General features: G+C 62.9%; 50 protein-coding genes and 3 pseudogenes (2 of these 53 running past the window's edge). 26 read left to right on the forward strand and 27 right to left on the reverse strand.

Annotated elements, in window-relative coordinates:
• From LU684_RS04580 to LU684_RS04590, 3 genes are all read left to right on the forward strand, one after another.
• Positions 1–597, forward strand: partial view of an FAD-dependent oxidoreductase gene (locus LU684_RS04580; protein WP_232894202.1) — the final stretch only. It extends 1,077 nt beyond the left edge of the window; only the last 597 of its 1,674 coding nucleotides appear in the window; its start codon lies off the left edge, out of view; it ends in the stop codon at positions 595–597.
• Positions 598–992: 395 nt separating this feature from the next.
• A complete protein-coding gene (locus LU684_RS04585) occupies positions 993–1,406 on the forward strand; it encodes a histone-like nucleoid-structuring protein, MvaT/MvaU family (protein WP_060518611.1) in 414 nt (137 codons plus the stop codon).
• Between the two features lie 323 nt (positions 1,407–1,729).
• The gene (locus LU684_RS04590) at positions 1,730–3,019 is read left to right on the forward strand and encodes an MFS transporter (RefSeq protein WP_371855216.1); all 1,290 of its coding nucleotides are present in this window, start codon (positions 1,730–1,732) and stop codon (positions 3,017–3,019) included.
• Between the two features lie 1,306 nt (positions 3,020–4,325).
• Here the strand turns inward: LU684_RS04590 and LU684_RS04595 are convergent.
• From LU684_RS04595 to LU684_RS04605, 3 genes are all read right to left on the reverse strand, one after another.
• Complete coding sequence (locus LU684_RS04595) at positions 4,326–5,141, reverse strand: sugar phosphate isomerase/epimerase family protein (RefSeq protein ID WP_232894203.1); 816 nt, start codon at positions 5,139–5,141, stop codon at positions 4,326–4,328.
• A gap of 31 nt (positions 5,142–5,172) precedes the next feature.
• Positions 5,173–6,225 (reverse strand): Gfo/Idh/MocA family protein, encoded by a 1,053-nt coding sequence (locus LU684_RS04600; protein WP_232894204.1) that lies wholly within the window; start codon positions 6,223–6,225, stop codon positions 5,173–5,175.
• Between the two features lie 140 nt (positions 6,226–6,365).
• Positions 6,366–7,142 carry an IclR family transcriptional regulator gene (locus LU684_RS04605; protein WP_016486113.1) on the reverse strand — a complete coding sequence of 259 codons (777 nt, stop codon included), beginning with the start codon at positions 7,140–7,142 and terminating at the stop codon, positions 6,366–6,368.
• 194 nt (positions 7,143–7,336) lie between these two features.
• Between LU684_RS04605 and LU684_RS04610 the strand changes: the two genes are divergently transcribed.
• Positions 7,337–9,049, forward strand: a complete 1,713-nt coding sequence (locus LU684_RS04610) for an FAD-dependent oxidoreductase (protein WP_016486112.1) — start codon at positions 7,337–7,339, stop codon at positions 9,047–9,049.
• Positions 9,050–9,262: 213 nt separating this feature from the next.
• Here LU684_RS04610 and LU684_RS04615 read toward each other — a convergent pair whose 3' ends face one another.
• From LU684_RS04615 to LU684_RS04625, 3 genes are all read right to left on the reverse strand, one after another.
• Positions 9,263–10,756, reverse strand: coding sequence for an aldehyde dehydrogenase (locus LU684_RS04615; protein ID WP_016486111.1), 1,494 nt, complete (start codon positions 10,754–10,756; stop codon positions 9,263–9,265).
• Between the two features lie 196 nt (positions 10,757–10,952).
• Positions 10,953–12,335, reverse strand: a complete 1,383-nt coding sequence (locus LU684_RS04620) for an aspartate aminotransferase family protein (RefSeq protein ID WP_102689907.1) — start codon at positions 12,333–12,335, stop codon at positions 10,953–10,955.
• A gap of 42 nt (positions 12,336–12,377) precedes the next feature.
• Positions 12,378–13,220, reverse strand: a complete 843-nt coding sequence (locus tag LU684_RS04625; protein WP_095114878.1) for a helix-turn-helix transcriptional regulator — start codon at positions 13,218–13,220, stop codon at positions 12,378–12,380.
• 282 nt (positions 13,221–13,502) lie between these two features.
• Here LU684_RS04625 and LU684_RS04630 point away from each other — a divergent pair, with 282 nt between their 5' ends.
• Positions 13,503–14,885 (forward strand): APC family permease, encoded by a 1,383-nt coding sequence (locus LU684_RS04630; RefSeq protein WP_060516325.1) that lies wholly within the window; start codon positions 13,503–13,505, stop codon positions 14,883–14,885.
• A gap of 118 nt (positions 14,886–15,003) precedes the next feature.
• On the forward strand, positions 15,004–16,584 hold the full coding sequence (locus LU684_RS04635) for an aldehyde dehydrogenase (NADP(+)) (protein WP_232894205.1): 1,581 nt from the start codon (positions 15,004–15,006) through the stop codon (positions 16,582–16,584).
• A 31-nt stretch (positions 16,585–16,615) separates the two neighbouring features.
• Here LU684_RS04635 and LU684_RS04640 read toward each other — a convergent pair whose 3' ends face one another.
• A complete protein-coding gene (locus tag LU684_RS04640) occupies positions 16,616–17,482 on the reverse strand; it encodes a LysR substrate-binding domain-containing protein (protein WP_016486106.1) in 867 nt (288 codons plus the stop codon).
• Between the two features lie 112 nt (positions 17,483–17,594).
• Here LU684_RS04640 and phnD point away from each other — a divergent pair, with 112 nt between their 5' ends.
• The 6 genes from phnD (at position 17,595) to LU684_RS04670 (ending at position 22,818) form a co-directional block, all read left to right on the forward strand.
• Positions 17,595–18,464, forward strand: a complete 870-nt coding sequence (gene phnD / locus LU684_RS04645; RefSeq protein ID WP_082421969.1) for a phosphonate ABC transporter substrate-binding protein — start codon at positions 17,595–17,597, stop codon at positions 18,462–18,464.
• Positions 18,461–19,261 carry a phosphonate ABC transporter ATP-binding protein gene (gene phnC, locus LU684_RS04650; protein ID WP_232894206.1) on the forward strand — a complete coding sequence of 267 codons (801 nt, stop codon included), beginning with the start codon at positions 18,461–18,463 and terminating at the stop codon, positions 19,259–19,261. The genes phnD and phnC overlap by 4 nt, the downstream gene beginning before the upstream one ends.
• Positions 19,258–20,076, forward strand: a complete 819-nt coding sequence (gene phnE / locus LU684_RS04655) for a phosphonate ABC transporter, permease protein PhnE (RefSeq protein ID WP_016486103.1) — start codon at positions 19,258–19,260, stop codon at positions 20,074–20,076. The genes phnC and phnE overlap by 4 nt, the downstream gene beginning before the upstream one ends.
• Positions 20,077–20,269: 193 nt before the next feature.
• A complete protein-coding gene (gene psrA, locus LU684_RS04660) occupies positions 20,270–21,379 on the forward strand; it encodes an iron-containing alcohol dehydrogenase PsrA (protein ID WP_023047304.1) in 1,110 nt (369 codons plus the stop codon).
• A gap of 128 nt (positions 21,380–21,507) precedes the next feature.
• On the forward strand, positions 21,508–21,813 hold the full coding sequence (locus LU684_RS30660; protein WP_371919283.1) for a hypothetical protein: 306 nt from the start codon (positions 21,508–21,510) through the stop codon (positions 21,811–21,813).
• A 69-nt stretch (positions 21,814–21,882) separates the two neighbouring features.
• On the forward strand, positions 21,883–22,818 hold the full coding sequence (locus LU684_RS04670) for a LysR family transcriptional regulator (protein WP_095114875.1): 936 nt from the start codon (positions 21,883–21,885) through the stop codon (positions 22,816–22,818).
• Here the strand turns inward: LU684_RS04670 and LU684_RS04675 are convergent.
• A complete protein-coding gene (locus LU684_RS04675) occupies positions 22,788–23,999 on the reverse strand; it encodes an MFS transporter (RefSeq protein WP_232894207.1) in 1,212 nt (403 codons plus the stop codon). The two genes, LU684_RS04670 and LU684_RS04675, sit on opposite strands and share 31 nt — an antisense overlap.
• Positions 24,000–24,193: 194 nt before the next feature.
• Between LU684_RS04675 and LU684_RS04680 the strand changes: the two genes are divergently transcribed.
• The gene (locus LU684_RS04680; RefSeq protein WP_060516334.1) at positions 24,194–25,567 is read left to right on the forward strand and encodes an 8-oxoguanine deaminase; all 1,374 of its coding nucleotides are present in this window, start codon (positions 24,194–24,196) and stop codon (positions 25,565–25,567) included.
• A gap of 118 nt (positions 25,568–25,685) precedes the next feature.
• A complete protein-coding gene (locus LU684_RS04685) occupies positions 25,686–27,191 on the forward strand; it encodes a nucleobase:cation symporter-2 family protein (RefSeq protein WP_060516336.1) in 1,506 nt (501 codons plus the stop codon).
• A gap of 48 nt (positions 27,192–27,239) precedes the next feature.
• Here the strand turns inward: LU684_RS04685 and LU684_RS04690 are convergent, their stop codons facing one another.
• The gene (locus tag LU684_RS04690) at positions 27,240–27,971 is read right to left on the reverse strand and encodes an SDR family oxidoreductase (RefSeq protein ID WP_232894208.1); all 732 of its coding nucleotides are present in this window, start codon (positions 27,969–27,971) and stop codon (positions 27,240–27,242) included.
• Positions 27,972–28,093: 122 nt separating this feature from the next.
• Here LU684_RS04690 and LU684_RS04695 point away from each other — a divergent pair, with 122 nt between their 5' ends.
• Complete coding sequence (locus tag LU684_RS04695; protein WP_145914388.1) at positions 28,094–28,870, forward strand: LysR family transcriptional regulator; 777 nt, start codon at positions 28,094–28,096, stop codon at positions 28,868–28,870.
• A 28-nt stretch (positions 28,871–28,898) separates the two neighbouring features.
• Here LU684_RS04695 and LU684_RS04700 read toward each other — a convergent pair whose 3' ends face one another.
• The 7 genes from LU684_RS04700 to LU684_RS04730 all read right to left on the reverse strand — a co-directional run bounded on the left by LU684_RS04700 (position 28,899) and on the right by LU684_RS04730 (position 34,686).
• Entirely contained in the window at positions 28,899–30,311 is a 1,413-nt protein-coding gene (locus LU684_RS04700; protein ID WP_145914390.1) for an MFS transporter, read from the reverse strand.
• Positions 30,312–30,406: 95 nt separating this feature from the next.
• Positions 30,407–30,844 carry a type II 3-dehydroquinate dehydratase gene (gene aroQ, locus LU684_RS04705; protein WP_023047298.1) on the reverse strand — a complete coding sequence of 146 codons (438 nt, stop codon included), beginning with the start codon at positions 30,842–30,844 and terminating at the stop codon, positions 30,407–30,409.
• Between the two features lie 3 nt (positions 30,845–30,847).
• On the reverse strand, positions 30,848–31,666 hold the full coding sequence (gene aroE, locus LU684_RS04710) for a shikimate dehydrogenase (protein WP_145914392.1): 819 nt from the start codon (positions 31,664–31,666) through the stop codon (positions 30,848–30,850).
• Positions 31,663–32,895, reverse strand: coding sequence for a CaiB/BaiF CoA transferase family protein (locus LU684_RS04715; RefSeq protein WP_210668114.1), 1,233 nt, complete (start codon positions 32,893–32,895; stop codon positions 31,663–31,665). The genes aroE and LU684_RS04715 overlap by 4 nt, the downstream gene beginning before the upstream one ends.
• A complete protein-coding gene (locus tag LU684_RS04720; protein WP_232894209.1) occupies positions 32,892–33,347 on the reverse strand; it encodes a MaoC family dehydratase in 456 nt (151 codons plus the stop codon). Before LU684_RS04720 ends, LU684_RS04715 begins: the two co-directional genes overlap by 4 nt.
• Positions 33,344–33,742 (reverse strand): VOC family protein, encoded by a 399-nt coding sequence (locus LU684_RS04725; protein ID WP_016486090.1) that lies wholly within the window; start codon positions 33,740–33,742, stop codon positions 33,344–33,346. Before LU684_RS04725 ends, LU684_RS04720 begins: the two co-directional genes overlap by 4 nt.
• Complete coding sequence (locus LU684_RS04730) at positions 33,739–34,686, reverse strand: ketopantoate reductase family protein (RefSeq protein ID WP_016486089.1); 948 nt, start codon at positions 34,684–34,686, stop codon at positions 33,739–33,741. The genes LU684_RS04725 and LU684_RS04730 overlap by 4 nt, the downstream gene beginning before the upstream one ends.
• A 93-nt stretch (positions 34,687–34,779) precedes the next feature.
• Between LU684_RS04730 and LU684_RS04735 the strand changes: the two genes are divergently transcribed.
• Positions 34,780–35,688, forward strand: coding sequence for a LysR family transcriptional regulator (locus tag LU684_RS04735; RefSeq protein ID WP_060516341.1), 909 nt, complete (start codon positions 34,780–34,782; stop codon positions 35,686–35,688).
• 14 nt (positions 35,689–35,702) lie between these two features.
• Here LU684_RS04735 and LU684_RS04740 read toward each other — a convergent pair whose 3' ends face one another.
• On the reverse strand, positions 35,703–36,194 hold the full coding sequence (locus tag LU684_RS04740; RefSeq protein WP_016486087.1) for a GNAT family N-acetyltransferase: 492 nt from the start codon (positions 36,192–36,194) through the stop codon (positions 35,703–35,705).
• A gap of 183 nt (positions 36,195–36,377) precedes the next feature.
• Between LU684_RS04740 and LU684_RS04745 the strand changes: the two genes are divergently transcribed.
• Positions 36,378–36,968 carry a biliverdin-producing heme oxygenase gene (locus LU684_RS04745; protein ID WP_016486086.1) on the forward strand — a complete coding sequence of 197 codons (591 nt, stop codon included), beginning with the start codon at positions 36,378–36,380 and terminating at the stop codon, positions 36,966–36,968.
• 204 nt (positions 36,969–37,172) lie between these two features.
• Positions 37,173–37,547, forward strand: a complete 375-nt coding sequence (locus LU684_RS04750; protein ID WP_031311767.1) for a hypothetical protein — start codon at positions 37,173–37,175, stop codon at positions 37,545–37,547.
• 232 nt (positions 37,548–37,779) lie between these two features.
• On the opposite strand, the gene LU684_RS04755 is transcribed toward LU684_RS04750, so the two are convergent.
• Positions 37,780–37,938 carry a DUF2986 domain-containing protein gene (locus tag LU684_RS04755; protein ID WP_082421970.1) on the reverse strand — a complete coding sequence of 53 codons (159 nt, stop codon included), beginning with the start codon at positions 37,936–37,938 and terminating at the stop codon, positions 37,780–37,782.
• 204 nt (positions 37,939–38,142) lie between these two features.
• On the opposite strand from LU684_RS04755, the gene LU684_RS04760 reads away from it, so the two are divergent.
• The 3 genes from LU684_RS04760 to LU684_RS04770 all read left to right on the forward strand — a co-directional run bounded on the left by LU684_RS04760 (position 38,143) and on the right by LU684_RS04770 (position 42,299).
• A complete protein-coding gene (locus LU684_RS04760; protein WP_080641008.1) occupies positions 38,143–39,897 on the forward strand; it encodes a phosphoethanolamine transferase CptA in 1,755 nt (584 codons plus the stop codon).
• Positions 39,898–40,105: 208 nt separating this feature from the next.
• On the forward strand, positions 40,106–40,774 hold the full coding sequence (locus LU684_RS04765) for a TetR/AcrR family transcriptional regulator (RefSeq protein WP_023047286.1): 669 nt from the start codon (positions 40,106–40,108) through the stop codon (positions 40,772–40,774).
• Between the two features lie 10 nt (positions 40,775–40,784).
• Positions 40,785–42,299 (forward strand): MDR family MFS transporter, encoded by a 1,515-nt coding sequence (locus LU684_RS04770; protein WP_016486081.1) that lies wholly within the window; start codon positions 40,785–40,787, stop codon positions 42,297–42,299.
• Between the two features lie 10 nt (positions 42,300–42,309).
• On the opposite strand, the pseudogene LU684_RS04775 reads toward LU684_RS04770, so the two are convergent.
• The 5 genes and pseudogenes from LU684_RS04775 to LU684_RS04795 all read right to left on the reverse strand — a co-directional run.
• Positions 42,310–42,582: pseudogene (locus LU684_RS04775) on the reverse strand (ABC-type transport auxiliary lipoprotein family protein); the annotation flags it as partial.
• Positions 42,576–42,890: pseudogene (locus LU684_RS04780) on the reverse strand (paraquat-inducible protein A); the annotation flags it as partial. The pseudogenes LU684_RS04775 and LU684_RS04780, both read right to left, overlap by 7 nt.
• Positions 42,887–43,000, reverse strand: a pseudogene (locus LU684_RS04785) (paraquat-inducible protein A); the annotation flags it as partial. The pseudogenes LU684_RS04780 and LU684_RS04785, both read right to left, overlap by 4 nt.
• Positions 43,001–43,099: 99 nt before the next feature.
• Complete coding sequence (locus tag LU684_RS04790) at positions 43,100–44,005, reverse strand: LysR family transcriptional regulator (RefSeq protein WP_016486077.1); 906 nt, start codon at positions 44,003–44,005, stop codon at positions 43,100–43,102.
• 150 nt (positions 44,006–44,155) lie between these two features.
• Positions 44,156–44,341 carry a hypothetical protein gene (locus LU684_RS04795; protein WP_024717937.1) on the reverse strand — a complete coding sequence of 62 codons (186 nt, stop codon included), beginning with the start codon at positions 44,339–44,341 and terminating at the stop codon, positions 44,156–44,158.
• Positions 44,342–44,504: 163 nt separating this feature from the next.
• Here LU684_RS04795 and LU684_RS04800 point away from each other — a divergent pair, with 163 nt between their 5' ends.
• Together LU684_RS04800 and LU684_RS04805 are read left to right on the forward strand one after the other, a co-directional pair.
• The gene (locus tag LU684_RS04800) at positions 44,505–44,891 is read left to right on the forward strand and encodes a VOC family protein (protein ID WP_016486075.1); all 387 of its coding nucleotides are present in this window, start codon (positions 44,505–44,507) and stop codon (positions 44,889–44,891) included.
• Between the two features lie 30 nt (positions 44,892–44,921).
• Positions 44,922–45,518, forward strand: a complete 597-nt coding sequence (locus LU684_RS04805) for a hypothetical protein (protein ID WP_232894210.1) — start codon at positions 44,922–44,924, stop codon at positions 45,516–45,518.
• A gap of 104 nt (positions 45,519–45,622) precedes the next feature.
• On the opposite strand, the gene LU684_RS04810 is transcribed toward LU684_RS04805, so the two are convergent.
• Entirely contained in the window at positions 45,623–47,296 is a 1,674-nt protein-coding gene (locus tag LU684_RS04810) for an MFS transporter (RefSeq protein ID WP_016486073.1), read from the reverse strand.
• Positions 47,297–47,503: 207 nt separating this feature from the next.
• Between LU684_RS04810 and LU684_RS04815 the strand changes: the two genes are divergently transcribed.
• The gene (locus tag LU684_RS04815) at positions 47,504–48,190 is read left to right on the forward strand and encodes a helix-turn-helix domain-containing protein (RefSeq protein ID WP_232894211.1); all 687 of its coding nucleotides are present in this window, start codon (positions 47,504–47,506) and stop codon (positions 48,188–48,190) included.
• Here LU684_RS04815 and LU684_RS04820 read toward each other — a convergent pair.
• The 3 genes from LU684_RS04820 to LU684_RS04830 all read right to left on the reverse strand — a co-directional run bounded on the left by LU684_RS04820 (position 48,152) and on the right by LU684_RS04830 (position 50,723).
• Positions 48,152–49,054 carry a sterol desaturase family protein gene (locus LU684_RS04820; protein ID WP_232894212.1) on the reverse strand — a complete coding sequence of 301 codons (903 nt, stop codon included), beginning with the start codon at positions 49,052–49,054 and terminating at the stop codon, positions 48,152–48,154. The two genes, LU684_RS04815 and LU684_RS04820, sit on opposite strands and share 39 nt — an antisense overlap.
• Before the next feature lie 245 nt (positions 49,055–49,299).
• A complete protein-coding gene (locus tag LU684_RS04825; protein WP_016486070.1) occupies positions 49,300–49,719 on the reverse strand; it encodes a VOC family protein in 420 nt (139 codons plus the stop codon).
• A gap of 77 nt (positions 49,720–49,796) precedes the next feature.
• A complete protein-coding gene (locus LU684_RS04830; protein WP_016486069.1) occupies positions 49,797–50,723 on the reverse strand; it encodes an alpha/beta fold hydrolase in 927 nt (308 codons plus the stop codon).
• A 184-nt stretch (positions 50,724–50,907) separates the two neighbouring features.
• Here LU684_RS04830 and LU684_RS04835 point away from each other — a divergent pair, with 184 nt between their 5' ends.
• Together LU684_RS04835 and LU684_RS04840 are read left to right on the forward strand one after the other, a co-directional pair.
• Positions 50,908–55,797: an NEL-type E3 ubiquitin ligase domain-containing protein gene (locus LU684_RS04835; RefSeq protein WP_269803255.1), complete on the forward strand. Its 4,890-nt coding sequence runs from the start codon at positions 50,908–50,910 to the stop codon at positions 55,795–55,797.
• A gap of 158 nt (positions 55,798–55,955) precedes the next feature.
• Positions 55,956–57,671, forward strand: partial view of a dermonecrotic toxin domain-containing protein gene (locus LU684_RS04840; protein WP_232894213.1) — the beginning only. It continues 2,763 nt past the right edge of the window; 1,716 of the gene's 4,479 nt are visible here — the first part of the coding sequence; the start codon lies at positions 55,956–55,958; its stop codon lies off the right edge, out of view.

Consider the following 57,671-nt stretch of genomic DNA (forward strand, 5'->3'; position numbering starts at 1 on the left):
GATTGCTACCATGACTTCATGAACACACTGTTCGCTGCCACGCCGCAAGGCGAGCCGCCTGAAGCTTGGCTGATCTGCGACCACGCAGCGCAGCGCCGCTACGGCATCGGCTGGGCCAAACCGTTTCCCTTCCCTACCCGCTTTTACCAACGCTGTGGCTACCTGCGCAGCGGCGCTACGCTGGCACAGTTGGCGAAGCGTTGCGGGATCGATGCCGGGCAGTTGCAGCGCACTGTCGAAGGCTTCAACCAGCATGCTGGCCAAGGTGAAGACCCTATCTTCCAGCGTGGCGGGTCCGCCTACAATCGGGCCCAGGGCGAACCGCAGCAGGCCCCCAACCCGTCGCTTCGGCCGTTGCTGAAGGGGCCGTTCTACGCGGTGAAACTGCTGCCAGGCAGCCTTGGCACCTTCGCTGGCCTGGGCACCGACGCTTCAGCCCGTGTGCTGGACCACGCAGGGCAGCCGATACCCGGGCTGTTTGCGGTGGGTAATGACATGCACAGCGTGATGGGCGGGCACTACCCCAGCGGTGGCATTACCCTTGGGCCGGGGATGACCTTTGGGTATCTGGCCGGTCGACAGTTGTGCGACGGATAGAGTTATCCCACTTCCATGGCGTGAAAATGAAACGTTGACCCACAATACCTTCTATACGTTTTGCCAGATAAAGAGACCTATAGGCAAGCAGGATACACTGTCGACTCAATGAGAAAATCCCTTCGCTTAGAATAGCTCACCAACCAACGACTTAACTCTTCGGCAATGGCTGGTTTAACCAGCGGATCGACTAAAACGGTAACTTCAGATCCGGCTTGTAAATTACTCACATGCTCATCACTTTAGGAATTTACCTACACGAAATGATCGACGTTAAACAACCCAGCTGTTCACAGGAATGTAGAGTGCTGACAAAAATCTCACAAAATATTTCACTACTTGCATTTCCGTTCGACAACCACTAACACTACCCCATCACCGGATGGAGATAAGCCATGTCACGCCTCGCCGAATTCCGCGCCCTACAGCGACTGCTCGCCGCGAAAAAGTCTGAACTCTCTTTCATTAAAATCGACCCCCGCCTTATCCGCGAATTCGAATTTGAAAGCAAACTTCACATGCTGCTTGCTGAATATCAATTCAATCTGTCCCATGTACTGTCCATCATGGAGAGCGAATGCACGACCAACGTTGACGAGGTCTATCAGCGATGCCGCCCTGTCGCACAGCCCCGACGTTACAGGGCTCGGCAAAGCAAATACTATATAAACCCACACACCGGGCAGGAAGTTGAAGCAAAAAGCACCCTGCACAAGACCGTGCGGTCGTGGATTGAGGAATACGGGCGCGCCGAGGTTGAAAGTTGGGCAACCGCCTGGTCTTTGTATCCGCACAAAGCTGGCGTGTAAGCAGGCTCTTACCAGCCCGGCACAATCATCAAAGCCTACCCTTCCCTTCTTGACCTGTGCACAGCAAGCAACCAGGGTCAAAGGCTTCTACCCTTTATAAAGGTGAATCCCTGCTGCGCCCGCAAGCCAACGCAACCGTTCGGTAACCGAACAGTAGCCCGTCTCTTGAATTGACGCTGCCGCCTTCACTGCTCACCATGCACCGGCCTTGCGTGCCCCCCCTGCCTGGGACTTGGTCACGTACCGTAGCACCGCAGCTGAATACAATTTCAAGAAACGAGCAGTTTATGAACCACACCAAGACCACCCCCGCCGCGCCCCGGATGCACCAGGGTTCGATTGGCGACAAGCTTCGCGGCGCCTTCGGCGTCGGCAAGACCCGCTGGGGCATGCTCGCCCTGGTGTTCTTCGCCACCACCCTGAACTACATCGACCGCGCCGCCCTTGGCATCATGCAGCCCGTGCTGGCCAAGGAGATGAGCTGGACGGCGATGGACTACGCCAACATCAACTTCTGGTTCCAGGTTGGCTATGCCATCGGCTTTCTGCTGCAGGGCCGGCTGATCGACAAGGTTGGCGTAAAACGCGCCTTCTTCTTCGCCGTGCTGCTGTGGAGCCTGGCCACCGGCGCCCATGGCCTGGCCACTTCAGCAGCCGGCTTCATGGTCTGCCGGTTCATCCTGGGCCTGACCGAGGCCGCCAACTACCCGGCCTGCGTGAAGACCGTGCGGTTGTGGTTCCCGGCGGGTGAGCGGGCGATCGCTACCGGCCTGTTCAACGCCGGCACCAACGTCGGCGCCATGGTCACGCCGGCCCTGCTGCCGCTGATCCTCGCTGTGTGGGGCTGGCAGGCCGCGTTTATCGCCATGGGCTGCCTGGGCCTGGTGTGGGTGGTGCTGTGGGTGTTGAAGTACTACAACCCTGAAGACCATCCCAGCGTGCGCCAGAGCGAGGTGCAGTACATCCAGCAGGATGACGAGCCAGAGCCGACCCGCGTGCCGTTCAGCCGTATTCTGCGCCTGCGCGGCACCTGGGCTTTTGCGGTGGCCTATGCGATTACGGCGCCGGTGTTCTGGTTCTACCTGTACTGGCTGCCGCCGTTTCTCAACCAGCAATACAGCCTGGGCATCAACGTGACCCAGATGGGCATCCCGCTGATCATCATCTGGCTGACGGCGGACTTCGGCAGCATCGGTGGCGGCATCCTGTCGTCCTGGCTGATTGGCCGAGGCGTGCGGGCCACCACCGCGCGACTGGTGTCGATGCTGATCTTTGCCTGCACCATGGTCAGCGTCGTCTTTGCCGCCAACGCCAGTGGCCTATGGGTCGCCGTGGCAGCCATTTCGCTGGCGGTAGGCGCCCACCAGGCGTGGACGGCAAATATCTGGAGCCTGGTGATGGACTACACACCCAAGCACCTGGTGAGCACGGTGTTCGGCTTCGGCAGCATGTGCGCGGCGATTGGCGGGATGTTCATGACGCAGATCGTCGGCAGCGTGCTGACCGCCACCAACAACAACTATGCCGTGTTGTTCACGATGATCCCGGCCATGTATTTCCTGGCGCTGGTGTGGATGTACTTCATGGCACCACGCAAGGTCGAGAGCGCCTGAGGGCGCTAGCCACTTACCTCTACGGGGCCCTTGCGGGCCCTTTTTTTCGGTGATCACACGGAGAATGGCACCGGCTCCGCCGGTGTTCGCGGGGCAAGCCCGCTCCCACAGTGATCGCGCTAGCTCTCGGGTGTTGTGCAAGACAGTTGTCACCACAGGTACTGCATAAGCCTGAAGCCTGCTCGGTACCTGTGGAAGCGGGCGTGCCCGCGAAGAATCCAACACGGTGAATGGCACCGGCTCCGCCGGTTTTCGCGGGGCAAGCCCGCTCCCACAATGATCACGCTAGCTCTCAGGTGTTGTGCAAGACAGTTGTCACCACAAGTACTGCATATGCCTGAAGCCTGCGCGATTACCTGTGGGAGCGGGCGTGCCCGCGAAGAATCCAACACGGTGAATGGCACCGGCTCCGCCGGTTTTCGCGGGGCAAGCCCGCTCCCACAATGATCACGCTAGCTCTCAGGTGTTGTGCAAGACAGTTGTCACCACAAGTACTGCATATGCCTGAAGCCTGCGCGATTACCTGTGGGAGCGGGCGTGCCCGCGAAGAATCCAACACGGTGAATGGCACCGGCTCCGCCGGTTTTCGCGGGGCAAGCCCGCTCCCACAGTGATCGCGCTGGCTTTTAGGCGTTGTGCAAGACAGTTGTCCCCACAGGTACTGCATAAGCCTGAAGCCTGCGCGATTACCCGCGAAGAATCCAACACGGTGGATGGCACCGGCTTTGCCGGTGTTCGCGGGGCAAGCCCGCTCCCACAGTGATCGCGCTGGCGTTTAGGTGTTGTGCAAGACAGTTGTCCCACAGGTACTGCATAAGCCTGAAGCCTGCGCGATTACCTGTGGGAGCGGGCGTGCCCGCGAAGAATCTAGCGCGGTGGATGGCACCGGCTTTGCCGGTGTTCGCGGGGCAAGCCCGCTCCCACAGTGATCGCGCTGGCGTTTAGGCGTTGTGCAAGACAGTTGTCCCCACAGGTACTGCATAAGCCTGAAGCCTGCGCAATTACCTGTGGGAGCGGGTTTACCCGCGAAGAATCCAACACGGTGAATGGCACCGGCTCCGCCGGTGTTCGCGGGGCAAGCCCGCTCCCACAATGATCGCGCTAGCTCTCAGGTGTTGTGCAAGACAGTTGTCACCACAGGTACTGCATAAGCCTGAAGCCTGCGCGATTACCCGCGAAGAATCCAACACGGTGAATGGCACCGGCTCCGCCGGTGTTCGCGGGTAAGCCCGGTCCCACTGTGATCGTGCAAACTTCATCGTGTGAGCAAGACGGTTGCTCCCGCAAAGCCACATTGCCGGTCGAATCAGGCTGTGGCCAATACCGCCATGGCTTTCTCCAGCGCCATACGCGCGCGCTGTTCGCCGCTGATGCCCTGCTCAAGCAACTGCCGAGTGGGGATTTCCAGGCTTAGCGGCACGGTTGGCGGCAAGCCGCGCAACAAGCTGACCAGGTCGGCATCGCCGTCACCAGGGAAGCGCCGCTCGTTACGCGCCTGGCGCAGGATTTCGTCCATGTCGGCCGGTACCGGGCCGGCGACGTCGCACAGCTGGGCGTAGCGCATGCGCTGCGGCGCCAGTTGTGCCAGGTCGTCCAGCGAAGACCGGGAGCGATTGAAGTGGAAGGCATCCACCAGTACGCAGCCATTGCTGCGGTCGGCGTTGGCCACCACCCGCATGGCCTGGCTCAGGTCGCGCACATCAGTCCAGGGCATGAACTCCAGATGCGGGTAAATGCCATACCCCGCTGCCAGGTCACACAACGCGGCAAAGCGCTCGGTCAGACGGGCTTCATCCGGGTCGTTGCCAGCCACCAGCAGCTCTGTGCCACCCAGCTCGGCGCCTACCGCCAGAATAGGCTCGAAATCGGCCACGCAGGTTTCGGGCTTCAGGCGCAGTATCTCCAGGTCGAGCACCTTGATACCGGTGTCGCGCAGGCGCACCTGGGTGTGCCGGCGCAGGTCGGCGTCGGCCACCAGCGGGAAATGCTGCTCCTGTTCGGTGGCCGGCACCAGGCGCAGGCCAACGTGGCTGTAACCGGCGCGGGCAGCTGCCTCGACCATGTCCGGCGGGGACAGTTCGAGGACCGTCAGGGCGGCGAGGGAGAAAATTCGATCAGTCATTGTTCGTCACCAAAAATAAGTCAAGGTCGGCTTAGGCAATCTGCTCGGGCGCACAGGCTCGGCCGCTTTGTGAGGCCTGGCGAATGGCTTCGACCAGCGCCAGGGTGCGGCCAGCGTCGGCAGCGTCGATCAGCGGCGCCTGCTCACCCCGGGCTACCCGCACGAAATGCTGTAACTGAAGGGTCAACGCCTCGCCGTCAGGAATGGTTTCTTCGCTCTGCAGCAGCGGCGTGTGCCAGCCCGCCCCCGCCTCGGCGTAGTGCCAGCGCTTGAGCTGGGGGATGCTGAGCGCCCCTTGGGTGCCGGCCAGCAGGTAGCATGGCTGGCCATCCTGGCGCGGGTACATCGGGCTTTCGCCAGAGTCCAGCTCCCAGCTCCAGGGCGCGGCTACCGCATCGGAGCCGGTGAGGCTGCCCAGCGCACCGTTGGCGAACTGCAAAAGCACCGCCGCGCTGTCTTCGTTGGCAAAACCGCGTACGTCGTTACGGGTGAATGCCTGCACCTGCACCACCTCGCCGCACAGATGGCGCAGCAGGTCGAGGTCATGGATCAGGTTGGTCAGCAAGAAGCCAGCCCCCGGCTCGCGACGCCATGGGGTGTCGAAGTAGCTGTCAGGTTTTTGCAGCTGCCACAGTGCGGTGACGTTGATCAGCCGGCCCAGCTTGCCGTCGGCAATCACCTGGTGCGCCTTGGTGATCAGTGGATTGTGCCGCCGGTGATGGCCAACCAGCACCGGTACACCCCGGCTGCGCGATGCCTCTACCAACGCACGGACTTCATCCAGGTGCACACCCACCGGTTTCTCGACCAGCACTGGCACGCCAGCCTCGATGCAATCCAGCGCGGTCGCCACATGCAGGTTGTTCGGGTTGGCAACGATCACTGCCTCGGGGCGCACACGCTCCAGCATCTGTCGGTGGTCGGCAAAACAGGGCACACCCCATTCGGCGGCAAAAACTTCGGCCTGCGGACCGGGGTCGGCTATCGCACACAGTTGGGCTTGCGGCACATTACGCAAGTGCTGGTAGTGCTGGCGGCCCATGATGCCGGCGCCGATCAGGGCAATACGAAGGGGTGCGTTCAACAGCCTGTCCTCTTGTGATTGTTGTTGTGCTGATTCTGAAACCAGATTCCAGAATCAGTACTCGACAATTTAGAACCATGTTCAGTTTTTCAAAAGAACCGGCAGAACAGACTGTGCGGTAATCGACCAGTAATGTGCCTTCAGGCGAATAATTCGCTTGCCCGGCTAGCAGCGGACAGCTCTTGCGCCGCCGCCAGCAACAGTGGCGCCAGTTCTGCCAGGCGGCTTTGCGCCATCCGTGCGCTGGGGCCGGCAATGCTTAATACGCCGATCACCTCGTCAGTTTGCGGGCGACGCACCACCGCCGCCAAGGCCGAGGTCCCGACGGCCGAGGTTTCCTCCACCCAGGCATATCCCAGCTCCCGGGCACGGTGCAGGTAGGCGAGCAGCGCGTCGGTGGAGCGTGGCGCGTTCGGGCCGAACTGTGAAGGGTCGGCAATGCCCTGGCGCAACACCATCTGCAGCGCCTGCTCATCGTCCAGGCTGGCCAGCCAGGCGTGCCCGGAGGCGGTGTAGAACAGCGGCGCATCGCGGCCCATGTCCGGGTCGTAGCGCAGCCCGGAGCGGGCGCCTTGGGACTTGGCGATCCAGGTCTGCCGGGCACCGTCGATCACCCCAAGGCGCACCAGCTCACCGCTGTCTTGGGCCAGGCGGTCGAGAATCGGCTGGATGATGTCGGCGCCGTTGCTGGACAGGTAACGAAACCCAAGCGCCACCAGCTTTGCCGTTAACTGGTAGCGGCTGTTGTCGCGGTTCTGCCGCACATAGCCCAGCCGCACCAGCTCGGTGAGCATGCGGTGGGCTGCGCTCTTGGGAATGTCCAGGCGCTCGGCCAGGGTTTGCAATGGCAGCCCCTGAGGTTCACCGGTAAGGCTTTCTACAAGACTGAAGGCGCGTTCGATCTGACTACCAGCCATGACACAGGTCCCTGAATTTTTTGCGGATTCTAGAAGATGATTCCACATCAGCGGTAGAGGGCGCAGCCAGGACGCGGTGAAATGTCCGGTTATCGCCCAGTAGTTGCCTTACCAAGCGGCTATGCCCTTGCAGGCACAGGCGCTGCGGACAAAAATATGGAACCTTGTTCTAATAACAAAACAGGAACGCCGCAATGCCTTCTGCTGCTCTTGATACCGAATACGATGTACTGGTCATAGGCTCCGGCGCCGCCGGGCTGGCTGCGGCCGTGACGGCTGCGTGGCATGGGCAGAAGGTGATTGTGCTAGAGAAGGAGCCCGTGTTTGGCGGTGCCACCGCCTGGTCTGGCGGCTGGGCATGGGTGCCACGCAACCCCTTGGCACAGCGGGCGGGCATTGTGGAAGACATCGAGCAGCCACGCACCTACCTGCGCAATGAGCTGGGGGCGTATTACAACGCCGAGCGCGTGGATGCCTTCCTCGAGGCCTGCCCGCATATGGTGGCGTTCTTCGAGAAGCACACAGCCCTGCAGTTTGCCGACGGCAACGGTATTCCGGACATGCATGGCGACACGCCAGGTGCCGCCCAGGGCGGGCACCAGGTGATCGCTGCGCCGTACGATGCCCGCCAGGTTGGCGCCTTGCTGCCACGCCTGCGCAAGACCCTTCGCGAAACCTCGTTCATGGGCATGCCGATCATGGCCGGCGCCGACCTTGCCGCCTTCCTCAACATGACCCGGTCGCCCAAGGCCTTGCTGCACGTGTGCAAACGTTTTGGCCGGCACCTGTATCACCTGGCCCGGTATGGCCGGGCGATGCACCTGGTCAATGGTGTGGCGCTGGTGGCGCGCCTGGCCAAGTCGGCACAAGACCTGGGCGTGCACCTGCAGGAATCGGCGCCGGCCAAACGCCTGCTGGTCGAAGATGGCCAGGTGCGAGGGGTGCTGGTGAGCACACCGAAAGGTGATCGGCAGATCCGGGCCAGGGCCGTGGTACTCGCGGCAGGTGGCTTCCCCAACGACAACGTCCGGCGCCGGCAGCTTTTCCCGCGTGATGCCAGCGGCTACGACAACCTCGCCCTGCCGCCACAGGGTTGTTCCGGTGACGGGCTGCGCCTGGGTGAGTCGGCCGGTGGCGTGGTCGCCACCGACCTCAAATCGCCTGTGGCCTGGGCACCGGTTTCGCAAGTGCCGCACCGCGATGGCAGCGTCGGCCACTTCCCGCACATCATCGAGCGCGGCAAGCCCGGCATCATAGGCGTGTTGGCCAACGGCAAGCGTTTTGTCAATGAAGCGCATGGCTATTACGACTATGTGTCTGCCATGGTCGCAGCGGTGCCGCCGGATGAGGAAGTGTGCTCATGGCTGGTCTGCGACCATCGCTTCTTGCGCCGCTATGGCCTGGGCCATGCCCGCCCGGCACCGCTGCCGGTATGGCCGCATGTGCGCAATGGCTACCTCAAACGTGGCGCCACGCTGGAACAACTTGCCCAGGCCTGTGGCATCGACCCGTCCGGGTTACGCGCCACGGTGGATGACTTCAACACCCATGCCCGCAAAGGCCAGGACCCGGCATTTGGCCGTGGCTCTACACCGTTCAACCGCAAACAGGGCGACCCGCTGTACAAAGGGCCCAACCCTTGTGTAGCGCCCATCGAGCATGGTCCGTTCTATGCGGTGAAGGTGAAGCCTGGCTGCTTTGGCACCTTTGCCGGGCTGCGCACCGATGGCAGTGCCCGCGTGCTGGATGAGGCCGGGCAGCCGATCCCGGGGCTGTATGCGGCGGGTACAGACATGGCCAGCGTGTTTGGTGGCTGGTACCCGTCGGGTGGCATCAACCTGGGCCCGGCGCTTACCTTTGGTTATGTGGCCGGACGGCACATTGCCGGGGTGCAAGGGTACGAGTGAGGTACGCCGAAAGGTTTGCAGCGTTTGCAAGATCGAGCGCCGCGCGGGCGGCGCTCGATCTCACAGGCGCTGAAACTGCTGCGGCGGACATAACTGTCAGCCTGATCTGATTTTTTGTCGCCCGATGCTTGCATCAGGTGGCAGGCATTCCTGCGCTCGAAGTTGTCGGCAATCGCCATCACCCGTTCGGCAATGCCGGGTGCTCTGCGAACCTCAGCCGCGCAACTGGTACCAGGTAGTCTTTAGCTGCGAATACTTGTCGAACGAATGCAGCGACAGGTCGCGCCCGAACCCCGACTGCTTGCCACCGCCGAAGGGCACCGTCACATCCAGCGCATCGACCGTGTTCACCGACACGGTGCCGGCTTTCAACGCCCTCGCTACCCGGTGCACCTGGTTGAAGTCATCGCTCCACACCGATGCCGCCAGCCCATAGATGCTGTCGTTGGCCAGGCGCACCGCTTCTTCTTCCGTGTCGAAGGCGCTGACTGCCAGCACTGGCCCGAACACTTCCTCCTGCGCCAGGCTGATGCGGGCATCCACACCAGCAAAAATGGTCGGCTCGATGTAGTTGTCAGAGCCTTCGATGCTCAGGCGCCGACCGCCACACACCAACCGTGCGCCCTCTTGCCCGGCGCGCGCAATGGCGGCTTCGATGCGGCCGGTTTGTTCGGCATCGACAATGGCACCAGCACGGCTCGCCGGGTCCAGCGGGTTGCCGGGCAACCACTGGCGGGCTTTGGCTTGCAGGCGCTCGACAAATTCGTCATGGATGGAGCGCTGCACGTACAGCCGTGAGTTGGCCGAACACACCTCGCCCTGGTTGAAGAAAATACCGAATGCGGCCTTTTCCGCCGCCAGGTCCAGGTCCTGGCAGTTTTCGAACACCAGGTTGGGGCTCTTGCCGCCGCACTCCAGCCACACCTGCTTGAGGTTGGACTGCGCCGAGTACTGCATGAAGTACTTGCCCACCTGGGTGGAACCGGTGAACACCAGGCAGTCCACATCCGGGTGCAGGCCCAGCGCCTGCCCGGCCTGCTCGCCCAGGCCCGGCACCACGTTCAGCACCCCTTCCGGCACGCCGGCTTCCAGCGCCAGCTGGGCCAGGCGCAGCGCCGAGAATGGTGATTGTTCGGCAGGTTTGAGCACCACGCTGTTGCCAGCTGCCAGCGCCGGAGCAAGCTTCCAGGCGGCCATGTCGAGCGGGAAGTTCCATGGCACCACGGCGGCAACCACGCCGAGTGCTTCCCGGGTGATGGTGGCGAGTGCATTGGGCGCAGTGGGTGCCACCTGATCGTAGAGCTTGTCCAGTGCCTCGCCGTACCAGGCAAACACATGGGCCGAGCCCGGCACGTCGATGTTGTAGGCGTCCATCACCGGCTTGCCCATGTTCAGCGAGTCCAGCAACGCCAGTTCTTCGCGATGGGCCATGATCAGCTCGGCCAGGCGCAGCAGCACCTTCTTGCGCTCGCCGGGGGCCATGCGCGGCCAGGGGCCATGTTCGAACGCGCGCCGGGCGCTGGCCACTGCAAGATCGACCTCAGCCTGGCCGCAGGCGGCGACCTGGGCCAGTACGGTGTTGGTGGCGGGGTTGATGGCGGCGAAGGTGTTGCGATCCTGTGCGTCGACGGGTTTGCCATTGATCAGCGCTTTGGATGGCAGGTAGAGGTCAGAGGCACGTTGTTGCCAGCATTCGAGGGTGTACATTTGTACTCCAGGCGACCGCAGTGGCGATCATTTTGCGGAAGTAACAGGTACCGCACAGTCCGCAAGCGCGCCGTGCTCCCCCTTGTGGGAGCGGGCGTGCCCGCGAATCAGGCGACACGGAGGATGGCACCGGCTTGGCCGGTGTTCGCGGGCATGCCAGCTCCCACAGGGGAAACCGGTTGCCCTTGGCAACGGCTTAGAGCTTGCCAACCAACCGAGCGGTGCGGTCCACGGCAATGCGGGTTTTCTCCACCAGCTCATCCAGCTCGCTGTGGTTGGCGATCAGGGCCGGCGCCATGATCATCCGGCCCAAGGTTGAGCGAATGATCACCCCCTCCTCGAAACCAAAGGTGCGACATTGCCAGGCCAGGTCATTCTCGTTGGCAAAGCGTTTGCGCGTCGGTTTGTGCTCGGCGAATTGCAACGCCGCCACCAAGCCGGCGCCCTGTACCTGGCCAATCAATGGATGGTCGGCGAACACTTCGCGCAGGATGCGCTGCAGGTACGGCCCGGTGTCATCCTTCACCTGGGTCACGATGCCTTCGTCGCGCAGCGCCTTCAGGTTGGCAATCGCCACCGCCGCCGCCACCGGGTGGCCGGAATAGGTCAGGCCGTGGGCAAACACCCCGCCGCGTTCCACCAGTGCCTCGGCAATGCGCTTGCTCAGCACCAGGCCACCCATCGGCACATAGCCGCTGGTCAGGCCCTTGGCAATCGACAGGGTGTCGGGCTCGAACCCGAAGTATTCGTGTGCGAACCACTCCCCGGTGCGGCCAAAGCCGCCAATCACCTCATCGGCGCACAACAGCACATCGTACTGGCGGCAGATGCGCTGGATTTCCGGCCAGTAGCTTTCCGGCGGGAAAATCATGCCGCCTGCGCCCTGGAACGGCTCGGCGATAAAGCCGGCGACATTCTCGGCCCCCAGTTCCAGGATCTTTTCTTCCAGCTGCAAGGCACAGCGGCGGCCGAATTCGGAAGGGGTCAGCTCGCCACCCTCTGCGTACCAGTACGGCTCATCGATGTGCGCAACATCCGGGATCAGCCCGCCCATTTCGTGCATGAACTTCATGCCGCCCAGCGCCGTAGCCGCCAGGGTCGAGCCGTGGTAACCGTTCCAGCGGCCGATCATGACCTTCTTGTTCGGCTGGCCGACCACCTGCCAATAGCGGCGCACCGTGCGGATCAGCACTTCGTTGGCCTCGGAGCCGGAGTTGGTGTAAATGGCGTGGCTGTAGTGCCCGGGCAGCAGGCTGAACAGCAGCTCGGACAGTTCGATCACCGCCGGGTGGGTGGTGTGGAAGAACATGTTGTAGTAGGCCAGCTGGTCCATCTGCGTGGCCGCGGCGACAGTCAGGTCGCGACGGCCATAGCCGAGCTGGGTGCACCACAGGCCAGACATGCCATCCAGGTAGCGCTTGCCCTCGCTGTCCCACAGGTGCAGGCGTTCGCCACCGACGATCACCCGCGGCCCTTCGGCATTCAGCGCTTTCTGGTCGAGGAAGGCATGGATATGGTGCGCGGCATCGGCTGCCTGGTAGTCGCGGGTCTGGCGTTGCGGGGCGAAAGGCGCATTCATTGTTGGTTTTCCTTTGCGGTGGGGTTGCAGGGTGGCTGGCGCTCAGCGCAGCTTGCCCATGTAGCTTTCCAGCGGGTCCTTGCCCAGCACGCCCTGGGCATTGGCCAGCGCGTCGATGAACAGGGAGAACAGCTCGGACTGGGTGCCGATGTCGAGCTTGGCGTAGACGTTCTTGCGGTGCGACTTGATGGTGTCTTCCGACACCCCCAGGCGCTCGGCCAGCGACCTGGTCGAGTGGCCACGCAGGATCAGCTGGGCGATACGGCATTCACGCTCGGTCAGCAGCGAGCTGCCGAAGTTGTTCAGCGCGGCGTGGATGCGTTGTTCGAGGATGTTCTCGAAGCGCCCGGTACGGCTGTCCAGGCCGGCGAAGTGCTTGCTCAGCACCGCCAGCACCCAGGGCGTGATACGCCCGAACAGCTCGCGGGTGTGCGCATCCAGCTTGTCGGTAAACGCCAGCGACACCGCCAGGCTCTGCCCCGGCGCGATCTGCAAGATGTAGTTGAGCTCATCCTCCAGGTGCGAGTGGCGGTAGAACGACTGGTAGTACTCGCTGACCTCGAAATGGTCGGGTGCCACTTCGAACAACCCATAGCACCCCGACGCTACCTGCTCCACACAGGCACCGTAGAAAGGGTCGAGCAAGTAAAAGCCAGACAAGTAGCGGCTGACATTGCCCTCGGGCTGCCAGGGTGCCTTGTCGTCCTGCTCGAACAGCGCACAAGGCATGCCGTCGTGCGGGTACAGGTACACCGTGGTCGCCTGGATCGGCCGGATCACGCCAAGTGCGGCAAACAGGTTGGCGGCAAAGCCCGGCCGGCCGATTGCCTCGGTGACCTTGGCCAGGTGCTCGAACCACTGTTCTGAAAGCAATTGATTAGTCACTGTGGGCCTGCCGTTCCTATTCAGTGACACCGCCGCCAGTGCGGTGCGTTGTTGACCAGATACTCCCACGCCACCGCCGCCGCCGAAATCACCCTTTGGGGTGAGCCGGGCAAGGGCTGTTCCCGCTCACCCCAAAGGGTGATTCCGGGTACCTGCAGGGTGTGGGAGCATCAACCCGCCCCAGCGCTGCGAGCCTTCCGCTCGACCTCCTTGCACTTCACCCACCGGTAACGAGCCTGCTCGCGTACTGCGGTGTCCTGCATCCTTTTCCAGGAGTTAGCAATGCATACAACAACAAGTACAGCCCATAGCCCCGCCCATGACACCGCCGCGCACCCCGGCGCCAATACCGGCCGTTTCCGCAAGTCCATGGGGCTGACTGCCCTGGTACTGTTCGGCCTGGCCTACATGGTGCCCCTGGCCGTATTCACCACGTACGGGCTGGTCACCCAGATGACCAAAGGGCACCTGCCCACCGCCTACCTGCTCACCCTTGCCGCCATGCTGCTGACCGCCTACAGCTATGGCCGCATGGTCCAGGCCCACCCCTACTCCGGCTCGGTCTACACCTACACGCGCAAGGCCTTCGGCAGCCATATCGGCTTCATTACCGGCTGGACACTGCTGCTCGACTATATATTCCTGCCGCTGCTCAGCTACCTGCTGATCGGCATCTACATGTCGGAGTACTTTCCGGCCATCCACGCCTGGGTGTGGGTGGCAGGCTCCATCGCCCTGGTCACTTTCCTCAACCTGATCGGCATCGAGTCCATCACCCGGGTGAACTGGATCCTGGTGGTCATGCAACTGGTGTTCATCATTGTGTTTGTTGCCCTGTCCATTCTGAAGCTCAGCGGACAGGCGGAGCCGGTATCGCTGCTGGCGCCCTTCCACCACGAAGGCTTCAGCGCGCCGCTGATCATGACCGGCGCCGCGGTGCTGTGCCTGTCTTTCCTGGGCTTCGACGCCGTCTCGACCATGGCCGAAGAAACGACCAACCCGACCTACCGCATACCGGTGGCGATCCTGGCCGTTTCGCTGATCGGTGGCTTGCTGTTCCTGGTGGTGTCGTACTGCGCGCAGATGGTGTTCCCAGACTGGGGCAGCTTCGTTGACCCGGATTCGGCCTCTGTGGATGTGATGCGCCGTGTCGGCGGCGAACTGCTGGTAACCGCCTTCACTGCCACCTACGTGGCCGGCTGCTTCGCCTCGGCCATGGTGTCCCAGGCCAGCGTGTCACGCGTGCTGTTCGCCATGGGCCGCGACGGCGCATTGCCGCGGGCGTTCGGCCAACTGATGACAAAAAAGCGCGTGCCGGCCACCGCCATCCTGGTGGTCAGCCTGCTGTCGCTGATCGCCTTGGTGATCACCCTCGACACCGTGGCCAACATGATCAGCTTTGGCGCGCTGTTCGCCTTCTCGGCGGTGAACCTGGCGGTGGTCAAGCACTATCTGGTCGACCAGAAACTGCGCGGTGGCCGCAACTACCTGCTATATGGTGCCATTCCTGGTCTGGGCTTTCTCAGCACGCTGTGGCTGTGGAGCAGCCTGACTAGCCTGTCGTTCACTATCGGCCTGTGCTGGATGGGCATGGGCCTGGTGGTGCTGATGGGGCTGACTCGCGCGTTCCGGGTGAAGCTGCCGGAGTTGCAGATGGCGGAGTGACGCAAAACTCGGGGTGATAACTGGTCGTTATCACCCGATCCGCATTAATCATTATTCAGCCCCCCGTTCGCGCCCTACAGTCTCAGCGCAAAGACTGTCATTGCCAACGGGAAACGAAATGTCCATCGAACATCGCCTGAACCATATCGCCGGCCAACTCAGCGGCAACGGTGACGTACTGCTGAACAGCGTCGACGCCCGCACCGGTGAGCCGCTGCCATACGCCTTCCACCAGGCGACCGGCGACGAAGTAGAGGCCGCCGTGCAGGCCGCCGAGGCCGCCTACCCGGCTTACCGCAGCACCAGCCCGGCCCAGCGTTCCGCCTTCCTCGACGCCATTGCCAACGAGCTGGACGCACTGGGTGACGATTTCATCCAGCATGTGATGCGCGAAACCGCGCTGCCCGAAGCCCGCATCCGTGGCGAACGCAGCCGCACCAGCAACCAGCTGCGGCTGTTTGCCGAGGTGGTTCGCCGTGGCGATTTCTACGCCGCACGCATCGACCGTGCCCTGCCCCAGCGTACCCCGCTGCCGCGCCCGGACTTGCGCCAGTACCGAATCGGCGTGGGCCCGGTGGCCGTGTTCGGCGCTAGCAACTTCCCGCTGGCGTTCTCCACCGCTGGCGGTGACACCGCCTCGGCGCTGGCCGCTGGCTGCCCGGTGGTATTCAAGGCACACAGCGGGCACATGCTCACTGCCGCCCATGTGGCTGCCGCCATTGACCGCGCAGTAGCCAGCAGCGGCGTGCCGGCAGGCGTGTTCAACCTGATCTACGGTGCCGGTGTGGGCGAGGCGCTGGTCAAGCACCCGGCCATTCAGGCGGTCGGTTTTACCGGCTCGCTGCGCGGTGGCCGCGCCCTGTGCGACATGGCGGCAGCACGCCCGCAGCCAATTCCGGTGTTTGCCGAAATGAGCAGCATCAACCCGGTGATCGTACTGCCCCAGGCGCTGCAAGCCCGTGGCGAGCAAGTAGCCGGCGAACTGGCCGCCTCGGTGGTGATGGGCTGCGGGCAGTTCTGCACCAACCCAGGCCTGGTGGTGGGCATCCGGTCGCCGCAGTTCGAGCATTTCGTGCAAACGCTGGCTGCACGCATGGCCGACCAAGGCCCGCAGACCATGCTCAACGCCGGCACCCTGCGCAGCTACCAGAGCGGTGTACAGCATCTGCTGGCGCACCCGGGTATCCAGCACCTGGCCGGGCAGCCACACACCGGCAACCAGGCCCAGCCGCAGCTGTTCAAGGCAGACGTAAGCCTGCTGCTGAACGGCGACCCGCTGCTGCAGGAAGAAGTGTTCGGCCCCACCACCGTAGTGGTGGAGGTCGCCGATGCCAAGCAACTGGCCGAAGCGCTGAACCACCTGCAGGGCCAGCTGACCGCCACCCTGATTGCCGAGCCTGACGACCTGGCGGCCTATGCCTCGCTGGTGCCGCTGCTGGAGCGCAAGGCCGGGCGCCTGCTGCTCAACGGCTACCCGACCGGGGTGGAGGTGTCGGATGCGATGGTGCATGGCGGGCCTTACCCGGCCACCTCCGACGCACGCGGCACCTCGGTCGGTACCTTGGCCATCGACCGCTTCCTGCGCCCGGTGTGCTTCCAGAACTACCCCGATGCACTGCTGCCGGATGCGTTGAAAAACGGTAACCCGCTGGGGATTGCGCGGTTGCTCGATGGCGTGAACAGCCGCGACGCGGTGTGACACGGCGGATGCTGAGCAGGCACGGTGTAACCTAGCCGTGCCAGGCTTGCAGGCAACGCTGAAACGACGCAATGACCTGGCTGCACTGCCGATCCGCCAGGCAATACAGGTAAGTCTCTGTGTACACCGGGTCGTGCGCAATGCGGATCACCTTCAAGCGCGGGTCGGCAATGTATTCCGCCTCGGACACCGCACCAATGCCGATGCCACGGATCACCGCCTCGCGCAGCGCCTCGCGGCTGCCGATTTCCATGGCGATGCGCGGTGTTACCTGCGCCGCTTCCAGCGCGTTGTCCAGCGCCAGCCGCGTAGTCGAACCCTGCTCACGGCGCAGCAACGGCTGCCCCTGCAGCGCTTGCAGCGGCACCTGATCGTGGCGGGCGAAGGGGTGATCGGCGCGGGCGAACAGGATTACCGGGTGCCTGGCATAACGTTGTGCGACAAACGCCGGGTCATGGTGCAGCCCCGCCAACACACCGATATCGGTCACATAGCCCTGCAGGTCGGCCAGCACTGACGCCGAGTTGCCCACGCGGATGGACACGTCGATCTGTGGGTACGCCTGCCGGTAGCGGTCGACCATTTCGATCACATGAAACGGCCCCACTGCACCGATCTTCAGCTCACCCCGGTTGAGCTGGCCACTGTCGCGCAGCAGGCTGGTCGCCTCGGCTTCGAGCATCGACATCTGCTGGGCAATGGGCAGCAAGGCACGGCCAACTGCGGTCAGCTCGATGCGCCGACCGCGGCGGTGGAACAACTCGACATCAAATTCGCGTTCCAGCCCCTGGATCTGGTTGGTCGCGGTCGGCTGGCTGAGGCCGATGGCCCTGGCCCCAGCGCTGAAGCTGGCGTGCCGGGCCACGGCAAGAAAGGTGCGCAGGCGAGCGGTAGACATCCATAGATCCTTTGAATGGTTGGCTGGCCAAACGCATATTGAATTGATGCTGTGACTGTCACATGACAGCCCTAACGTTGGCGCTACCGACAACAACCACTCCGGTACTGCCATGACGCCCTTCCCGAAACTGTTGCGCTGTGCCCGCCTCGCCCTGCTGCCACTGCTGCTCGCCCCCGCCGTGCAGGCGCAGCAGGTGCTGACCGTCGGCCTGATCCCGTCGGAAGACTCCCAGGCCATGATCAAGAGCAGCCAGCAGGTGCTCGACCAGTTGCAGGCGCGCCTGGGCATGCCGGTCAAGCCATTCGTCGCGACTGACTACAACGGGGTGATCGAAGCCCTGCGCGCCGGCAAGCTGGACGTCGCCTATCTCGGCCCGTTTTCCTACGTACTGGCCAACCAGGTCGCGGGGGCCGAAGCCTTTGCCGTGGCGGTGACCAAAAAGACCGCCAGCAGCGCCTACCACAGCCTGATCATCGCCCGCCGGGACAGCGGCATTCGTACGCTCGACGACCTCAAGGGCCACACCTTCGCCTTCGTCGACCCCAGCTCGGCCTCCGGCCACCTGTTCCCCAAGGCCGGCCTGGAGCACGCTGGCCATGATCCGAAAACCCTGTTCTCACGGGTGATCTTCTCCGGCTCGCACGATGCCAGCATTCTCGCCGTGGCAAACCGCAAAGTTGATGCGGCGGCCGTGGCCGACCGTATCCTGGCCGGGGCTGTGAACAACGGGCAGGTTCAGCAACAGGACTTCCAGGTGGTGTGGACCTCACCGGACATTCCCGAGTCACCGATGGTCTGGCGCAACAACCTCGACCCCGAACTGCAGGCCAAACTGCGCACCGCCTTTGCCGGGATCAAGGACGTGCCATGGGGCGACCAAGGCATGCTCAATGGCTTCCAGCCGACCACTGACGCGGCCTACAACGTGGTTCGTGACACCGCCAAAGTGCTCGACCTCGACCTGCGGAGCCTGAAATGATCCGCATCCGCCAGCTGACCAAGGGCTACGCCGACAACCCGGTACTGCGCGGCATCGATCTGGATGTTCAGGCCGGTGAATTCGTGGTGATCCTCGGCCAGTCCGGCGCCGGCAAGTCGACCCTGCTGCGCTGCATGAACCGGCTGGCCCAGGCCGACACCGGGGAGCTGCAAGTGGCCGGGGTAAACGCCATGCGTGCAGCCGACCAACGCGCGCTGCGCCGGCAGGTCGCGATGATCTTCCAGCATCACAACGTGGTGCCGCGGCTGTCGGTGCTCAAGAACGTGCTGACCGGCCGTCTTGGCCACTGCAGCACCCTCGCCTCGCTGTTGCAGCTGTTCCGCCGTGACGACGTGACACTGGCCCTTGATTGCCTGCGCCGGGTCGAGCTTGAGCACAAGGCCGGGTCGCGCACCGAAGCGCTGTCTGGCGGGCAGATGCAGCGGGTGGGTATCGCCCGTGCGCTCGCCCAGCGACCACAGGTGATTTTGGCCGACGAACCGGTGGCCAGCCTCGACCCGAACACCGCACATGTGGTGATGCAGTACCTGCGCGAAACCAGCCGCACGCTCGGCATTACCGTGGTGTGCAACCTGCACCAGGTGGAACTGGCGCGGGCATTCGCCGACCGCATCGTCGGCCTGGCCAACGGGCGCCTGGTATTCGACGGCCAACCCGGTCAGTTGGACGAAGCCGCACTGCAGCACATCTATCACACCCCATCAGCCAATGAGCCTGCGCAGGCAATGGCTGCACCACGGCCAATGCTGGCCACGGGCACAGGAGCCTCGGCATGAACACGCAGAGCCATCAATGGCTGGTCAACACACCCACTCGCGCCCGTGGCTGGCTGGGCACTGGCGCGCTGTTAGTGGCGATCGTCCTGGTGCTGCAGTGGAGCGCTGAAGGGGCACAGCTAAGCTGGGGCGAGCTGGCCAACGGGCTGCCACAGATCGGGGATTTCCTTGGCCGCTCGCTGCCGCCAGACCTGAGCATAATGCCCAGTCTGTGGCGCCCGGCCCTGGAAACCCTGCAGATCGCGCTGTGGGGCACCCTGCTGGGGATCGTGCTCGCCGTGCCGCTGGGCTTTCTGGCCGCGCGTAACCTGCATGGCAACCGCTGGCTGTACCAGGGCACCCGGCAGCTGCTGAACGTGATTCGCAGCATCAACGAGCTGATCCTGGCCCTGGTGTTTGTCTCGGCGGTAGGCCTGGGGCCCTTTCCTGGCGTGCTGGCCCTGGCGCTGCATGGTGTGGGCATGCTCGGCAAGTTCTTTGCCGAAAGCATCGAGGAAATCGACCAAGGGCCCATTGAAGCGCTACAGGCCACCGGTGCGCGGCCACTGCAGGTGATCGCCTTTGGCGTGCTGCCGCAAGTGATCACCGCCTGGATCGCCGTGGTGCTGTATCGCTTCGAGGTGAACCTGCGTTCGGCTACGGTGCTGGGCATGGTCGGTGCCGGTGGCCTGGGCTTCGAACTGGTCAGCAGCCTGAAGCTGTTCAAGTACCAGGAAACCGCCACTTGCATCTTGGTCATCACCCTGATGGTGGTGCTCGCCGATCTGCTCTCCAACCGCCTGCGGCACGCCATTCAGGGCAACGCCCGCCACTGACGCGTCGCCCAACCACCCCTTGCCGCGTGCGCCCGGTTGGCGCGCGACGGGCAGACCATGCCTGGAGTTCAAGCCCATGCCCCTTGCACCAGCTATCGGCTCAACCGATAGCCCCCTGCAATCAATCGATTGGATCGAAACCTGCCCGCCGACGAGCATGGCTGCACCTTCCAACAACACTAAGGAACTGCCCATGCCTGCCTGCTTCCACAACCCGGTCACCACCATTTTTGGCGGTGGCAGCCTGGATCAGATCGCCCAACACTGCCCCGGCAAGGTCGCCCTGGTCACCTTCCCCGAGGCCGAACAGCTCGGACTGGTCGCGCGGGTACGCAGCCTGCTGGGCGAGCGACTGGTGTGTGTGATCGACAAGGTGCAACCCAACCCGGATGTCGCCTGGCTGCGGGGTGTGCACGAAGCGTTCTGGGCACGGCACGGCGACTGCGATACGGTGCTGGCGCTGGGCGGAGGCAGCGCCATCGATACCGCAAAGGCGCTGATCGTCGGTACCGCTTCTGGCCACTTCGATGAACTGCTCGAGCTGCTGGCCAGCGGCAAACCGTTCACCCCGGCGCGACACAAGACCCTGGTAGCAGCACCCACCACCGCTGGCACCGGCAGCGAGGTGACGCCATGGGCCACCTTGTGGGACGCCGGCCAGCAGAAGAAGTACTCGCTGCACCTGACCTGTACATGGCCCAGCGTGGCGCTGATCGACCCGGAACTGATGCTCAGCGTCCCGGCCGGGGTGACGGTATCCACCGGGCTGGATGCCTTGTCCCACGCGCTGGAATCGATCTGGAACCACAACGCCAATCCGCTTTCCGACACCTTCGCCCTGTCGGCCATCGACGATATTCTCGACTGCCTGCCACGCCTGCAGCAGGACCTGGGCAACCGCGAGCTGCGGGCACGCATGGCGTTGGCTGCACTGAAGGCCGGGCTGGCCTTTTCCAACACCAAGACCGCTTTGGCTCACTCCATTTCCTACGAAATGACCTTGCGCCATGGCCTGCCCCACGGCATCGCCTGCTCCTTCACCCTGCCGTTGGTGCTGGGCCTGGCCTGGGGCCGTGATGCCGAGCGTGACCAGACCTTGCAGAAGGCCTTCGGCCGCGACCTGGCAGCGGCCCAACAGCGCTTGCGAGCATTTCTCCATCAGCTGGGCGTGCGCACTGAATTTGCAGACTATGGCGTGACAGCCGCCGAGGCCGAGGCGATGATCGACGCCGCAATGCAGGGCGCCCGCGGGCGCAATTTCATCGGCGCGCAAGCCGCCGGACATTTCGCGTTTTTCCTGTAGCACCTTTCAAGAGTGCCGACTCGCCGTGCCCCGTGGGCCGGCGCCAGAGAACAAAATGAAACCGTCATGAACCGTGCACAAACCCTGATTGGCGCGCTGCCCAGCACAATGCCGTTTCGCCTCGCGCAATGGCGCGCTACCCGCAAATCGAACTGGAGACGTCGTTGGGCAGCGAAGCCGGGACACTGGAGCGGGTGTACAACTTCGACATCGACCTGGCCATCTTGGCCCTGTTGGAGTTCAACCAGCGCCTGAACACCCGGCTTTACCGCAACTACCCGATTCTGGCCATGTTTAACCGGGCTGGCGCGTGGAGAAATGCCGCAGGGCAGTTGAACCTGACGGCATGGCCCGGTTTGCCTGCGAACAACGCGTCATCTGTTTCGCGGGCAAACCTGCTGCTGCACGAAGGGCTGATACACATACGCCATTGATGAAATTTCCTTGTCAGCATTCAATATGCTCCACTGACAATGGAAATAAATTCATCAAAAAGGCCGGTCATGCACTCCTCCGAACGCCTCAAAGGCATTGATGTATTCGTTGCCGTCGCTGATCTGGGCAGCTTCACGGCAGCCGCAGAGCGGCTCAGCCTCACCAGTTCGGCCATCAGCAAAAGCGTGGCCCGGCTCGAGGCCCGCCTGGGGGCACGCCTGTTCAACCGCACCACACGCACCTTGTCGCTCAGCGAGGCTGGCGTCATCTTCTACCGCACCTGCACCTCGGTCCTGGCCGACCTGGAAGAGGTCGAGCACGCGCTGGTCAACCGCGACAACGAACCCCATGGCAAAGTCCGCATAGAACTGCCAGCCTCATACGGCCGCCTGCATGTGCTGCCGCTGATCCTTGACTTCATTCGCCTACACCCTTTGCTGCAGCCGCACGTGTCGTTTTCTGACCGCTTTGTCGACCCGGTACACGAGGGCATCGATATCGTGGTGCGCATCGGTGGCCCGGATGCCTGGCCGGCGGCGCTCGGCCACCAGTATTTTGGCGCCCAGCGCCTGATGTTCTGTGCCGCACCCGCCTACCTGGAAAAGCACGGCGTACCGCAAGACGAACGCGACCTTGAACACCACCACTGCGTCGGCTACGGGCATACCGACGGCAGGGTCAGCCCCTGGTTCTTCAAGGGCCGCCAAGCTGGCGAAATGGAACGCCGCACCGTACAGCCGCGCATCGCGGTAGGCGACGGCGAAGGGGAAGTTGCAGCGGTGCTGGCCGGTCATGGCATTGGCCAGCTACCTACCTGGCTGACCCAGCAACACCTCGATCAAGGGCGCCTGGTCGAAGTGTTGCCCGCGCTGGCCACCGACGGCCTGCCGATGAACCTGGTGTGGCTCAAAAGCCGCGAGGGGCTACCCAAGGTCCGCGCGCTGCTGGACTACCTGCTGCCTCGGCTGACGCCTCATGGTACGCGGGCAAGCGATGCGCGCTGATGCGCAAGGCTGGCGACCAGCGGCACAAGCCCCAGCGCTACCAGCGCCACGCCTGCGGCAACATAGCCCAGGTATTCGATACCCAGGCCAGGGATGGTCAAGCCACCGAGTACAGCGCCCAAGCCAATCCCCGCATTGGCCGCGGACACATTGGTGCTACCGGCCAAGGCTTGGGCATGCGTCACAGCACCCATCACCCGCACCTGGCTAACGGGGTACAGCGCTGTGTTGGCCACACCCCACACCCCCAGTGCCAGGCAGAACACCAGACCTGCATGGGCCAACGGCACGATTGCCGCCATGCCGATGGCCAGCAGCACCAGAAACAGCGCCGTCGCCCTGAGCGGTGAACGGTCCACCGCCCGCCCACCCATCCAGTTGCCGAGCAGGCCCACCGCGCCAAAGCCCATCAGCCACCAACCGGTGTGCGCGGGTGGTACACCCGCCACCCGCTGCAGCAGCTCGGCCAGGTAGCTGTAGCCTGTGAACATCGCGGTGAACACCACCACCGAAAGCAGCACATTGGCGAGGAAAAAGCGCTCTTTGAAAATGCGTGCCTGCTGCATGAAGTCGACTTTTGCCGCGCGTGCAACGTGCGGCATCCACACCCACATGGCCAGTGCCATCAGCAACGACAGGGCGGCCAGTACCCAGAATGCGCCACGCCAACCCACGGCATTGGACGCCACGGTGCCCAGCGGAATACCCAGCAACATCGCCGCCGAGATGCCCAGGTACACCTTGGAAATGGCTTGCCCTGCTTTATCAGGCTCGGCCAACTGGCCGGCCGTTTCACTGGCCGTGCCCCAGAACACCGGCAACGCCAGTGCCGGCACGATCCGCGCGATGGCCAGCACCCAGAAACTGGTCGAGGCCGCAGCCAATGCATTGGCTGCGGCAAATACCAGCAGAATGGTGATGAATAACCGCTTGCGGTCCAGGTGCGCCAATGCCGCCGTCAGGAATGGGCCGGCTAGCATCACAGTAAAGGCAAACAGCGTGACCAACTGGCCCGCCATCGAAATGGAAACCCCCAGGTCCTGGCTGAGCGCGGGCAACAAGCCGACAATCAGGAACTCGGTGGTGACGATCAAAAAGGCCGAAAAGGCAAGGATCGCGACGCTGATTGCAGCAGTACGGCCAGTGGCAGTAGCCCCAAGGCGGGGTTCAAAAGCAGACATCAAAACAGGCTCCAGAAAAGATGCTGCCAGTCTATTGGTAAATAAAATTCCTATTTTTGGTTATTTTTCACGAATTGAATGAATCAAGATCATCAATTGCAGTTGAATGTATACAACTTACAGGTTTCCTGATTACATTATCCCTCGCCTACGACCTCGGTAATCGCCAAGGCGTATTGCAACGGGCTTAAGCCATGTTATCTGCAACCGGTAAGAAAACCCTCCTCGTCAAAAACGCCGCACTTCTGGTCACCATGGACGGCGAACGCCGCGAGATCAAGAACGGCGGCCTGTACATCGAAGACAACCTGATCACCCAGGTCGGCCCCACCGACACCCTGCCACAACAGGCCGACGTGGTCCTCGACATGGCCGGCAAAGTGGTCATCCCAGGCCTGGTCAACACCCACCACCACATGTATCAGAGCCTCACTCGCGTGGTGCCGGCAGCCCAGGACGGTGAGCTGTTCAACTGGCTGACCAACCTGTACCCGATCTGGGCGCGCCTGACCCCTGAGATGATCGCGGTGTCGACCCAGACCGCCATGGCCGAACTGATCCTGTCGGGCTGCACCACCTCCAGCGACCACCTGTACATCTACCCCAACGGCTGCAAGCTGGACGACAGCATCCACGCCGCCGCCGAGATCGGCATGCGCTTCCACGCCGCGCGCGGCAGCATGAGCGTGGGCCAGAGCCAGGGCGGCCTGCCGCCGGACGCGGTGGTGGAAAAGGAAGCTGACATCCTCAAGGAATCCCAACGCCTGATCGAGGACTACCACGATGCCAGCCACGGCTCGATGCGCCGCATCGTGGTAGCACCCTGCTCACCCTTCTCGGTCAGCCGTGACCTGATGCGCGAAGCCGCCGTGCTGGCACGCCACTATGGCGTGTCGCTGCACACTCACTTGGCTGAGAACGTGAACGACATCGCCTACAGCCGCGAAAAGTTCGGCATGACCCCTGCCGAGTACGCCGAGGACCTCGGCTGGGTCGGTCACGACGTATGGCATGCCCACTGCGTGCAGCTCGACCAGCACGGCATCGAGCTGTTCGCCCGCACCGGCACCGGCGTCGCCCACTGCCCATGCTCGAACATGCGCCTGGCCTCGGGCATTGCCCCGATACGCAAGATGCGCGACCACGGCGTACCGGTGGGCCTTGGGGTCGACGGCTCTGCCTCCAACGACGGCGCCAGCATGATCGGTGAAGTGCGCCAGGCCCTGCTGCTGCAGCGGGTAGGCTTCGGCCCCGACGCCATGACCGCCCGCGAAGCACTGGAAATCGCCACCCTCGGCGGCGCCAAGGTGCTCAACCGCAACGACATCGGCGCCCTGGCCCCGGGCATGGTCGCCGACTTCGTCGCCTTCGACCTCGGCCACGTCGCCTATGCCGGTGGCCACCACGACCCGCTGGCGGCACTGGTGTTCTGCACCCCGACCCAGGTGCACACCAGCGTGATCAACGGCCGCGTCGTGGTGAAAGACGGCCAGTTGGCCACCGTCGACCTGCCACGCGTGCTGGAGCGCCACAACCAGCTGGCACACCAGTTGGTCAGCGGCAACTGATGGACCCGGGCTGCTGCGGCCAAGACCGGTTGCAGCCCACGCCTCCCACTCAAAACTCAACGAATGCGACTGAGACCGTGCTGTTAGACGCATAAAACAATAAAGCGAGCTACTCACCATGACTTCTCCCGCTTCCCCTCGTCCCGAAGACGAGAACCTCGGCGTGGGCGCCAACCTGGCCTATGGCCTGCAACATGTGCTGACCATGTACGGCGGCATGATCGCCGTACCGCTGATCATCGGCCAGGCCGCAGGCCTCAGCGCTGGCGATGTCGGCCTGCTGATTGCCGCCTCGTTGTTCGCCGGTGGCCTGGCGACATTGCTGCAGACCTTGGGCATTCCCTTCTTCGGCTGCCGCTTGCCGCTGGTGCAGGGGGTTTCCTTTGCCAGCGTCGCCACCATGGTTGCGATCATCGGCAATGACGGCACCGGCGGCATGCAGGTGGTGTTCGGCGCGGTAATCGTGTCATCACTGGTCGGCCTGCTGATCACGCCGCTGTTCTCGCGCATCATCAAGTACTTCCCACCGCTGGTGACAGGCATCGTCATCACCACCATCGGCCTGACCCTGATGCCGGTTACCGCGCGCTGGGCCATGGGCGGCAACAGCCAGGCCGCCGACTTCGGCAGCCCGGCAAACATCGGCCTGGCGGCGTTCACCCTGGCCTCGGTACTGCTGCTGAGCAAGCTGGGCAGTGCCAGCCTGTCGCGCCTGTCGATCTTGCTGGCAATCGTGATCGGCACGCTGGCCGCGATGGCCACCGGCATGGCCGATTTCTCCCAGGCGCTGCAAGGGCCGTGGGTGGCCATGCCCGAAGTGCTGCACTTTGGCGCCCCGCAGTTCCAGGTAGCAGCGATACTGTCGATGCTTATCGTCATTGTGGTGACCATGGTGGAGACTTCGGCAGACATCCTGGCCGTAGGTGAAATCATCGGCACCCCGGTGGACTCCAAGCGGCTGGGCAATGGCCTGCGGGCCGACATGATCTCCAGCGCCTTGGCACCGTTGTTCGGCTCGTTCACGCAAAGTGCCTTCGCGCAGAACGTCGGCCTGGTCGCCGTGACAGGGGTCAAGAGCCGCTACGTGGTGGCCAGCGCCGGCCTGATCCTGGTCACGCTGGGGCTGCTGCCGGTCATGGGCAGACTGGTGGCCGCGGTGCCTACCGCCGTACTCGGTGGTGCCGGGCTGGTGCTGTTCGGCACGGTCGCAGCCAGCGGCATCCGCACCCTGGCCCAGGTGGACTACCGCAACAACATGAACCTGATCATTGTCGCCACCTCGATCGGCTTTGGCATGATCCCGATCGCGGCGCCGGGCTTCTATCACCACTTTCCGACCTGGTTCGAGACCATTTTCCACTCCGGCATCAGCTCGGCGGCGATCATGGCGATTCTGCTCAACTTGCTGTTCAACCACCTGCGCGCCGGCAACTCCGACCAACAGTCGGTCTTTGTCGCTGCCAGCGAACGCACCCTGCGCTACCGGGATATCGCCGGGCTGAATGAAGGTGATGTGTTCCGTGATGGCAAGCTGTATGACCGCCATGGCAACGAGGTGCCGATCATGGAGCCTGATGAGGGGCATTTGAAACCGGTCAAGGTGCCAGTGGCGCACATGCACTGACAGCACATCTCTAAAGCCTGGCGCGGCCTTATGTCGCGACCAGGCCAGTCATTGCTGCTGGCGGGTAGCGCACACCACGATTTCGCGGATGCACACGGACTGCGGCTGGCCATAGGCGAAACCGATGGTCTCGGCAATGGTCTCGGCCGTGAGCACCCCGCCCATCTCCTGCTTCCAGTCGTTGTAGCCTGCCTTGATGGCGGCATCGGTCGTGTGGCTGAGCAGTTCGGTGTCGACTGCGCCCGGCTCGATGGTGATTACCCGCACGTTGCTCAGGGCCAGTTCTTCACGCAGGTTTTCCGACAGGCCGGTAACGGCGAACTTGGTCCCGACATAGGCGACATGGTTGGGGAAGGCCTTGCGCCCGGCCACGGAACTCACGTTGATGATGGTGCCCTGCCCGCGCTCGACCATGCCACTGGCGACCGCATGGATCCCGTTGAGCAGGCCACGCACGTTGACGTCGATCATACGGTCCCACTGCTCTGGGTCCTGGGTAGCGATATTGCCCAGCAGCATCACGCCGGCATTGTTGATGATCGCGTCTACCGGGCCGAAGCGCGTCTCGGCTTCAGCAACGGCTGCCAGCACAGCCGCGCGGTCGGTGACATCGACCGCCAGCGCCAGGCTGTTGGGCAGCTGCAGTTGTTGCATGGGTGCCAGACGGCGGGACAGCAGCAACAGGGCGTGGCCACGGCTGGACAGCAGCTTGGCGGTGGCCAGGCCGATGCCGGAGCTGGCACCGGTAATGACTACCAAAGGTTTATGGGTGTGGGTCATGGTCGCCATCCTGTTATCCGATTTGCCTATGGGTTAGAAGTAGAGCGAGTATAAAAGCTGCTTTTTCTTGCGAAAAATGGGAAATTCTTTTCGCAGCCATCGGCATCACTTATGGGTACCTCATGGATTATCGCCAGCTTCGCGCCTTCATCGCCGTGTTCGAAGAACGCAACATCACCGCCGCCGCGCGTTCGATACACCTCAGCCAACCGGCGCTTTCCGGTAGCATCAGGGCACTGGAGCAGGCGCTGGGCACCACGCTGTTCGTGCGCCAGGCCCGCGGCGTCGAGGTGACCGAGGATGCCCGCGCGCTGTACCCCGAAGCGCAGCGCATGGTCGCCGACGCCAACCGCCTGCTCGGCCGTTTCAAAGGCGATCGTGAACGTGCGCCGTTGCAGATCGGTGTGGAGCAGGACGTGAGTGCCGCTGTGCTGGGCCAGGTGGTGCTGGCAGCGGCGGGCATTCAGCCCCCGGTGCGCCTGCAACTGGTGAGCGGCTGCATGGGCGAGGTGCGGCTGGCCAGCGAAGAACTGCGCTGTGAGGATGAGTTGTTTCTGCCGCTGCACAGCGACCCGTTCGTGCTCGCGGTTGCGCACCAAACAACAACTACTCAAGCGCGCTGGGTCACCTGCCCCGCACAGCCCAGCCATCAGCGCCTGCAACCTTTCTACAGCGGTATTCTGGTCGCAGAAGCAGACACCTTTGCCCTGGCTCTGGAGCTGGTTGCCGCAGGCCTGGGTGCCGCGATCGTGCCGGAGTCACTTGCCACCGAACACCGCGGTGTGCGCATCGAGCCAATGCCGCAGCTCGACCTGCGCCGGCGTATCGGCCTGTGCTACTCGGCCCAGGCGCTGACGCTTGACGGCGTCATTCAGTTGCGCGATGCCTTGCAGGGTTGAGTGACCGGTACCGGCCCTGTCGCTGGTCTCAGGTGCGCAGCACCTGTTCCCCGGCGTTGCGCGGCAAGCGAATGGCATCGGCCAACGCCACACAGGCAATCAAGGCAACGCCAATCAACGCCCAGTGGAAGTCGCTGACCGTCAACCCGCCTTCGCCGCCCCGCACCATCATCGCCACACGCAGCAGCAATGCCACCACCGCAACACCCAACGCCATCGCCAGCTGGAAGCACATGCTGAATAACGTCGACGCCTCGCCCATCTGCAGCTTGGGCACTTCGGCAAAGCCGACGGCGTTGTAGGTGGTGAACTGCATCGAGCGCGAAAGCCCGCCCACGAACAACACCACGGCCATCCCGTACCACGGCATGCCTTGCTGCAAGCCCAGGCAAGCCAGAATGCAACCAACGCCAATCAGCCCGTTGACCAGCAACACGCGGCGGAAACCATAGCGGCGCAGCAAGCCGGTGGTAAACGGCTTCATCGCCAGGTTGCCAGCGAAGATCGCCAGTACCAGCAGCCCGGCATCCACCGGCGACAAGCCGAAACCAATCTGCAGCAGCAACGGGATAAGGAACGGCAAGGCACTGATCGAGAGGCGGAACAAGGTCCCACCCACGATGCTGACCCTGAACGTGGGGATAGACAAGGTATCCAGTGGCAAAAGCGGCGATGGATGCCGCTGACAATGGCGAATCGCCAACCAGGTAAGCAAGCCGCCCAGCGACACCAGTGCCAGCCCGGCGCCCAGGCTACCCCCCGCCAGAGAGCCAAGCATTTCCAGGCCGACCAGCCACGCTGCACATGCCGACGCCAGGCAAACGAACCCCAGCGTGTCGAAGCGGCGCTTTTCAGCTGACCGCGCATCAGGAATCAGTAGCCAGGCCGCCGCAATGGCCAGCAACCCGAGGGGGATGTTCAGGTAAAAGATCCAGGGCCACGACCAATGCGTGACGATCAGGCCGCCAAGCGGTGGGCCCAATACTGGCGCCACCAGGCCAGGCCAGGTGATTACCGCGAGCATTCTCACCAGGTCTTTTTTCTCGGTTGTGCGCAGCACCACCAACCGGCCCACCGGCACCATCAGCGCACCTCCAATGCCCTGCAGTACCCGAGCCCCGACAAAGGTTTCCAGGCTGGGGGCCATACCGCACAGCAACGAAGCCACGGTAAACAGCCCGATGGCGCCAGCAAAAACCCGTCGCGGGCCATAACGGTCGGCCACCCAGCCACTGAGTGGGATGAACACCGCAACGGCCAGCAAGTAGGCACTGATGCCGATATTCAGGCTGACCGCGCTTTCACCGAAGTCACTGGCCATTTGCGGCAGTGCCGTGGCAATCACGGTGGCGTCGAGGTTTTCCATGAAGAAGGTGATAGCGACCAGCAAGGCAATGCAGGTAGCGTGGCGGGAGGTATTGGTCACTGCCGGGCTAGACACGGTAGAGCTCCTTCGGGTCGGTGATGCATCATGGGCTTTTGAGCGCACCCTGTGGGCACGGACATGCCCACGCCCACAAAAGTCGATGCCTTGGCTCAAAGCATGCGCATGGCCGCACGCAACGCCAGCAGGTAGGTCTCTACGCCAAAGCCACAGATCTGCCCCCGCACCACGTCGGCAAACACCGAATGGTGCCGGAACGGCTCCCTGGCATGGATATTGGACATATGTACTTCTACCACCGGCGCTTCGAGAATGGCCAGTGCGTCGCGAATACCATAGCTGTAATGCGTCCACGCCCCGGCATTGATCAGCACCGCATCCACCCGTTCTTCAAACGCCTGGTGGATTCGCTCGCACATGGCGCCTTCGAAGTTGGTCTGGAAGCTCTCGACCCGCGCCCCCAGTTCCTCGCCCAGCGCCCGCAAGGCCTGGTCGATATCGGCCAGCGTGGCCGTACCGTACTGGCGCGGGTCGCGTTTGCCGAACATGTTGTGGTTGATGCCGTGCAGCATCAGGACATTGGCGACCATGCCTTACTCCAGCGGGATCGTCAGGCGATCAATCACCGCACGCGTATCGGGCCGCACCCCGCGCCACCAGGCAAACGCTTCTGCCGCCTGTTCGACCAGCATGCCCACGCCGTCGGCCAGGTGTGTCACACCCCGCTCCCCGGCCAGGCGCAGGAAAGGCGTGAGGCCTTTGCCATACGCCAGTTCGTAGGCCAGCCGCGTGCCGCCAAATACCCCGCCAGGTAACGGCGGCTGTTCACCGACAAGGCTGGCAGAAGTGGCATTGATCACGATGTCGAACGTTTGCCCTTCCAGCGCTTCGTAACGGCTGATACGCAACCTTGGGTGATCCAGCTCGTTGCGCAGCGCCAGGGCTTTGCTCATGTCGCGATTGGCAAGTACCAGCTCGCTGGGCCCAGCCTGCAGGAAGGGCAGTAACGCGCCACGAACCGCACCACCGGCGCCGAGCATCAGCACCCGACGGTTGCGCAGCGGCTCACCGAGGTTCTCTTCGATATCCCGCAGCAAGCCGATGCCATCGAAGTTCTCGGCGAAGATATGGCCATCCTCGAACTTTAGCGCATTGGCCGCCCGCGCCAGCTCAGCCCGCTCGCTGCGCCGGTCGGCAAGCTCGAAGGCGCGCAGCTTGAATGGCGCTGTGATATTCATGCCCCGCCCGCCAGCACTGCAAAATTGCAGCACCTGGGTCTCGAAACCCTCGAGCTCGCCCTCGATCGCGCCGTACTCCAGGGTCTGACCGCTGGCCTGGGCAAACAGGCCGTGGATCAACGGGGATTTAGTGTGGTTGATCGGTCGGCCAATCACTGCATAGCGGTCGCTCATCGTGCATCTCCGTGGGTGAACAGCACACCGGCCGCTTGCATGGCGGTGATTTCTTCGGGACTGAAGCCAAGCCCCGCAGCGACCTCGGCATTGTGCTGGCCAAGGTCCGGGGCAACCTGATGGATCGTGGTATCGCAGTCGGAAAAGCGGAACGGCAGATTGGCCAGGCGCAAGGTGCCGTAGCGCGGGTGCTGCTGTTCGATGACCATGTTGCGAGCCTGAATCTGCGGATCGGCCAGCACTTCATCAATGCGTTGCACTTTGGCGCTGGGAATGTCGATGCCATCGAGCAGCTGCAAGATGTCGGCGACCCGACGCACGCCGACCCAATCCCGGACTACCGCCAGAATCGCCTCGCGGTGTGCATTGCGGCCATTGAGCGTATGGTAGCGGCCATCGCTACCGAACCCAGGCGGGCCGCCATTGGCCTCGACCATGGCGGCGAAGCGCTGCCAGGCGTCGTCGACCTGAGCGGCGATGACCAGGTCGCCATCGGCTGCGCGGAAGACGCCATACAGGGTCGAGGTCGGCATGTCATGGCCTGTCTGCTCGGGTAGCACTGTGCCCTGCGACAACGTGTAGCACTGCACCGCATACTCGTGCATCGACACCAGCGTGTCGTACAGGGCCATGTCGATATGTTGTCCGCGTCCAGAGCTGACCCTGCCCAGCAGCGCCGCGTTGATCGCCGCTACAGCATGGATACCGGTGTACATGTCGCCAAGGGAAATGCGCAGCAACGGCGGCGCTTCGCCCGGCACGCCAACCATCTGCATGATGCCGCTCTTGGCTTCGGCGATCAGCCCGAAGCCGGCGCGGTGGGCATCAGGCCCGGTGTGGCCGTAGGCGGAGATCGAGCAGTAAACCAGACGCGGGTTACGCGCCGACAGCTCGGCATAACCAAGGCCAAGCTTGTCCAGGGCACCTGGACGATAGTTCTCGATGAACACGTCGGCCGAATCGGTCAGGCGTTGCATGAAGGCTTTGCCACGCGGGTCCTTCATGTTGACGCTGACGCCCTGCTTGCCCATGTTCAACTGCAGGAAGTAGCCGCTCTGCTGCTCGTCCAGGGTAAACGCATGCTGGCGCCCGGCATCGCCGCTGCCCGGCCGTTCGACCTTGATCACCTCGGCACCCAGCGCGGCCAGGCAGCGGCCCACATAAGGGCCGGCGAGGAAGTGGCTGTAGTCGATGACGCGGATACCCGCCAAAGGCAACGCCTGGCTCATGCTTCTGCCCTCCTTGTCACCATCAGGCGGTGCTCACCGCGCTGCACGACCTCGCCATTCTGGTTGATCAGTTCCGACGGCAGAACCACGATGCCCCAGCCCGGGCGACTTTTGCTGGGACGCATCGACCCCACGCGCATGCGTACCTGCAGCACATCGTTGACCTTGATCGGCAGTACGAAATCCCACGTCCAACCCAGCGACATGCCTGGCACGAAGCGGTATTGGCATTGGGTCTTCAAGCCATCGGCGATCGACAACCCGAACAAGCCGTGGGCGACCAGGCAGCCGAAATGGCTGGCATTGGCGTATTCCTCATCGACATGGACCGGGGTATGGTCGCCGGTAAGGTCGGCGTAAGCCAGGATGCGCTCGCGGGTTACCGTGTAGGTGGGGCTGAGGCATTCATCGCCTTCGCGGGCATCGTCCCAGAATTTCTCCACTACGCTCATGCCGATACCTCCGCACGCGGGTCGATGGCCAGTGCCTGGGCGACGCAAGTGGCCGGCGAGGCCTGGATGAACTCAACCGCCAGACCGTCCGGCAGGCGCAGCCAGTTGCGGCCCTGAGGCATTTCGCTGACGCCGAAGCGCTGGGCTGCGGCAAGGGCGGCTTCGAGGTCCTCGCACATGATGCCCAGGTGGGCCATGCGCCCCTCCGGCCCGGCGAAGTCAGGCTGGTGAATGAACTGCAGGCCGCCCAGCGTCCAGTACTGCGTGGGCTGCTCGACATCGCCCTGCGCTTCTCGCAGGGCCATACCGCACACTTCGTTGAAGAAACGGATATGCCACTGAATGTCGCGCACCCAGAAGGCAACGTGTTCGAGGTAGGCTTTCGGCTGGCTCATGGGTTATCCCTTTTCTGGTGATCGGCCATCGCGCGTTCAATGCCCTTGATACAGGCCACCAAGGTCGCGTTGACGGGGGTGGCAACGCCATGGCGCTGGCCCCAGCGCACGACGGAGCCGTTGATGAAGTCGATTTCGGTGATCGAGCCTTTTTCCAGGCTCTGCAGCATCGAGGTACGGAAGCTTGCCGGCAGGCCCTCGGCGGCCAGTGCCCATGCCGCATCTGGGCTGGTAAGGCCCAGCCTGATACCGGCCCGTTGTGCAACGGCCATTGCCTCGGCCACGGCAGCCTTGGCGGTGCTCTCGAGCAACGGTTCGCTGTACAGCTGGCCATAACTGAGCATGGTGATACCGCTGAGCGCGCCGGTTGCGACATTCACCAGTAACTTGTCCCACATGGTGCCGAGGATATTGTCACTGACCGTGGTGGCCAGCCCCGCAGCATTGAAGGCCTCGGCGATGGCCTGCACGCGAGGCGTCAGTTGCCCGTCCAGTTCACCGATGTAAGTGTGCTTACCCGCCACGCCAGCTCGGATCGAACCCGGTGCCAACAACACACCGCCGACATAGGTTTTGCCCGCCAGTACTCGCGCTCTGCCGACGACCTCGGCCAGAATGTCTTCATGCCCGAGGCCGTTCTGCAGCGACAGTACCAGCGTCTGCGGCCCGAGCAGGGCTGTGGCACCGCCCATCGCTTCAGCGGTGTGGAACGACTTCACCAACACTACGACCAGGTCAACCACGCCCACGTCGTTGGCAGCGGTGGTGGCATTGACACGTACTTGCCGCTCGCCGTGTTCGTCCTGTACTTGCAAACCGTGCAGGTTGATGGCTTCGACATGCTCACGGCCACGGTTGAGCAGCCAGGTTTGGTGCCCGGCCTCACTCAACGCCGCGCCAATAGCGCAGCCCAGGGCACCGGCACCCAGAATGCAGATTTTCAAATCGCAGACCTCCTGTGGTTTGCGATTACCTTATGCAGCGTCTCCCGATCGGGCTATACAATGGCCTCAATACACCTATTGAGAATTGCAATAATGAGTGCCGCCGATGCCCTGCCCGAGCCCAAGTTGCTGCAACTGTTCGACCTGCTGTATCACTGCCGCAGCGTTACGCGTGCCGCAGAGCAGCTGGGCCAAAGCCAGCCAACCATCAGCATCTGGCTGGCCCGCCTGCGTCAGCAACTGAACGACCCGTTATTTGTCCGCACCCCCGGTGGCATGGCCCCGACTCCGCGCGCCGACCAGTTGATCGGGCCCTGCCGCGAAGTACTCGAATCGCTGCGTCGGCTGACGGCGTGGGAACCGCAATTCACACCCGCCACCGCGCAAAGACACTTTCGCCTGTGTGTCAGCGATGCCAGCCATATCACCTTGCTGCCGAGCATCCTCAACTACCTGCGCAGCCATGCCCCCGGCATTCGCCTGGAGGCGGCGCGCATCGACGGCAATAGCGAAAGTGCCCTGGAGTCGGGCGAGGCCGACCTGGCCATTGGTTTTGTGCCCTGGCTGGGAGGCGGGATGTATCAGCAGGTATTGTTCGATCAGGACTGGGTGTGCCTGAGCAATCGCCAGCACCCGCGCCTCGCCCATGGCATGAACGTGGCCCGCTACCAAGCCGAAGGCCATGTACAGATCAGCGCAGGCACCGGCCAGAAGTTGCTGGAGGCGGGGCTGGCCCGGGCGGGTATAGAGCGCCGGATCGTGCTGGATCTCCCGGCGTTCCTGGGGCTGGGGATGATCGTTGGCAGCACCGACCTGGTCGCCACCCTACCAAGGCATATCGGCCAGACCCTTGCCGACATGCACGACCTGCAAGTGCACGACTGCCCATTCGCTGTGGAGGGCTTCACCGTGAAACAGCACTGGCATGCGCGCTATCACCAAGACAGTGGCAACCGCTGGCTCAGGGAAATGATCCACGGTCTTTTCGGTCGATCGGCCTGATCCTGGCCCATGGATTACAGCGCGAGGATCATTTCATGCCAGGCCATGCCGCCATGGTCCGAAGGCGACGGTTTGACGTACTGATATCCCATCTTCTGGTACAGCGCCACATGCTGCTGCTTGCACATCAGGTGAATGGTCTGTTTGCCTGACGCCTTCATGCGGGCGATGAATTCGTCCATCAACCGCTTGGCGTAACCGTTGCCCTGGTGCGCAGGGTCCACCACCACCGACATGATCACCACGTTCGGTGCTGCCGGGTCATGGCCGACCAGTTCCTTGAAGTCTTCATCAGACATGACCACTTCGTAGGCGCAACCGCTATTGATGAAGCCGACGATTTCACCCATGTTTTCCAGGATGAGGAAGCCGTGCGGATACTGCGCGATGCGGGTGCGGATTTTTTCCAGCGTGGCCGCTTCATCTCCTTCATAGGCGCCGATTTCAATGGCGTAGCAGCGCTCGGCGTCTGCAACGGTGGGGGTACGGAACTGTAGGGTACTCATGACTGGCTCCTGGGGAACTTGAATGCGTCAGCCATGTTAAATCAGTCGCGGGCAAGCCGCTCCTATAGCCCAAGGGCTGGTGTTTTTTCGACCCACCGACGTGCGGGGCTCTCGCTCGCGCTTGCCGCCTACCCTTGCTGGCAAGCATGATTGACACATTGCCTTCTTGCCACGGATACACCCATGACAGCTGTACACTCCGACCTCTTGCAGCCGAGCCGCTGCCAACGCCTGAAAGCGGCTAGCAGCCGGGACCATGACAGCGTTGATCAACTGGTAATGGCGGCCCGGCCCTTCGAGAGCCACGAGCGTTATGGCCGCTTTCTGCAGGTGCAGCACCGTTTTCATGGCAGCCTAGTGGCGCTTTACCAGGATGACCAACTCAACCAGCGCCTGCCGGGCCTGGTGGCGCTGTCACGCTTCGCGGCAGTAGAGGACGACTTGCGTGACCTGGGCCTGTCGCTGCCAGCGCCGCCTCGACAAGTCAGCGCCAGCCCGGCCCAGGCGCTGGGATGGCTGTATTGCAGTGAAGGCTCGAACCTGGGGGCGGCGTTCCTGTTCAAGCAAACCCAGCGCCTGGGCCTGGATGGCGATCAGGGTGCCCGCCACCTGGCACCGCACCCCGATGGGCGCGCGTTGCACTGGCGCGAGTTCGTGGCCAGGCTTGATGGCCTGGTGCTGACTGACGAGCAAGAGGCCGAGGTCATTGTGGGTACGATTGCCGCGTTCGACAGTTACCGGGCACACCTGCGAGAAGTGTTCGCAAGCCAATGAACAGTAGATCGCTGCACGCGCACAGTCAGGCTTGTGGAACGTAGTGACCAGGCATCATAAATTTCTACAAGTTGTTGCTGTAGCGAACTTTTTCCCGTTTGCCGGTCTATGTGGGAGGCACAGAAAGGTAGCGGAACGCGAGACAAGGTTCGTCCACACCTGCTGGCCAGATGGCTCAATTGTTATCAGAGGTTGGCTTCGCTCATGAAAATACATGTCGCAAGGTTGGTGCTGCTCGGCCTGTTCTCGTTCGCGGCGGTGGGCACGGCATCCGCAACTCAAATGAAAGCACCGGTGGCGATGGCGCCTGCGGTTCAGTCACCGTTACAGCCTGCCGCCAACCCCTGGTCGAGGGTGGCCAGTGTAGCCAATGCACAGCCGGCCACGCTGCTGGCTCACGACGACGACCGCTGGCATGACCACAGAAGCGACTGGCGCCGTGAGCAGTGGCGGCGGGAGCAAGCCCGGCGGGACTGGGAGCGGCGCCGTGATTGGGAACGGCGCCGTGATTGGGAGCGCCGCCATGAGCGGGCCATGCACCAGCGCCACCATGGCGACTACCGTTATTACCGCCGTTGACCATCACGCCTGATGCGGGTCGCACGCTCTGTGGGACAGCTGTCTGGTGCTGCTTGATCTGGCCTCATCGCCGCCTGGCCAGCGCCCACAGGTACAGCGCAAGCTTCAGACTTATGCAGTACCTGTGAAAGCAGCCCCGGCAAGGGTTGCCGTGACGTTGAAATCTGGGGCCGCTATGCGGCCCTATCGCGACGCAAGGCCGCTCCCACAGGGTAAGTTTCCAATTCCGCTATCAGCTTTGCGCTCCATCAGGGGTATCCCCCGCCGCCTCTGCTTCCATCTTCAAGCGGTCTGCCTTGCAGATGTACTTGGGCTTGCGCGGCGCCAGTTTGGCATTGGCCTTCTTGGCATGCGCCTCCAATAGCTGCTTGATTTTCTTTCGACGATTCATAATCCACAGGGCCTGTCAGTGCGGTTTAGCAGACCACATAGTACCTGTGTGGTCTGCGTATTGCGCCAGTAAACATGGCGCCGGGTAACCGGCCAGCCCCTGTCAGTCGCCACGTTGACGTTATTTTCACACGCCGCACATTAGCGTCACGCCCTTTAAGGTCACGGGCACATCCGCTGGCCGTCAAGGTACGACGAGGCATACGTGTCACACACTACATCCCCCACCGTGCGCACGCGCGTGGACTGGGCCGGCCTGGGCTGGCTGCTGCTGTTCTTCTGGTACTTCTCTGGCGTCACCCAGGCATTGCTGCTGTTCAGCGGTACTACCGGCTTCGCCGGTTTTCGCGATGCGTTCTTCCTCAGCAGCCTGTGGCTGGCCCCGGTGTTGCTGCTGCCCCGCTTCACCCGTGCCACGGCGGCCGTCATCGGCCTGGTGCTGTGGGCTGCATCGCTGGTGGGCTTGAGCTACTTCGGCATCTATCGCCAGGAGTTCTCGCAAAGCGTCATCTTCGTGATGTTCGAATCCAATACCGCCGAGGCCGGTGAATACTTCAGCCAGTACTTCAGTGTGTGGCTGGGCCTGGCACTGCTGCTGTACACGCTGGGTGCGGTACTGCTGTGGAAGCGCGTGCGCCCGGTCAGCCTGCCCCTGCGCAGCCGCCTGCCGGTGGTGGCCCTGTTGCTGGTGGCCAACCTGGTGTACCCGTTCTACAAGCAGATGGTCACCCAGGAGCGCAACTTCGCCGATGCCGCCGAGAAGGTGCAGCAGCGCATGGAGCCCGCCGTGCCCTGGCAACTGCTGGTGGGCTACCGTCAGTACCGCCAGCAACTGGACAACATGCAGGAGTTGCTGGCGCAGAATGCCGCGTTACCGCCTCTGCAAAACCTGCGTGACAGCAGCGGTACGGCGCCACGCACCTTGGTGCTGGTGCTGGGCGAGTCCACCACCCGCGAGCACATGCACCTATACGGCTACAACCGCGACACCACACCCAACCTCGACGCACTGGCGGCCAGCGACAAGGGCCTGACGGTGTTCCGCGACGTGGTATCCCCACGCCCGTACACCATTGAGGTGATGCAGCAGATCCTCACCTTTGGCAACGAGCAAAACCCGGACCGCTTCCTTACCGATCCCTCGCTGATCAACCTGATGAAACAGGCAGGCTACAAGACCTTCTGGATCACCAACCAGCAGACCATGACCAAGCGCAACACCATGCTGACCACCTTCTCGCAGCAGACCGACGCGCCGGTCTACCTGAACAACCAGCGCAACCAGAACGCCAGCCAGTACGATGACGTGGTGCTGGCGCCGTTCGAGAAGGCCCTGCAAGACCCGGCGCCAAACAAGTTCATCATTGTGCACCTGCTGGGCACGCACATGGACTATCGCTTCCGCTACCCGAACGACTACGCGCACTTCACCGATGGCCAAGGCGTACCGAAAGTGCTGACGCCAGACCAGGTAGAAACCTACAACTTCTACGACAACGCGGTGCGCTACAACGACTACGTGGTTTCGAGCCTGATCAAGCGTTATGCGGCCGGCAGCCCCAATGGCTTCCTGCTGTACCTGTCTGACCACGGCGAAGACGTGTACAGCTCCGGTAACCACGACCGCCTGGGGCGCAACGAAGGCGCACCGACCCGGCCGATGTACACCATCCCGTTCCTGCTGTGGACCTCGCCACGCTGGCAGGCCGAGCACCCCCGCGACCTGCAGGCGATGGCCAGCCGCCCTTACAGCAGTTCGCACCTGATCCATACCCTGTCCGACCTGGCCGGGCTGAGCTACGACCGCTTTGAGCCGGCCAAGAGCCTGGTGAGCACGGAATTTGTCGTGGCACCACGCTGGATTGGTGACCCGTACCGCAAGGATGGCTTGCGCGAGTTCGACCACCTGCCACTGGACAAGCCCGGGCAGGTGCAGGAAACGGCCAGTAATCACCAGTAGATCGTCACGTGTAGGGGCAGCCTTGTGCTGCGAAGAGGCCGGTATTGGAGGCATACGGATGCGTGGCCTGTACCGGCCGCTTCGCAGCACAAGGCTGCTCCTACAAGAATCGCGACAGGCCGTTTGCCGTATAAATTAAATTTAAATTGATTTTAGATTAAGTCTCAGCCACGCTCTGCCCACATTCCTGGTTTGCAGAGTACCCACCATGTCCGCAGCCCCCCGCGAACCCCGCAAGGACGGCGCCGTCACCCGTACGCGCATCCTCGAAGCCGCCGGCGAACTGTTCGCCGCACTGGGTTACGCCGAAACCAGCAACAAGGCCGTCGCGGCCAAGGCCGAGGTCGACCTGGCGTCGATCAATTACCATTTTGGCAGCCGCAATGGCCTGTACCTGGCCGTGCTCGACGAGGCCCGCCAACGCTTCCTCGACCTCAGCGACCTGCAACGCATCACCCAAGGCAGCCAGACACCGGCCGAAAAGCTGCGCGTGCTGGTGGAACTGGTGGTCTACAAGGCCACGCAGGCCCGGGACAACTGGCACTTGCGGGTACTGGCCGCAGAAATCCTCGCCCCCAGCCCTCATGGCCAGGCGCATCTGCAGGCGGCCGCGCCCCTGCGCCTGTCACTGCTCAAGGGGTTGTTCAGCGAGGTCAGCACCATCCCCGTCGACGAACCGGCCCTGACCCGCTGCATCCTGTGCGTCACAGCGCCGTGGGCAATGCTGCTGATCGGCCCGCGCGGCGGCTCCGGGGCGCTGCACGAAATTCTGCAGATGCCCAGCGAGGCCGTTGCTGTGCAGCTTTACCGCTTTGCCCTTGCAGGCCTGCAGGACGCTGGCCAGCAGCATGCCCAGGCCAACGCCACACCCAGCTGAGGTAAGCACCGTGCAACCTGTATCCAATGATACCTCCCCCGCCGCAACGGACGCGCAAACCTCCATTCCACTGCTGCTGGCAGCGCTGATGCTGGTGATGTTCCTGGCCGCCCTCGACCAGACCATCGTCTCGACCGCACTGCCAACCATCGTCAGCGACCTCGGTGGGCTGCGCTGGCTGTCGTGGGTGGTCACCGCCTACCTGCTGGCCTCCACGGTAGTGGTGCCGCTGTATGGCAAGTTCGGTGACCAGTTCGGCCGCAAGCGCGTGCTGCAGGTGGCCATTGTGCTGTTCCTGCTGGGCTCGGCCTTGTGTGGCGCAGCACAGGACATGGCCCAGCTGATCGTCTTCCGTACCCTGCAAGGGCTGGGTGGCGGCGGCTTGATGGTGGTGGCGATGGCCGCCATCGGTGATGTCATCCCGCCTGCCGAACGTGGCCGCTACCAGGGCCTGTTCGGTGGCGTGTTCGGCCTGGCCACCGTGGTAGGGCCGCTGATCGGCGGTTTTCTGGTCGAGCAACTGTCGTGGCACTGGATCTTCTACATCAACCTGCCCCTGGGCCTGCTGGCGCTGCTGGTTATCGGCAGTGTTTTCCGCCCGCACGTGGCCCTGGTACGGCATACGGTGGACTACATCGGCGCGTTCTTTCTTACCGTGGCATTGGCGGCCCTTGTACTCATCACCAGCCTGGGCGGCAGCTTGCTGGCGTGGCAGTCGCTGGACATGCTTTGCCTTTCGCTGTTCGCCCTGATCGGCCTGGTCGGCTTCGTCCTGGAACAACGCCGCGCCGCCGAGCCCATCATGCCGCTGCACCTGTTCCGTCACCGTACCTTCGTGCTTGCCGGGCTGATAGGTTTCATCGTCGGGGTGTCGCTGTTCGGCGCGGTCACCTTCCTGCCGCTGTACATGCAGGTAGTCAAGGACGCCACGCCCACCAGCGCCGGGCTGCAGATGCTGCCGCTGATGGGTGGCCTGCTGGTGGTGTCGGCGATTACCGGGCGGCTGATCAGCCGCTGGGGGCGTTACCGGGTGTTCCCGATCCTCGGCACGTTGCTGCAAGCCATTGCCCTGGGCCTGCTCAGCCGGCTGGAGCTGGATACCCCCATGGCGCTGATGAACCTGTACATGGGCTTGCTGGGTGCCGGCCTGGGGATGGTCATGCAGGTGCTGATCCTGGCCGTGCAGAACAGCGTCGAGTTGCGCCACATGGGCGTGGCGACCTCAGGGGCCACCTTGTTCCGCTCGATTGGCGGCGCCATTGGCGTGTCGTTGTTCGGCGCCCTGTTCTCGCATGCCTTGCTGGGTGGCCTGGGCAGTGACTTCGCCGCCAGTGCCGGGGGAGCCGCAAGCCTTTCGCCAGCTGCCGTGCATGCCCTGCCCGCCGCCCTGCAGCACAGCTACCTGCAGGCATTTTCCGGGGCGATGCATGGCGTGTTCCTGCTGGCCGCAGCGATCACCAGCGTGGCTTTCGCACTGTCCTGGCTGCTGCGTGAGGTGCCGCTACGCAAAGCGACGCAGGGTTGACGACAGGCCTTCAGCCAGCTTGCAAGCAGCTACCCCGACCGGCACTGCCCCGCACCGCCTCGGCCAGCTTGCGCAGGTTGGCCTGATGCGCATTCACCAGGCTGGTGATGCTGTTGTCAGCCACCGTCTGCACCGAGGTGCGGCAGGTCAGCTCAGCCTGCCCTACCCGCTTCAGCCGCCACACAGCGTCCAGCGAGGCATAGCGCCCCGGCACCGTATCGAAGCGCTGTACGTCCACCCGCAGTGCCGCAGTGCCGCCACCCGCTGGCCCACCCAGCTGGCAATGAAGATCATCAGCGCGATGTCCCAGGCGCCGGCCTCCCAGAACTCCAGCACGCCACCACCAATGGTGCTTTCACTGCCACTGCCAAGCATTTGGGTGTGTATCACCGGCAGTAGGTTGGCAGGGATATAGAACACCAACGCCGCCAGCAGAAACGCCCAGCCCCGAGTGATGGCATTGGCCTTGCGTCGGTGGATGGCTGCACCGCAGCGGGTGCATCTGTGAGCGCCGCTACTCAGCTCACAGGCCTGGCCGCAGCCATGGCACAGGCACAGGCCCAGCTCGTCGGCGTTGGCCGGGTCATTCATACCTGCACCCACAAGTCGCGAATATCCTTGCCGGCGATATGGATGATCAGCATGCTCAACGCGGCCAAGGCCAGCAGGCCGATACCGGGGATCGCCGGCAAAAGGCGCGCTCGTGCTTGAGCAGTGGCGCACGCTGGTACACCGTGTCGCAGTACTCACAGATGATCAGATCCTGGCGCTGCTAGTGCGTGCCGCACGGCATGCCCGCCTCAGAACTTCGCCAGTTCTTCCCGGCAAAACTCCACAAACAACTGTGCAGGCTTGGTCAGTTGCACCCGCTTCAACCACGCCGCCGCCAGCCCCGACAACGCCACCGGCTCGGCGATATCCAGGATGGCCAGACGCTGGCCGTCGTAGGTGAATTCCGAATGCGGCCGGGTCACCAGCAGCGAAAAACCGAAGCCCTGCCCGACCATGCCACGCACCATCTCGATCGACGGCGAGCTGAAGACGATGTTCGGCGTCAGGCCCATCTCGTTGAACAGGCTGACGAAGTAGGTGCGGCTGGGGGCCACGTCCAGCAGGATCATAGGCTCCGGGCACAGGTCGCGGAGCGACACGTGGGCCTGGCCGGCAAAGCGGTGGTTTTCCGGCAGCAGCACGTAGGGCTTTTGCGGCGGCATCAACGGCTCGGCTTCGATGGTGCCGTCCAGGTCATGATCATAAAGAAACGCCAGATCGAACGTGCCGGCGGTCAAGCCCTGGATCAGCTCCTGCTGCTCGCCGTCGCGCAGGCGGATATCCACGCCGGGGTAACGCTGGCGAAAGCCGGCGATCAGCCGCGGCAGATACAGCGGTGCGACGGTTTCGAAACAGCCAATGTCGATCTGCCCCGCCACGGTGTCGTTGTCGGCCAGGGCGTTCTGCTCGAATTCATGGGCCATCTGCAGCAGCGACCGGGTCTTGGCGTAGAAGCGCTTGCCGCTGGGCGTCAGTGATACGCCTTGGGCGTGGTGGCGGATGAACAACTGCACACCAAAGCTTTCTTCCAGGCTCTTGATGGCCGTGGAAATGGACGGCTGGGCAATGTACAGCTGGCGCGAGGCCTCAGCCACGCTGCCGGCCTCCACGGTGGTGACGAAGTACTTCAGTTGTCGCAAGGTATAGGCAGCCACAGGGTACCTCTCTGACGCTGGTCTGGGCAGACTGGGATCATGCCTGACACTTTACCCCTGACCAGCGGCGAGTGGGTGCTGAGAGCGGAAGGATTTACCTATGCCTTGCACAGGTTTTTTGTATGGGCCGAGTTGCCCCGGCCCGTTGCTTCACTCGAATTCCGGGTTCTCCGGAACGCAGTCCTCCCCAATCTGCTTGTACCCCGACTCACAGCCCATTGCGCAAACCGGGGCCACGCTACGCTTGCGCCGGGACAGCGTTGCAGACGGCTTGGCGGCATCCGCCTGATCCTCATCACGGGTGTCTGGCAGGTCTTTCATCGGTTCATCTTGCACGCATTGCACTCCTTGGTGGGTTAGGTAAGGCCAGGCCAACGATAGGTCGCGCATCCACTGCCACGCAGCGGGAAAAAAGCCCCACAGGCAATGCAGCCACTGGTCAAAAACGCCCTAACGTCTTTACTGATAGTCATCGGCCCCAGGTAAACGGTGTGCGCTTATGAAGATCGTGGTCACCAGCATTCTCGTCGACGACCAGGCCAAGGCCCTGGCCTTCTACCACTACGTACTCGGTTTCGAGCCCAGACATGACATTCCCATGGGCCGGCACCGCTGGCTGACCCTGACCTCCCCCAACGATCCCAGTGGCGTCGAACTGCTGCTCGAGCCCGACGCGCACCCGGCGGCCAAGGTGTACAAGGCCGCCTTAAAGCAGGACGGGATCCCCGCCACTTCGTTTGGCGTACGTGATATCCAGGCCGAATACACACGGCTGTGTGCAGCGGGCGTGCAGTTCACCCGGCCGCCCACCGACATGGGCCCCGTCACCGTGGCCGTATTCGATGACACCTGTGGCAACCTGATCCAGATCGCCCAGAAACACTGACACCCCAACGCGCACCAATAAGGAAAACAGATGCGCCACGAATTCAGCGAAGTACTCAATGACCTGGTCGATTACTTTCTGCTTGGCGATATCCAGCTGCTCGAGCGCTTCAAGCAAGAGCATGAGCTTGCAGATGACCTGGCCTACGCCTTCACCCATGACGACAGCGGCGACAAGGCGGTGCGCGAAGGCATCGTGCTGCCGCTGGCCGGGGTCGACAACCTGCCTTACCGCATCCTGTTCACGCTCGATGGCCATACCCCGGCCCTGCGCGAAGCCGGCAGCCGGCTCAAGCACCGGCGCAATGGCTATGTGCTGCGCGTGGAGCATGGGGCGCTGATGCTGCGCGTGGAGCATGGGGCGCTGATGCTGTACACCTGGCGCATCCTGCAGCACTTCACGCCCAAGACCCTGGGTGACCTGATTGCCCGCTACCAAGTGCCGGGGCGGCCCATCATCGAGCTGGACAACGGCTGGTATGACGTGGAAGTGCTGGCGGGGGCACTGGTGCGCGACGGGCTGTACGAGCCGGCGTTCGAATTCGTGTTGAAAAAGCGCTGGAGCCGGGGTGAGCCAGTTGACGTGGATACGGGGTATACCTTCGGCTTGCGAGGGTACTTCGACTGATTGACTGCCTGTGCCGGCCGCTTCGCGGGTAAACCCGCTCCCACATGTACAACACAGTCTGTGAGAGCGGGTTTGCCCGCAAAGCGGCCGGCACAGCTGCCCCATCAGTTGATATCCCGGTCCTTGGTCTCTGGCAGGAACAGTATCCCCAACACCGCCGTCATTACCGCGATCACGATCGGGTACCACAAGCCGTAATAGATATCCCCGGTAGCCGCCACCATGGCAAACGCAACCGTGGGCAAGAAGCCGCCGAACCAGCCATTACCGATGTGATAAGGCAGCGACATCGAGGTGTAGCGGATACGCGCCGGGAACAGCTCCACCAGCCAGGCAGCGATTGGCCCGTAGACCATGGTCACGTAGATCACCAGGATGGTCAGCAACAGCAGCACCATCGGGTAGTGGATCTTCGCGGGGTCGGCCTTTTCCGGGTAGCCTGCTTCTTTCAACGCACCACTCAAGGTGGCGGTAAACGCCTCGTTCTGCACTTTGAAATCCGCTGCGGCCATGCTGCTGCCTTCAAAGCTTGGCAGTACCCGCTCACCGATACGAATCTGCGCCACGCTGCCAGGTTCGGCCGCCTGGTTGGTGTAAGGAATGGCGCGCTTGGCCAGCAGGCTCTTGGCAATGTCGCAGGAGCTGGTGAATTTGGCCTTGCCCACCGGGTCGAACTGGAACGCGCACTGGCCAGGGTCAGCCACCACCACGACCGGGTTCTGCTCCTGGGCGACGAACACGTCCGGGTTGCCGTACTCGGTCAGCGCCTTGAAGATCGGAAAATAGGTCAGCGCAGCGATGATGCAGCCGGCCATGATGATTTTCTTGCGGCCAATGCGGTCGGACAGGCTGCCGAAGAATATGAAGAACGGCGTGCCGATCAGCAACGAGCCAGCAATCAGCAGGTTGGCCGTCTGCGGCTCGATCTTGAGCATCTGCAACAGGAAGAACAGTGCATAGAACTGCCCGGTGTACCAGACCACGGCCTGCCCGGCGGTGCCGCCCAGCAGCGACATGATCACCACCTTGAGGTTGTCCCAGCGGGCGAACGACTCGGTCAGCGGTGCCTTGGATGCCTTGCCCTCGGCCTTCATCTTAAGGAACACCGGCGACTCGTTGAGCTGCATGCGGATGTACACCGAGATTGCCAGCAGCAGGATCGACAGCAGGAACGGTACCCGCCAGCCCCAGGCCTCGAACACCTCGGTACCCATGACCGTGCGGCAGGTCATGATGACCAGCAGCGACAGGAACAGCCCCAAGGTCGCGGTGGTCTGGATCCAGGCGGTAAAGAAGCCGCGTCGGCCCTTCGGCGCATGTTCAGCCACATAGGTGGCCGCCCCGCCGTACTCGCCACCGAGGGCCAGGCCCTGCAGCAAGCGCAAGGTCACGAGGATGATCGGCGCTGCCACGCCGATCGCGCTGTAGCTCGGTAGCAGGCCCACCAGTGCCGTGGACAGGCCCATGATCACAATGGTGATGAGGAAGGTGTGCTTGCGCCCGATCATGTCGCCCAGGCGACCGAACACGATAGCCCCGAATGGCCGTACCGCAAAACCGGCGGCAAAGGCCATCAAGGCGAAGATGAACGAGGTGGTTTCATTGACACCGGCAAAGAAGTGCTTGGCGATGATCGCGGCCAGTGAACCATACAGGTAGAAGTCGTACCATTCGAACACCGTGCCCAGAGACGAGGCGAAGATGACCTTGCGCTCCTCCTTGGTAATGCCGCGTTGGGGCGCGCTACTGCCCGTGGATGCGCTGTCGATAACCGCCATGGGTTGCCTCCGTCTTGTCGTCATGCAGGCCGGAGCACCTCACAGGGAGTGAGTCACATCCCTTTCACCGTCGCACCCAGGCCCTAGGGCTTGCTTTGGTTGCGCGAAGCACGACGAGGCGGGCCGCCTCGGATCGCAGCAAGGTAAATGAAGCATAATCGGCTTTGCCGGGATATCCACCCGCCTGGCGCTACACAAGAGGGCGGCATGAACGACAAGGCAACACCGGGCTGGCAGGGCGACATCTGGTTGGCTGACGATTACTGCCTGCTGCAGTCTACGCTCGGCAGGACCGACAGCCACGTGCACTACGCGCATCAGATACTTGTCGGCCTCGGTGCGGATGTCGAGGTGCGCCTGGGCGAGCAGATCTGCAGCGGCCCGCAGGTGCTGATCGCGTCGCGGCAACCCCATGCCATCCTCAGTCATGGCGTACCCTGCCTTACCCTGTTCGCCGAACCGCTGGCGTTCGATCTGGCAGACCTTGCCCAGGCCTGCGAGCAAGCCGGCAACAGCGCAGAGCTTCTGGCTGAGAGCCTGGGGCGCTGGCCGCGTCGCCCGCTCGACCCGCGACTGGAAAAAGCCCTCGAGCGAATTCGCGCACTCGACCACAAGACATTGCCGGCCCAGGAACTGGCCAGCACTGCAGCGCTGTCGATCAGCCAGCTGGAACGCCTGTTCAGCGGCTCACTGAAACTGTCAGTGCGCCGGCTGGTGCTGTGGCAGCGCTTGCGCGTGGCCCTGCAACGGGCGCTGGGCGGCGCCAGCCTGACCGAAGCGGCATTGGCGGCGGGGTTTGCCGACTCGGCGCATTTCACCCGCAGCGTTCGCCACCAGTTCGGCCTCAGCCCCCGGTCAGTTTTGCGTCACTTGCGCCTCCGTACGCTCGGCTAAAGCCTGGCGCAGTCCGACCGGCAATAGCGCAGGTGGGTGAAACTCCCCGCTCACCCACGGCTCACGCAATTGCGCCAGGTACGCCTGCGGGTAGTCAGGCCGATCACCGATGCCCATGTCGTCATCCGCCAGCGCATAGCCTGGCAAGTACAGTAGCGTGCCAAGCAGGCGGTCCCAGAGCGGAAAGAACAGCGCAAAGTTGACGTCGCCGGTGCGGCCGTACTTCAGGTGATGCAGGCGATGCACCGGCGCCCAGGCAAACACATGGCGCAAGCCGCCGATGCGCATGTCCACATTACTGTGCTGTAACAACAGCTGGATAGACACACTGAATGCCAGCAACGCTGCCACATCCACGGGTAAGCCGAGCAGTAGCAGCGGCAAGGTGCCGCCCAAGGTTTCGAGCAACTGGTGAAGAGGGTGTTTCATCAACCCATTGAAGCCGTACAAGCGGGTGACACTGTGGTGCACCGCATGCAGCCGCCACAGCAGCGGGCTACGGTGGCTGGCGTAATGCACCAGGGTGATGCCCAGGTCGGCCAACGCAATGGCCAGCAGCAACTGCAAGGCCACCGGCCACTGATCAGGCCAAAAGCCTGTTCCCGGCAGCCAGTGGGCAAGCAGCGGGATGGCCGCCACACTGCAGAGGGTCAGGCATTCGTTGATCAGTGCGTGGCAAAGGTCGCGGCGGCCATCGCCTTGTGTCTGGTTCCAGGCGGCCTTGTAGGGGATGAGTCGTTCGCAGGTGAATGACAGCAACACCGCACTGGCCAGCAGTGGCAGCAGCCACAACGGGTGGTCTGCCAATGACAGTGCCGCGGCAATGTAACCGAAGAAAAATAGCGGGGCGTAGAGGGTGCGCATGGGTGACTCCAGGTTGTCAGGAGCCACCAGTGTCGGGCCTGAGGCCAGGTAGGCGCTTGAAAGAACGGCGCATGCACAGCCGCTGAATCGGGGATGAATGCCCCCTTGGGTTGTGCTGCCACACAGAGACAGTGGTCTTGTGGGAGCGGGCTTTGCCGGTGTTCGCGGGCCAAGCCTGTTTCCACAGGGGCCGCGTCAAAGTCGAGAAAACCGTTCGATCCAGTGCTCGCGAATGTACAGGTCGCTCATATCGCCTCCGCGACTGGCCCCTTCAACTCCACCTGGTTGCCATCCGGGTCGTAGCAGTACAGGGACAGCCCCTCGCCTTCGGCGCCATAACGCTTTTCTGCGGGCTCGACCTTTACCCCGGCGGCTTCCAGGTAGGCGGTCAATGCGGCCTCGTCGAACGGCTCGATCCGCAGGCAGAAATGGTGCAGGTTGCGCCCCTCCACCCCCGGTGCCGCCCCGCCTGGCCGCCCCAACGGGCCGTCCAGGGTTACCAGGTCGATCATCGCCGTACCCGTGGCCAGGTGCACCATGCCCAGGTCTTCCCGTACGCGGCTCACATGGCAGCCGAGCAACCCGGTGTAGAAAGCAACGCTGCGCGGCAGGTCGCTGACGCGCAACACAAGGTGATCGATGTGCTTGATGGTGAACGGTCGCATGCCTGGGCTCCCTTTGGCGTTTTACGCAATGACGTTGGCCACCTTAGCCCAGGTCGCTGAAGCGTGACCAGAATCAGCTACTCATTCACCAACCGTTGCAGCACGCCGCCTTCATGCTGCGCGAGTATTCGCAACAGTTGGTCGACCAGCGCCCGGTCCGGGGCATCCAGGTGGAAGTGGTGCCCACCCGGGTGCCAGGAGACCTTCGCCTGGCTGGGCAAGGCCGCCTGACGCCGGGTAAAAGCCTCACCGGTGAATGCACCCTGCCGGCCGAACAGCAGGTACAACGGGCAGCGGATCTGGTTGAGCAGGTCGCAGGCGTCGCGCTCGGTCAGCGGCATGGGTTCGGGCAACACCAGGCGCGGGTCGTGGCGCCAGCAATAGCCATCACCCAGTTGCAGCAGGTCGCGCAATGCCAGCAGCCGTGCGGCACCTTCCGACAGTTCGGTGTCGAGGCGCTCGCGGCGTTGCGCCAGGGCAATGTCCAGGTCTTCGAAGCGGCCAACGTCCGGCTCGGCGAAACCCGGCAGCTGGCTGCGCTGCACCATGCGCTTGAGCCGATAGGCCCGCGCCAGGTGCTGCACGCGGTCATCCTCGGCCACCGTGAACGGTGCACCCATGCCGTCGAGGAAGGTCATGCTGACGATGCCACTGGTCATGGCCGCCAGCAACGATGCAACACCGGTGCCCATGCCATGGGCCAGCACATGAAACTGTGACAGGCCCAGGCTGTCGGTCACCGCCAACATATCTTCGGCGTGCTCCCACAGGTAGTAGCCGCTGTCATGCCGACGATGGTCCGAACGGCCATGACCGACCAGGTCGGGGGCCACAACGAAGCAGCCGTCCAGCATCGGTGCCAGGCGTTCGAACGAGGCAGCGTTGTCCAGCCAGCCATGCAAGGCCAGCACCGGGATACCGTCTTCGGCCCCCCAGGTACGTACCGCTATTTCAATACCATCGAGGTCAAGCAGATGATCTTTCGGACTGCACAGCGAACGCATTGCAATTCTCCTTGGCTGAAGCCTGCGCCATGGCCTGCTTCACCCTCTCGCAGATGCCCCCTCGCTGCTAGCCCCTCACCGACCCGTGCATGCGCAGGACCGACCGGTGCCGACATCTATCTACCGCACCATGGCGCCTTCATCAGCGTGGACTATTCACCCCCCAACCCAAGAGATCGTTGCCATGACCCACCCCACGCCCTTACATCAAAGCCAGATAACCCGAACACTGCCGAAATGGAGCAAGGCGCTGCACCCCGCGCATACGCATACCGTGCTGCAAAGCCTGCGCAAGGAATACCTGGCTGAAGATGGCACCCCTTACTCGTGGTACGCCACTGCCGATGAGCAAGCGCGTGAGCAGTTGCACAGCGCTATCGAAACGCGGAACAAATACCTGGCGCAAGTCCGGCAGGCCTTGGCGGGTTTCAAGGACATCATCGACTTCTGCACCCCTCTGCTGACCCGGCAGTTGCAGGTAAGCGTGCCCGTAGACAGGGCGCAATATGTCTTCCAGCCCTTCGAACCCACAGCCAACATCTGGGTCGGCGTACCCGCTGTAGAAACGCCCTTGGTCCCGGACCTTGAGGTGGACGTCCTTGCCACTCGCCCCGTGGGCGAGCCGCAAACCCGCAGTTTGCTGGAGGCTGCCCTGCACAACTTCGAGGGCCTGGACGAAGTCGGTGCTTACAGCAGGCTCACCAGCGCTGCTGGCAGCGATACGCCCCTGCCTGGCCTGACGATGGCGGACTTCGTCAACCATTGTCGGGCGCTGGACCTTGGCGAACGCTATCAAGCGCATTTGCTTGCCACCCACGAGGGCGCCAATCGCGCCGAAATCCAGCACCTGTCGATAGCAGCAAATCGCGAATCCCTCAGGGTCCAGGCACTGATGGCAAAGCTCAAAGGCCTGTTGAGCAGACCTGGGCTCGAGGCGCTTATGCAACTGTGCAACGGCCAGCCTCAGCCCACCTATGCAAACCAGCCATTGCATTGCTGGAACTTCAGCCTGTTCGAGATCCCCGTTCACGACGTGCTGTTCATGGGGCCAGACGATCCGGACCGGCAAAACCCCTGTATCGTGTACATACCTGGCGACAGCGAGCACCCGGTAAGGGAATATGCTTCTCGTCAGGACGCGGGCAAGCACCTGCGCAGCCGGCTATTGCAAAGCGGGTTTCGCCGAGCCCTGGTGCAATGCGCCTACAAGGACAGGCAAAAGGAACTGGCCGAAGCACTGGAACATGCGCTGTTCGAACAGGATGAAGCCGGCAGACGCACACCCAGAAGCACCCCCGTCCTCCGTTTCACGCCCTCGCCCATCCGAACCGACCCTTGGACGACCTTGTACAACGCACACCTTGCGCGCATGAAGGCCGACGCAAAAACCATTGCAGTCCCTACCGCCGAGGTCGACGCCAGAGCCCGTGACAAGCGCCTGAAGTACTGGCTCGACTGGGGTATGAATGTACTCAACGTCGCCGCCTTTTTTGTGCCGGGGTTGAACACGGTCATGCTGGGCGTTTGCGCATACGATCTGATGAGCTCGGTGTTCACCGGGTTCGAGGCGTGGGAAGAAGGTGATACCCGGCAAGCACTGGCGCAACTGGAATCGTTGGCCGTCAATGCGGCAGTGATTGCCGGCTTTGCCACGGGTGCCAAGATCGTCCAGGCATCAGGCTTTGTCGATGCGCTGACCAGTGTGTGGCATGAAGACAAAGAAGTGCTCTGGCACCCCGACATGAAGCCATATGCGAGCACAGCGCCCATCCCTGATCAGGCTCAACCCGATTCGCTCGGCCATGTGCACGTCGGTGGGAAGACCTTTCTCAAACTGGACGGCACGCTGTACGAAGTGTTTCAGGACGCAGCACAACAATGGCGCGTTCGCCACCCCGATGACGCGCAGGCCTATGCCCCACCCCTGCTGCATCATGGTAACGCTCGCTGGCAACTGGCGCATGAACAGCCTCTGGAATGGGACGGCGCACAACTCATGCGCCGCCTCGGCAGCTATAGCACAGGCCTGGACGACAGCGAACTGGAAAACGCCATGCGCATTACCGGTACTGATCAAACCGTGTTGCGCCGCACCCACGCTGCCGGCGTGCGTCCACCTGCCTTGTTGCTCGACACGCTACTGCGCCTGCAACTGGATAACCAGGCACAGCACATCATCAACCGCGTACGCCATGGGCTACCGCTGGCTGCGCACGAGAACTTTGCCTTACCCGAGTTGCTGCGCCTGCCGGGCTGGCCTGAGGGGAACGTGATCAAGGTTTACCAAGGGCCAGAACCTTGGGGCGAATCGGTGCGCTACGGCGCTATCGACACGGTTGGCCAGGTAGAAATCGAAGTTACCCGTAGTGATCTGGACAATGGCCAGCTGAGCCAGACCGTGTTGGCTCAGCTGGATGAAGAAGCCATTCTGCAGTTGCTCGGTGACACGCCGACCGAGCACAGATCATCTACCCTGAACCATAAACTCGCACAACGCCTTGAACAACATCGTGGGGCTCTGCTGAGCAGCCTGCAACAACGTCACCGGCCCACCCTTCCCACAACAGCACAACCTCTTGCCCGGCAGTTTCCCGGCCTGCCGGACAGCGCGCTCGAAGCATTGCTGGCCAACATCAGCACCGTGGAGCAGGAACGCCTGGCAAACGGCCGTGTGCCTCTTCGCATTGCCGAGGAAGCCCGCCTTCTGCAAGCACGGGGGCGGCTTGACCGCGCCATCCTTGGCATCTTCAGGCCCAGCCTGGCTAATGACGACAGCCAGCGCCTGATACAAGCGCTGCAAGCTGAGCACCCACAGGCCGACTCGGCCCAGTTGCTGCAACTCGCCCTGGGCGATCGCCAGCACTGCGCCTCACTGCTCGGCCAGCAACCGATCAACCCCAGATTCCGCTCCCCCTTGCGATTGGCCAGCGGCCAGCTTGGCTATCCCCTGAGCGGCCGAGGCTCCCAAGGGCGCGCCTTGCCAGCCGCGCGCCGGCTTCGGGCACTGTACCCCGAGCTCAGCGGCCAGCAGATCAGCGCACTGCAAACCGAACTTGCCTTGGGAGGCGACCTGGGCAGCGTGATCAGTCGGCTTGAAGTAGAGCAACGCACCCTCAACCGAGATCTCAATCGCTGGGTTAACACCTCAGCCACCCTTGACGAACGCTTTGATCGGCAGCGGTGCACGGCGCGACTGCTGAGTGCTTCGCGCCGAGAAGGCGGCACGCAACGCGCAGCACTTGTGCTGAACCATATGCACATGGAAGCGCTGCCACCGTTCACTGCCCCTATGCCGCATATCCGGCAACTGGTAATTGATGGGCTGCAGATGCGGCGCCTGGAAAGCGGTTTTTTGCCGAACTTCCCTAACCTGGACACCCTGGAAATCATCGACAACCCGGATATGGACGCCGAAACATTGTTCGAGGCACTCAAGTCTGTGCCACGGCTAGGCGCACTGTCCCTGACAGACAATGGCTTGACCAGCCTTTCAGCCACTGCCCGACAGGCCATCGGGGGGATGCCCGGCCTGAGGATACTGATCCTCAACCGTAATCGGCTACGGCTCGATACCGCCAGCCTGGCCTTCCTGACGCGTTTGCCCCTGGATGGACTTGGCCTGAGCAGCAACCAGATCACACTTGATGAAAGCCTGGCCGCCCAGTTTCAGGACATGATCCACCCCAGGGTACTGCACCTGTCGGGCAACCCCCTGCGGCTGGCGCCAGACCTGCGCTTCATGGCCCGCCTGAGCCATCTGGACCTCGAGGGTTGCCAACTGCAGCAGTGGCCGGACAGCCTGACAATCCTGATGAGCCAGCCGCAGTATCAGCTGCGCTATCTGAACCTCTCCTTCAACCGCATTCGTACCCTGACAGATTTGCCAGGTGTGCTGCGAACCCCGTTCGCCCGCGATGTCGCGGCGCGCTTGCCGGAGCGCCGCTGGCTGTTCAACTACAACACCTTGGAAGCCCAAACACGCGCACGCCTGGGCAGCAGTGGCGTCAACGTATTCGAGCACGCAGGCGACATGCCGCAGTGGCAAGGCCTGTACCGTGGCCAGGCGAGCAGTGCCGAAGAGCAACTGTGGCGCGACCTGTTCGACCAAGGTGAGAATGCGGCGGTGCTTGGGGTGCTGGAGCGGCTTGCCCAGTCGGCAGAAGCGCGGCGCGATGCCGTGGCGTTGAGGGAGCGTGTCTGGAGCTTGCTGGACAACGCTGCCCAGGACACCGTGCTGCGCGAACGCCTGGCCACAGTGGCCGGCGATTTCCCGCCAACCTGTGGCGATGCAGGTGCCGACGCTTTCAGTGCCTTGGAGATAGAAGTGCTGGCCCACGAAGCTGCAGGCCAGGCCGGTAGCCGAGCGGCCGATCTGCTGAACCTGTATTGCAAGTTGTATCGACGCGATCAGGTCAACCAACTGGCCGACCGTATCAGCTTGAAAAGGTCCGTGCGCAAACAGGCACTGCTCGATGGCGTCTTTAACGGCGACCTCCCCCCATACGACGAGCTCGACGACCCCTCAGCCTTTCCAGACATCGACCTTGAAACGGGGCTGGTGGACGATATCGAGCTGCGCCTGGCCTTGCGCCAGTCCTTGGCGACTGCGCTGGATTACCCTGAGCCGAGCCGAGGCATGCTGTATCGCGACACGGCCAGGGTCAACCAGACAATCATCAACCGTGTGAAAGCAGCAGTCGTGGCACTTGATACAGACGCCACAGCCCGGGAGCAATGGTTAAACCAGCAGCCGGGCTGGGTGGAGTACCTGAAACGGGAGCATGCGGCACAGTTCAGCCTGATAACCGATTTTTGGCGGCCAGGCCTGGACTACCTCTACTACTGCCTGGATGAAACCGCCGACCCGGTAACGTCCCTGGACAACTCTGTGCTACGAGCATTGACCAGCGTCATGCCGGAAAACCCCTTGGATGCTCGGGGTGTTCTGCATCGCGTGGCGATCACCGAGCAGCAGTACCGTCAAGGCGTGGACTTGCTGACTGCCGAGCAGCAGCAGGTGGAACACGGCCTGCTGACAAGCCTCACCCGCCAGACGCAGACAATGGGCAGTTAACCCGCAGTCATTGGCCGCGCAAGCCTTCAAGTAAGGCCTGCCTGACAGAACGCACGCAACACCCGCATACGCATGAGCGCCCTGGGCAGGCAATTATCTACCGCACAGTGCGCCCGCGTATGCGGCCCCATAGCGGCTCCCGTACACGGAGTGCCGACATGAGCCACACCCCTTATCACCACGCGCAAATGGCGCGTACCCTGCCCGGCTGGAGCAAGGCATTGCATGGCGAGCATGCCCGCCAGATCACGGCGCGCTTGCACAAGGACTACCAGGACGGCCAGGGCAATACCTACGCCTGGTATCAACAGGCAGACGAAGCTACCCGCCAAGCCCTGCAGCGCGCCATCGCCAAACGCGATGCAAGCAGCAGGGCCTTGCAGGCAGCGCTCGGCAACTTGCAGGGCGTCACCGAGTTCTGCGCCCCTTTGCTGCAAAAGCAGCTGAACATCGACACCCCGGTCACCCAGGCGCAATACGTTTATCAAGCGACCACGGTCAAGCAACCCGTCGGGCTGCCCACGGGTCCGGCAGTGCCCCATGAGCAGGGCGAGATCGTTTCCAAGGGGGCCCCGCAGTACCGCAGCCTGCTCGAAGCGGCCCTGCACAACTTCGAAGGCACTGCCGACACCACGCGGTTCAGTCGCCTGCAGCACAGCCGGCAGGACATCAGGGCCATGGCTGGTCTGACGTTGACAGGCTTCATTGAGCAATGCCGGGCGCTTAACCTGGGTCAGCGCTACCAGCTGCACCTTGACCAAATCTTCGCCGGGCCAAACAGGACCGAACTGCAAGCGCTGGCCATCAACGCACGGCGTGACGAGTTTCGTGTGCAAACCCGTATCGCTGGCTGCAAAGGCCACCTCAGCGCGCCCGGCGCTCTCGCGTTGCATGGCCTGTGTGCCGAACGCGCCGACCCCACCTATCAAGGGCGTCCCCTGCGTTGCTGGCAGTTGCAGCTGTTTGGCATCCCGATCCATGAGCTGTTGTTCATTGCCCCCCTGCAAAACCGCAAGCACGACCCGGTATTTCTCTACAACCCGATGGATGTCGATGCGCTCAGGGAGTTCGCCTCGCTGGGCGAAGCACGCAAGTATTTGCGCCAACAGCTGATGCAGGACGACTACCGCAAGCGCTTCGTCGCCCTGGCATTGCAGTCACAGCAGGCTACCTTGAGCAAGCGGCTCGAGCGCGCCCTCTACAGCAACGCCGACCAGGAAGAAGGGGCGCAGCTGAAACCCCGCAAGTCGGTACACCTGGAATCCATCGACAGAAGCTTGCCCGATGCCCCTTGGGGCCTACTGGAGTCCAGCCACCTTGCGCGCCTGAGAGCGGATGCTCGCAGGGTCGCGGTTCCCACCGAAGATGTTGACGCCAGGGTACGCTTGCAGAACATCGAATACTGGCTGGACCTGGGTATGACCGTGCTGAATGTCGCAGCGATGGTCGTGCCATGCCTGAACCCGATCATGTTGACCCTCGGCGCCGCGCAAATCATGGGCAGTGTATTCGAGGGCATCTCGGCCTGGGAGGAAGGTGACAATGAAGAGGCTGCAGCCCAGCTTGAGTCGGTGCTGCTGAACATTGTCACGGTCGCTGCCGTAGGTGGCGGTGCCGTGGCGCTGAAGGCTTCCGGCTTTGTCGACGCCATGCAGAGCATCGTCAAGGATGGCAAGGACTACCTGTGGAACGCCACGTTGAAGGACCATGCAAGCCCCGTGTCGATTGGCGAAGACCTTGAACCCGATGTGCAGGGCCGTTACACGGTTGACGGGCGTCACTACATACGTATCGAGGGTGTTGTGTACGAACAGTTGCAGGAACGCGGCCAATGGCGGATCCCCCACCCGCAAGACCCGCAGGCCTATCGGCCA

The organism is Pseudomonas sp. NMI542_15 (genome assembly GCF_021283425.1).
Lineage (GTDB): Bacteria > Pseudomonadota > Gammaproteobacteria > Pseudomonadales > Pseudomonadaceae > Aquipseudomonas > Aquipseudomonas fortuita.

Bases quoted from the DNA above. Each gene is read 5' to 3' on its own strand.
- LU684_RS04820 (WP_232894212.1), bottom strand. From the start codon at position 49,054: ATGCGCACCCTCTACGCCCCGCTATTTTTCTTCGGTTACATTGCCGCG.
- LU684_RS04755 (WP_082421970.1), bottom strand. From the start codon at position 37,938: ATGAATCGTCGAAAGAAAATCAAGCAGCTATTGGAGGCGCATGCCAAG.
- LU684_RS04725 (WP_016486090.1), bottom strand. From the start codon at position 33,742: ATGAGCCAGCCGAAAGCCTACCTCGAACACGTTGCCTTCTGGGTGCGC.
- LU684_RS04620 (WP_102689907.1), bottom strand. From the start codon at position 12,335: ATGAATGCGCCTTTCGCCCCGCAACGCCAGACCCGCGACTACCAGGCA.
- LU684_RS04765 (WP_023047286.1), top strand. From the start codon at position 40,106: ATGTCCGCAGCCCCCCGCGAACCCCGCAAGGACGGCGCCGTCACCCGT.
- LU684_RS04750 (WP_031311767.1), top strand. From the start codon at position 37,173: ATGAAAATACATGTCGCAAGGTTGGTGCTGCTCGGCCTGTTCTCGTTC.
- LU684_RS04735 (WP_060516341.1), top strand. From the start codon at position 34,780: ATGAGTGCCGCCGATGCCCTGCCCGAGCCCAAGTTGCTGCAACTGTTC.
- phnE (WP_016486103.1), top strand. From the start codon at position 19,258: ATGAACACGCAGAGCCATCAATGGCTGGTCAACACACCCACTCGCGCC.
- LU684_RS04680 (WP_060516334.1), top strand. From the start codon at position 24,194: ATGTTATCTGCAACCGGTAAGAAAACCCTCCTCGTCAAAAACGCCGCA.
- LU684_RS04830 (WP_016486069.1), bottom strand. From the start codon at position 50,723: ATGCGTTCGCTGTGCAGTCCGAAAGATCATCTGCTTGACCTCGATGGT.
- LU684_RS04605 (WP_016486113.1), bottom strand. From the start codon at position 7,142: ATGGCTGGTAGTCAGATCGAACGCGCCTTCAGTCTTGTAGAAAGCCTT.
- LU684_RS04640 (WP_016486106.1), bottom strand. From the start codon at position 17,482: ATGTCTACCGCTCGCCTGCGCACCTTTCTTGCCGTGGCCCGGCACGCC.
- LU684_RS04675 (WP_232894207.1), bottom strand. From the start codon at position 23,999: ATGTCTGCTTTTGAACCCCGCCTTGGGGCTACTGCCACTGGCCGTACT.
- aroE (WP_145914392.1), bottom strand. From the start codon at position 31,666: ATGAGCGACCGCTATGCAGTGATTGGCCGACCGATCAACCACACTAAA.
- LU684_RS04615 (WP_016486111.1), bottom strand. From the start codon at position 10,756: ATGTACACCCTCGAATGCTGGCAACAACGTGCCTCTGACCTCTACCTG.
- LU684_RS04670 (WP_095114875.1), top strand. From the start codon at position 21,883: ATGCACTCCTCCGAACGCCTCAAAGGCATTGATGTATTCGTTGCCGTC.
- LU684_RS04590 (WP_371855216.1), top strand. From the start codon at position 1,730: ATGCACCAGGGTTCGATTGGCGACAAGCTTCGCGGCGCCTTCGGCGTC.
- LU684_RS04635 (WP_232894205.1), top strand. From the start codon at position 15,004: ATGTCCATCGAACATCGCCTGAACCATATCGCCGGCCAACTCAGCGGC.
- LU684_RS04810 (WP_016486073.1), bottom strand. From the start codon at position 47,296: ATGGCGGTTATCGACAGCGCATCCACGGGCAGTAGCGCGCCCCAACGC.
- LU684_RS30660 (WP_371919283.1), top strand. From the start codon at position 21,508: ATGGCGCGCTACCCGCAAATCGAACTGGAGACGTCGTTGGGCAGCGAA.
- phnC (WP_232894206.1), top strand. From the start codon at position 18,461: ATGATCCGCATCCGCCAGCTGACCAAGGGCTACGCCGACAACCCGGTA.
- LU684_RS04740 (WP_016486087.1), bottom strand. From the start codon at position 36,194: ATGAGTACCCTACAGTTCCGTACCCCCACCGTTGCAGACGCCGAGCGC.
- aroQ (WP_023047298.1), bottom strand. From the start codon at position 30,844: ATGGTCGCCAATGTCCTGATGCTGCACGGCATCAACCACAACATGTTC.
- LU684_RS04835 (WP_269803255.1), top strand. From the start codon at position 50,908: ATGACCCACCCCACGCCCTTACATCAAAGCCAGATAACCCGAACACTG.
- LU684_RS04815 (WP_232894211.1), top strand. From the start codon at position 47,504: ATGAACGACAAGGCAACACCGGGCTGGCAGGGCGACATCTGGTTGGCT.
- LU684_RS04690 (WP_232894208.1), bottom strand. From the start codon at position 27,971: ATGACCCACACCCATAAACCTTTGGTAGTCATTACCGGTGCCAGCTCC.
- LU684_RS04595 (WP_232894203.1), bottom strand. From the start codon at position 5,141: ATGACTGATCGAATTTTCTCCCTCGCCGCCCTGACGGTCCTCGAACTG.
- phnD (WP_082421969.1), top strand. From the start codon at position 17,595: ATGACGCCCTTCCCGAAACTGTTGCGCTGTGCCCGCCTCGCCCTGCTG.
- LU684_RS04685 (WP_060516336.1), top strand. From the start codon at position 25,686: ATGACTTCTCCCGCTTCCCCTCGTCCCGAAGACGAGAACCTCGGCGTG.
- LU684_RS04695 (WP_145914388.1), top strand. From the start codon at position 28,094: ATGGATTATCGCCAGCTTCGCGCCTTCATCGCCGTGTTCGAAGAACGC.
- LU684_RS04805 (WP_232894210.1), top strand. From the start codon at position 44,922: ATGCGCCACGAATTCAGCGAAGTACTCAATGACCTGGTCGATTACTTT.
- LU684_RS04610 (WP_016486112.1), top strand. From the start codon at position 7,337: ATGCCTTCTGCTGCTCTTGATACCGAATACGATGTACTGGTCATAGGC.
- LU684_RS04800 (WP_016486075.1), top strand. From the start codon at position 44,505: ATGAAGATCGTGGTCACCAGCATTCTCGTCGACGACCAGGCCAAGGCC.
- LU684_RS04720 (WP_232894209.1), bottom strand. From the start codon at position 33,347: ATGAGCGTAGTGGAGAAATTCTGGGACGATGCCCGCGAAGGCGATGAA.
- LU684_RS04585 (WP_060518611.1), top strand. From the start codon at position 993: ATGTCACGCCTCGCCGAATTCCGCGCCCTACAGCGACTGCTCGCCGCG.
- LU684_RS04745 (WP_016486086.1), top strand. From the start codon at position 36,378: ATGACAGCTGTACACTCCGACCTCTTGCAGCCGAGCCGCTGCCAACGC.
- LU684_RS04715 (WP_210668114.1), bottom strand. From the start codon at position 32,895: ATGAGCCAGGCGTTGCCTTTGGCGGGTATCCGCGTCATCGACTACAGC.
- LU684_RS04825 (WP_016486070.1), bottom strand. From the start codon at position 49,719: ATGCGACCGTTCACCATCAAGCACATCGATCACCTTGTGTTGCGCGTC.
- psrA (WP_023047304.1), top strand. From the start codon at position 20,270: ATGCCTGCCTGCTTCCACAACCCGGTCACCACCATTTTTGGCGGTGGC.
- LU684_RS04630 (WP_060516325.1), top strand. From the start codon at position 13,503: ATGCATACAACAACAAGTACAGCCCATAGCCCCGCCCATGACACCGCC.